The organism is Rhodococcus sp. ARP2 (genome assembly GCF_001029585.1).
Lineage (GTDB): Bacteria > Actinomycetota > Actinomycetes > Mycobacteriales > Mycobacteriaceae > Rhodococcus_F > Rhodococcus_F erythropolis.
On sequence record NZ_LEKE01000086.1, the window covers coordinates 114942 to 171493 of the forward strand.

61 protein-coding genes (1 of these 61 only partly in view) are annotated in these 56552 nt (G+C 63.1%); 16 read left to right on the plus strand and 45 right to left on the minus strand.

Going from position 1 to position 56552, the window contains the following annotated elements:
- Positions 1-61: 61 nt before the first annotated feature.
- Genes ABX74_RS22835 through ABX74_RS22855 form a run of 5 tightly spaced genes read right to left on the minus strand, consistent with a single transcriptional unit; the run spans position 62 to position 5658 of the window.
- On the minus strand, positions 62-421 hold the full coding sequence (locus ABX74_RS22835) for a hypothetical protein (RefSeq protein ID WP_003942018.1): 360 nt from the start codon (positions 419-421) through the stop codon (positions 62-64).
- A gap of 2 nt (positions 422-423) precedes the next feature.
- The gene (locus ABX74_RS22840) at positions 424-1182 is read right to left on the minus strand and encodes an ABC transporter ATP-binding protein (protein ID WP_019744330.1); all 759 of its coding nucleotides are present in this window, start codon (positions 1180-1182) and stop codon (positions 424-426) included.
- Positions 1179-1922 (minus strand): ABC transporter ATP-binding protein, encoded by a 744-nt coding sequence (locus ABX74_RS22845; RefSeq protein WP_020968954.1) that lies wholly within the window; start codon positions 1920-1922, stop codon positions 1179-1181. Before ABX74_RS22845 ends, ABX74_RS22840 begins: the two co-directional genes overlap by 4 nt.
- Entirely contained in the window at positions 1915-4173 is a 2259-nt protein-coding gene (locus ABX74_RS22850) for an ABC transporter permease (RefSeq protein WP_030535486.1), read from the minus strand. The genes ABX74_RS22845 and ABX74_RS22850 overlap by 8 nt, the downstream gene beginning before the upstream one ends.
- 60 nt (positions 4174-4233) lie before the next feature.
- Positions 4234-5658: an ABC transporter substrate-binding protein gene (locus ABX74_RS22855; protein WP_047889752.1), complete on the minus strand. Its 1425-nt coding sequence runs from the start codon at positions 5656-5658 to the stop codon at positions 4234-4236.
- 284 nt (positions 5659-5942) lie between these two features.
- Here ABX74_RS22855 and ABX74_RS22860 point away from each other — a divergent pair, with 284 nt between their 5' ends.
- The 5 genes from ABX74_RS22860 to menE are packed head-to-tail and all read left to right on the plus strand — an operon-like array spanning position 5943 to position 9254.
- Positions 5943-7142, plus strand: coding sequence for an inorganic phosphate transporter (locus tag ABX74_RS22860; protein WP_019744333.1), 1200 nt, complete (start codon positions 5943-5945; stop codon positions 7140-7142).
- Positions 7143-7157: 15 nt separating this feature from the next.
- Entirely contained in the window at positions 7158-7421 is a 264-nt protein-coding gene (locus ABX74_RS22865) for a membrane protein (RefSeq protein ID WP_019744334.1), read from the plus strand.
- Between the two features lie 54 nt (positions 7422-7475).
- Positions 7476-7811: a DUF3349 domain-containing protein gene (locus tag ABX74_RS22870; RefSeq protein WP_019744335.1), complete on the plus strand. Its 336-nt coding sequence runs from the start codon at positions 7476-7478 to the stop codon at positions 7809-7811.
- 4 nt (positions 7812-7815) lie between these two features.
- Positions 7816-8118: a DUF3349 domain-containing protein gene (locus ABX74_RS22875; RefSeq protein WP_019744336.1), complete on the plus strand. Its 303-nt coding sequence runs from the start codon at positions 7816-7818 to the stop codon at positions 8116-8118.
- Positions 8115-9254, plus strand: coding sequence for an o-succinylbenzoate--CoA ligase (gene menE / locus ABX74_RS22880; protein WP_020968952.1), 1140 nt, complete (start codon positions 8115-8117; stop codon positions 9252-9254). Before ABX74_RS22875 ends, menE begins: the two co-directional genes overlap by 4 nt.
- A 54-nt stretch (positions 9255-9308) precedes the next feature.
- Here menE and ABX74_RS22885 read toward each other — a convergent pair whose 3' ends face one another.
- Complete coding sequence (locus ABX74_RS22885; RefSeq protein WP_047889753.1) at positions 9309-10202, minus strand: type IV toxin-antitoxin system AbiEi family antitoxin domain-containing protein; 894 nt, start codon at positions 10200-10202, stop codon at positions 9309-9311.
- A 154-nt stretch (positions 10203-10356) separates the two neighbouring features.
- Here ABX74_RS22885 and ABX74_RS22890 point away from each other — a divergent pair, with 154 nt between their 5' ends.
- Positions 10357-11364, plus strand: coding sequence for a daunorubicin resistance protein DrrA family ABC transporter ATP-binding protein (locus tag ABX74_RS22890; RefSeq protein WP_041814791.1), 1008 nt, complete (start codon positions 10357-10359; stop codon positions 11362-11364).
- Positions 11361-12188: an ABC transporter permease gene (locus tag ABX74_RS22895; RefSeq protein WP_047889754.1), complete on the plus strand. Its 828-nt coding sequence runs from the start codon at positions 11361-11363 to the stop codon at positions 12186-12188. The genes ABX74_RS22890 and ABX74_RS22895 overlap by 4 nt, the downstream gene beginning before the upstream one ends.
- 21 nt (positions 12189-12209) lie before the next feature.
- Here the strand turns inward: ABX74_RS22895 and ABX74_RS22900 are convergent, their stop codons facing one another.
- Positions 12210-15458 (minus strand): BTAD domain-containing putative transcriptional regulator, encoded by a 3249-nt coding sequence (locus ABX74_RS22900; protein ID WP_047889810.1) that lies wholly within the window; start codon positions 15456-15458, stop codon positions 12210-12212.
- Positions 15459-15507: 49 nt separating this feature from the next.
- Between ABX74_RS22900 and ABX74_RS22905 the strand changes: the two genes are divergently transcribed.
- Complete coding sequence (locus ABX74_RS22905; protein WP_019744341.1) at positions 15508-16377, plus strand: 1,4-dihydroxy-2-naphthoate polyprenyltransferase; 870 nt, start codon at positions 15508-15510, stop codon at positions 16375-16377.
- A gap of 12 nt (positions 16378-16389) precedes the next feature.
- On the opposite strand, the gene ABX74_RS22910 is transcribed toward ABX74_RS22905, so the two are convergent.
- From ABX74_RS22910 to ABX74_RS22925, 4 genes are read right to left on the minus strand one after another with little or no spacing between them, the layout of a single operon-like run.
- The gene (locus tag ABX74_RS22910; protein WP_003941998.1) at positions 16390-16770 is read right to left on the minus strand and encodes a phage holin family protein; all 381 of its coding nucleotides are present in this window, start codon (positions 16768-16770) and stop codon (positions 16390-16392) included.
- Positions 16771-16819: 49 nt separating this feature from the next.
- Positions 16820-17386: a Clp protease N-terminal domain-containing protein gene (locus ABX74_RS22915; protein WP_047889755.1), complete on the minus strand. Its 567-nt coding sequence runs from the start codon at positions 17384-17386 to the stop codon at positions 16820-16822.
- Positions 17387-17391: 5 nt separating this feature from the next.
- Positions 17392-17643 (minus strand): HTH domain-containing protein, encoded by a 252-nt coding sequence (locus ABX74_RS22920; protein WP_003941869.1) that lies wholly within the window; start codon positions 17641-17643, stop codon positions 17392-17394.
- A gap of 54 nt (positions 17644-17697) precedes the next feature.
- Positions 17698-18435: a lysophospholipid acyltransferase family protein gene (locus tag ABX74_RS22925; protein WP_021333944.1), complete on the minus strand. Its 738-nt coding sequence runs from the start codon at positions 18433-18435 to the stop codon at positions 17698-17700.
- Positions 18436-18557: 122 nt separating this feature from the next.
- Here ABX74_RS22925 and ABX74_RS22930 point away from each other — a divergent pair, with 122 nt between their 5' ends.
- Complete coding sequence (locus ABX74_RS22930) at positions 18558-19181, plus strand: GNAT family N-acetyltransferase (protein WP_020968948.1); 624 nt, start codon at positions 18558-18560, stop codon at positions 19179-19181.
- Here the strand turns inward: ABX74_RS22930 and ABX74_RS22935 are convergent.
- Both ABX74_RS22935 and ABX74_RS22940 read right to left on the minus strand, forming a co-directional pair.
- Positions 19079-20182 carry a PLP-dependent cysteine synthase family protein gene (locus ABX74_RS22935; RefSeq protein WP_047889756.1) on the minus strand — a complete coding sequence of 368 codons (1104 nt, stop codon included), beginning with the start codon at positions 20180-20182 and terminating at the stop codon, positions 19079-19081. The genes ABX74_RS22930 and ABX74_RS22935 overlap by 103 nt on opposite strands.
- Complete coding sequence (locus tag ABX74_RS22940; protein WP_019744347.1) at positions 20179-20565, minus strand: DUF4229 domain-containing protein; 387 nt, start codon at positions 20563-20565, stop codon at positions 20179-20181. The genes ABX74_RS22935 and ABX74_RS22940 overlap by 4 nt, the downstream gene beginning before the upstream one ends.
- 291 nt (positions 20566-20856) lie before the next feature.
- On the opposite strand from ABX74_RS22940, the gene ABX74_RS22945 reads away from it, so the two are divergent.
- Positions 20857-21069 (plus strand): BldC family transcriptional regulator, encoded by a 213-nt coding sequence (locus ABX74_RS22945; protein WP_003942029.1) that lies wholly within the window; start codon positions 20857-20859, stop codon positions 21067-21069.
- Between the two features lie 164 nt (positions 21070-21233).
- A complete protein-coding gene (locus ABX74_RS22950) occupies positions 21234-21440 on the plus strand; it encodes a hypothetical protein (RefSeq protein ID WP_019744349.1) in 207 nt (68 codons plus the stop codon).
- A gap of 25 nt (positions 21441-21465) precedes the next feature.
- Here the strand turns inward: ABX74_RS22950 and ABX74_RS22955 are convergent, their stop codons facing one another.
- The 7 genes from ABX74_RS22955 to hemL all read right to left on the minus strand — a co-directional run bounded on the left by ABX74_RS22955 (position 21466) and on the right by hemL (position 29422).
- A complete protein-coding gene (locus ABX74_RS22955; protein ID WP_189637349.1) occupies positions 21466-23154 on the minus strand; it encodes a MinD/ParA family protein in 1689 nt (562 codons plus the stop codon).
- A 142-nt stretch (positions 23155-23296) separates the two neighbouring features.
- Positions 23297-24259 carry a c-type cytochrome biogenesis protein CcsB gene (ccsB, locus tag ABX74_RS22960; RefSeq protein ID WP_047889757.1) on the minus strand — a complete coding sequence of 321 codons (963 nt, stop codon included), beginning with the start codon at positions 24257-24259 and terminating at the stop codon, positions 23297-23299.
- Complete coding sequence (locus ABX74_RS22965; RefSeq protein WP_021333939.1) at positions 24256-25920, minus strand: cytochrome c biogenesis protein ResB; 1665 nt, start codon at positions 25918-25920, stop codon at positions 24256-24258. The genes ccsB and ABX74_RS22965 overlap by 4 nt, the downstream gene beginning before the upstream one ends.
- Positions 25917-26765 carry a cytochrome c biogenesis CcdA family protein gene (locus tag ABX74_RS22970; protein ID WP_019744353.1) on the minus strand — a complete coding sequence of 283 codons (849 nt, stop codon included), beginning with the start codon at positions 26763-26765 and terminating at the stop codon, positions 25917-25919. Before ABX74_RS22970 ends, ABX74_RS22965 begins: the two co-directional genes overlap by 4 nt.
- Before the next feature lie 2 nt (positions 26766-26767).
- Entirely contained in the window at positions 26768-27373 is a 606-nt protein-coding gene (locus ABX74_RS22975; protein ID WP_003942071.1) for a TlpA disulfide reductase family protein, read from the minus strand.
- Positions 27370-28029, minus strand: a complete 660-nt coding sequence (locus ABX74_RS22980) for a histidine phosphatase family protein (RefSeq protein WP_003941868.1) — start codon at positions 28027-28029, stop codon at positions 27370-27372. The genes ABX74_RS22975 and ABX74_RS22980 overlap by 4 nt, the downstream gene beginning before the upstream one ends.
- Positions 28030-28096: 67 nt before the next feature.
- Positions 28097-29422 carry a glutamate-1-semialdehyde 2,1-aminomutase gene (gene hemL / locus ABX74_RS22985; protein WP_047889812.1) on the minus strand — a complete coding sequence of 442 codons (1326 nt, stop codon included), beginning with the start codon at positions 29420-29422 and terminating at the stop codon, positions 28097-28099.
- Between the two features lie 110 nt (positions 29423-29532).
- Between hemL and ABX74_RS22990 the strand changes: the two genes are divergently transcribed.
- Positions 29533-29880 carry a hypothetical protein gene (locus ABX74_RS22990; RefSeq protein WP_029254849.1) on the plus strand — a complete coding sequence of 116 codons (348 nt, stop codon included), beginning with the start codon at positions 29533-29535 and terminating at the stop codon, positions 29878-29880.
- Between the two features lie 59 nt (positions 29881-29939).
- Positions 29940-31871 carry an acyl-CoA dehydrogenase gene (locus ABX74_RS22995; protein WP_024487810.1) on the plus strand — a complete coding sequence of 644 codons (1932 nt, stop codon included), beginning with the start codon at positions 29940-29942 and terminating at the stop codon, positions 31869-31871.
- Between the two features lie 40 nt (positions 31872-31911).
- On the opposite strand, the gene ABX74_RS23000 is transcribed toward ABX74_RS22995, so the two are convergent.
- Entirely contained in the window at positions 31912-32928 is a 1017-nt protein-coding gene (locus ABX74_RS23000) for an ABC transporter permease (protein WP_019744356.1), read from the minus strand.
- 131 nt (positions 32929-33059) lie between these two features.
- Between ABX74_RS23000 and ABX74_RS23005 the strand changes: the two genes are divergently transcribed.
- A complete protein-coding gene (locus tag ABX74_RS23005; RefSeq protein ID WP_019744357.1) occupies positions 33060-33620 on the plus strand; it encodes a TetR family transcriptional regulator in 561 nt (186 codons plus the stop codon).
- On the opposite strand, the gene ABX74_RS23010 is transcribed toward ABX74_RS23005, so the two are convergent.
- The 9 genes from ABX74_RS23010 to ABX74_RS23050 all read right to left on the minus strand — a co-directional run bounded on the left by ABX74_RS23010 (position 33611) and on the right by ABX74_RS23050 (position 43202).
- A complete protein-coding gene (locus ABX74_RS23010; protein ID WP_019744358.1) occupies positions 33611-34486 on the minus strand; it encodes a TIGR03619 family F420-dependent LLM class oxidoreductase in 876 nt (291 codons plus the stop codon). The two genes, ABX74_RS23005 and ABX74_RS23010, sit on opposite strands and share 10 nt — an antisense overlap.
- Positions 34483-36141: an ABC transporter substrate-binding protein gene (locus ABX74_RS23015; RefSeq protein ID WP_047889758.1), complete on the minus strand. Its 1659-nt coding sequence runs from the start codon at positions 36139-36141 to the stop codon at positions 34483-34485. Before ABX74_RS23015 ends, ABX74_RS23010 begins: the two co-directional genes overlap by 4 nt.
- 24 nt (positions 36142-36165) lie before the next feature.
- Complete coding sequence (locus ABX74_RS23020) at positions 36166-37227, minus strand: DUF1214 domain-containing protein (protein WP_007735293.1); 1062 nt, start codon at positions 37225-37227, stop codon at positions 36166-36168.
- Positions 37228-37315: 88 nt separating this feature from the next.
- Positions 37316-38461: a sulfotransferase family protein gene (locus ABX74_RS23025; protein ID WP_047889759.1), complete on the minus strand. Its 1146-nt coding sequence runs from the start codon at positions 38459-38461 to the stop codon at positions 37316-37318.
- 22 nt (positions 38462-38483) lie between these two features.
- Positions 38484-39275, minus strand: a complete 792-nt coding sequence (locus ABX74_RS23030; RefSeq protein ID WP_041814785.1) for an SDR family oxidoreductase — start codon at positions 39273-39275, stop codon at positions 38484-38486.
- Positions 39269-39628, minus strand: a complete 360-nt coding sequence (locus tag ABX74_RS23035; RefSeq protein ID WP_047889813.1) for a nuclear transport factor 2 family protein — start codon at positions 39626-39628, stop codon at positions 39269-39271. Before ABX74_RS23035 ends, ABX74_RS23030 begins: the two co-directional genes overlap by 7 nt.
- Before the next feature lie 24 nt (positions 39629-39652).
- Complete coding sequence (cysN, locus tag ABX74_RS23040; protein WP_047889760.1) at positions 39653-41554, minus strand: sulfate adenylyltransferase subunit CysN; 1902 nt, start codon at positions 41552-41554, stop codon at positions 39653-39655.
- Positions 41554-42459 carry a sulfate adenylyltransferase subunit CysD gene (gene cysD / locus ABX74_RS23045; protein ID WP_020906780.1) on the minus strand — a complete coding sequence of 302 codons (906 nt, stop codon included), beginning with the start codon at positions 42457-42459 and terminating at the stop codon, positions 41554-41556. Before cysD ends, cysN begins: the two co-directional genes overlap by 1 nt.
- On the minus strand, positions 42456-43202 hold the full coding sequence (locus ABX74_RS23050; RefSeq protein ID WP_047889761.1) for a 3'(2'),5'-bisphosphate nucleotidase CysQ: 747 nt from the start codon (positions 43200-43202) through the stop codon (positions 42456-42458). Before ABX74_RS23050 ends, cysD begins: the two co-directional genes overlap by 4 nt.
- A 254-nt stretch (positions 43203-43456) precedes the next feature.
- Between ABX74_RS23050 and ABX74_RS23055 the strand changes: the two genes are divergently transcribed.
- On the plus strand, positions 43457-44068 hold the full coding sequence (locus tag ABX74_RS23055) for a TetR/AcrR family transcriptional regulator (protein ID WP_047889762.1): 612 nt from the start codon (positions 43457-43459) through the stop codon (positions 44066-44068).
- Positions 44069-44080: 12 nt separating this feature from the next.
- Here ABX74_RS23055 and ABX74_RS23060 read toward each other — a convergent pair whose 3' ends face one another.
- The 12 genes from ABX74_RS23060 to ABX74_RS23110 form a co-directional block, all read right to left on the minus strand.
- Positions 44081-44362: a metal-sensitive transcriptional regulator gene (locus ABX74_RS23060; RefSeq protein ID WP_003942012.1), complete on the minus strand. Its 282-nt coding sequence runs from the start codon at positions 44360-44362 to the stop codon at positions 44081-44083.
- Positions 44363-44393: 31 nt separating this feature from the next.
- The gene (locus ABX74_RS23065; RefSeq protein WP_019744368.1) at positions 44394-44666 is read right to left on the minus strand and encodes a hypothetical protein; all 273 of its coding nucleotides are present in this window, start codon (positions 44664-44666) and stop codon (positions 44394-44396) included.
- Positions 44659-45174 carry a hypothetical protein gene (locus ABX74_RS23070; protein ID WP_047889763.1) on the minus strand — a complete coding sequence of 172 codons (516 nt, stop codon included), beginning with the start codon at positions 45172-45174 and terminating at the stop codon, positions 44659-44661. Before ABX74_RS23070 ends, ABX74_RS23065 begins: the two co-directional genes overlap by 8 nt.
- Positions 45167-45604 carry a hypothetical protein gene (locus ABX74_RS23075; RefSeq protein ID WP_019744370.1) on the minus strand — a complete coding sequence of 146 codons (438 nt, stop codon included), beginning with the start codon at positions 45602-45604 and terminating at the stop codon, positions 45167-45169. Before ABX74_RS23075 ends, ABX74_RS23070 begins: the two co-directional genes overlap by 8 nt.
- 15 nt (positions 45605-45619) lie before the next feature.
- The gene (locus tag ABX74_RS30475; RefSeq protein ID WP_019744371.1) at positions 45620-45775 is read right to left on the minus strand and encodes a hypothetical protein; all 156 of its coding nucleotides are present in this window, start codon (positions 45773-45775) and stop codon (positions 45620-45622) included.
- A gap of 57 nt (positions 45776-45832) precedes the next feature.
- Entirely contained in the window at positions 45833-46495 is a 663-nt protein-coding gene (locus tag ABX74_RS23080) for a hypothetical protein (protein ID WP_019744372.1), read from the minus strand.
- 49 nt (positions 46496-46544) lie between these two features.
- Positions 46545-47519 (minus strand): porphobilinogen synthase, encoded by a 975-nt coding sequence (gene hemB, locus ABX74_RS23085; RefSeq protein ID WP_020968934.1) that lies wholly within the window; start codon positions 47517-47519, stop codon positions 46545-46547.
- Positions 47520-47594: 75 nt separating this feature from the next.
- Positions 47595-49157, minus strand: coding sequence for a uroporphyrinogen-III synthase (locus ABX74_RS23090; RefSeq protein ID WP_003941969.1), 1563 nt, complete (start codon positions 49155-49157; stop codon positions 47595-47597).
- Positions 49158-49217: 60 nt separating this feature from the next.
- Positions 49218-50192 (minus strand): hydroxymethylbilane synthase, encoded by a 975-nt coding sequence (gene hemC, locus ABX74_RS23095; RefSeq protein ID WP_019744374.1) that lies wholly within the window; start codon positions 50190-50192, stop codon positions 49218-49220.
- Positions 50189-51550: a glutamyl-tRNA reductase gene (locus tag ABX74_RS23100; RefSeq protein WP_019744375.1), complete on the minus strand. Its 1362-nt coding sequence runs from the start codon at positions 51548-51550 to the stop codon at positions 50189-50191. Before ABX74_RS23100 ends, hemC begins: the two co-directional genes overlap by 4 nt.
- Positions 51547-52410 (minus strand): redox-sensing transcriptional repressor Rex, encoded by an 864-nt coding sequence (locus tag ABX74_RS23105; RefSeq protein WP_021343418.1) that lies wholly within the window; start codon positions 52408-52410, stop codon positions 51547-51549. Before ABX74_RS23105 ends, ABX74_RS23100 begins: the two co-directional genes overlap by 4 nt.
- 140 nt (positions 52411-52550) lie before the next feature.
- On the minus strand, positions 52551-52811 hold the full coding sequence (locus ABX74_RS23110) for a glutaredoxin family protein (RefSeq protein WP_003941953.1): 261 nt from the start codon (positions 52809-52811) through the stop codon (positions 52551-52553).
- 200 nt (positions 52812-53011) lie between these two features.
- Here ABX74_RS23110 and ABX74_RS23115 point away from each other — a divergent pair, with 200 nt between their 5' ends.
- Positions 53012-54007: an HAD family hydrolase gene (locus ABX74_RS23115; protein ID WP_020968932.1), complete on the plus strand. Its 996-nt coding sequence runs from the start codon at positions 53012-53014 to the stop codon at positions 54005-54007.
- A 39-nt stretch (positions 54008-54046) separates the two neighbouring features.
- Here ABX74_RS23115 and ABX74_RS23120 read toward each other — a convergent pair whose 3' ends face one another.
- The 3 genes from ABX74_RS23120 to ABX74_RS30035 form a co-directional block, all read right to left on the minus strand.
- Positions 54047-55084, minus strand: coding sequence for a lysophospholipid acyltransferase family protein (locus tag ABX74_RS23120; RefSeq protein WP_047889764.1), 1038 nt, complete (start codon positions 55082-55084; stop codon positions 54047-54049).
- Positions 55081-56214 (minus strand): NAD-dependent epimerase/dehydratase family protein, encoded by a 1134-nt coding sequence (locus ABX74_RS23125; RefSeq protein ID WP_019744380.1) that lies wholly within the window; start codon positions 56212-56214, stop codon positions 55081-55083. The genes ABX74_RS23120 and ABX74_RS23125 overlap by 4 nt, the downstream gene beginning before the upstream one ends.
- A gap of 237 nt (positions 56215-56451) precedes the next feature.
- Positions 56452-56552, minus strand: partial view of a 30S ribosomal protein bS22 gene (locus ABX74_RS30035; RefSeq protein WP_003402602.1) — the 3' portion only. It continues 1 nt past the right edge of the window; only the last 101 of its 102 coding nucleotides appear in the window; its start codon straddles the right edge of the window (only 2 of its three bases are visible, at positions 56551-56552); it ends in the stop codon at positions 56452-56454.

Sequence of the window (56552 nt, forward strand, 5' to 3'; positions counted from 1 at the left end):
GAGCAGTGACAGATGCCCGCCACGACTTTCGTGGCGGGCATCTGTCGGTTCTTCGCAGAGATCAGTTGCGCGTGCTCAGCGCCTGAGAGATCTGATCTGTCTGGGCCTGACCCTCGAGCAGTTGGCGAACCAACCACAGCCGCAGCACCTTTGCCACCGATGCGGCCAGGAAGAGTGCGGCACCGACCACTGTCAGGGCGAGGAAAACCACGGTGAGGATCTGGTACGACACCAGATCCCGCAGGTCCGAGAGCGTCAGCGAAGAGATGTAGACGACGAAGGCGCCGACCACACCGACGACCATGAGCACCAGGCCGGCGATGCGCGTCGCAGCGTCGCCGCCTGCCTGCTTCTTGTCCAGCTTCAACTCTGCGATGTTCTTCTTGAATTCCTCACGGCGATCTTCGGCGAGAGTAGTCATCGTCATCCTCCTAGATAACTGGTAGAAAGTTCGTTTTCGATGTCGAGGGGATCGCCGGTCTTCACGACGCGTCCCTGCAACATGAGTGCGGCCGAGGTCGCGATGGGCAGCACCGCTCGTGCGAACTGCTCGGCGACGAGAATGGAAATGCCTTCGGCTGCAAGCGAGCCGACGACGTCGTACATCTGCGAGACGATTCGCGGTGCGAGACCCATCGACAGCTCGTCGAGCAGGAGCACCGTCGGGTGAGTGCCGAGCGCCCGTGACAGCGCCAGCATCTGCTGCTCGCCGCCGGACATCGATCCGGCCAACTGCCCGCGCCGCTCCCCCAGGATCGGGAACCTGCTGTACGCAACCTCTTCGAGTTCGGCCAACCCGACGCCCGTTCCGGTGGCGATCCACAGATTTTCGCGCACGGTCAGGTTTGCGAAGATCCCGCGCCCCTCGGGGATGGAGCAGACGCCCAGCCTCGCCAACTCCGAAGGCTCGACGCCGTTCACGACCTGGCCCGCGAGCCGGAACTCGCCGCGGGTGACCGGCAGGACGCCTGAGCAGATCTTGAGCGTCGACGTCTTGCCGCCGCCGTTGGGTCCGAGCAGCGCCACCACTGCGCCCGGTTCGAGTACCAGATCCACCCCGTGCAGAACCTCGATGGATCCGTAACCGGCACGGACACCGGACAGTTCGAGCAACGGTTCGGCGCGGTCGGGGCTGCGTATGCCCTCGTCGATTTTCGCCTCGCCAATTTTCGCTGAAGTCATACCGCCTCCTCCTCGGTCCCGATGTAGGCCGCGATCACTTCCGGATCCGTCCGGATCTTCTCCGGATCACCCGATGCGAGGACTGCGCCGTAGTCGAGCACGTGAATGGTCGAGCACACCTTCATCACCAGCGGAATGTCGTGCTCCACCAGACAGATTCCGAGTCCACCCGCCGCCAGCTCGGTGAGCATCTCGGCAAAGACCTCGGTTTCCTGCTCGGTCTGGCCCGAGGCCGGTTCGTCGAGCAGCAGCACTCGCGGGTCGGTCATGAGCGCCCGTGCAACTTCGACGACGCGGGCGCGTCCGGTGGGGATGTCCGCGACGTCCTTGTCCGCGACATCCGTCAGCCCGGTCAGCTCCAGCAGACGATCCGTCTCGCTGTCCACGTCGATCTTGTTGCGGCCGTTCGCCTTGTGGATGTCTCCCGCGACACGCAGGTTGTCACGCACCGACAGCGAGACGAACAGTTCGAGCCGCTGGAAGGTACGCGCAAGCCCGCGACCTGCCCGCTTGTGCGGCGGCAGCTTCGTCACGTCGACGCCGCCGAGGAACACCTGACCGGACGTGGGTTTCTGCAGCCCGGTGATGGTGTTGAAGAGCGTCGTCTTGCCCGCACCATTCGGTCCGATCAGTCCCGTCACGGTTCCGGGTTGCACGGTGAGCGAAACGTCCTTGACCGCGACGTGCCCACCGAAACGAACGCTCACACCGCGTGTTTCGAGAAGAGGTGCATCAGACATGGGCGGTCAACTCCTTCGGCGAGCCGCCCTGGTACTGAGGAATCCCCAGTTCGCGGTCGATCTCGTCACGGATCTCGGGGCTGTACGGGACGTCGATCCCGACGTCTTCGGGAACGACTGTCGCCTTGGCTGCCAATTCTTCCGGAGTGAGAACCGCACGGGGCATGACCATCTCGCCGATCACGGGCAGCATGAACACCACCGCGATCGTGATGGATGCGAACCACCAGTTGCCGAGTACGCCGGTCAGAGCAAGGACGTAGGTCAGCAGAACGACTGCGGCGCCGCCGATCAGAACCGGCCTGGCATCGGAGAGTCGACGGTATCCCTCGATCACGCTGTGCACGGTGCCACTGGGGTTCGCGCCGACACCGATGCCGATCAGGGCCGGGCTGACGGCCGCGATGTTGCCCAGCAGCAGCCACATTCCCTCCAACTCCGGTTGCGCCGAAGCCAGATTGGTGAACGAGACCATGATGACGGCAAAGCCGATTCCGGCCATGAGGCCACCGAACAGCGCGCCGGTGACGTATCCGATGCCCGCGACGACGGTCAGCATGAGCAGCGAGAGGCTGACCATGATGGCAAAGCTCTCACCCGAGACCGAACCCATCGCGCTCGACATCAGAATGCCGCCGAGACCGGCGATCCCCGAAGAGATCATGAAAACGCTCAGCTTGAGCCGAACCAGGCTCTGGCCGAGCATGGCCGAACCGGCCGGGCTGTCCTTCATCGCAGCGAGACGGCGCCCGTAGCCGCTGTTACGCAACGCGATGACGCCGACGCCGAGTACCGAGAACAGCGCGGTCACGGTCATCAGGAACACCGTTTCGTTGCTCAGATCGAGCGGGCCGATCTTCAGCGGCGGGAGGGCGATGTTGCCGTCTTTGAACAGCGAATACTTCATGCCGAACATCTCGTGTTCGGTGGTGTCGCGAAGGACCATGTTGGAGAGGAACACTCCGAATGCCATGGTCGCAAGCGCGAGATACAGCCCTCTGAGCCGCAGCGCCGGCAGGGCGACGAGGCCACCGATCACTGCGGTGACGAGGACTCCGACGACGATGCCCCACAGGTTGAGGTGCGCAGCCAACCCGGAACCTGAGATCCCGAAGTGGAAGGCCACGATGGTCGCGATAGCGCCGAAAGATACCGGCGCCAAGTTCAATTCACCCGCGTAGCCGGTGAGGAGTGTGAGCGAGAGTGCGATGATCGCGAAAGTCATTCCGATGGTCAGTGTCGTGACCGCCGACGTCACCATCAGCAGACGGATCAGGTACACGATGACGATCAGTGCCACGCCCCAGACGACGGCCTTGCGTACGCTCGGAACGTGGTACCGCTCGCGAGTGCGAGTGACCGCGCCGCGCAGGCGGTCCTGAGGTAGGACGATGAGTACGACGAACAGCGCGATCATCGGCAGGGAGACACGGAAATTCGACGTCCAACTCCAACTGGTCGGGAAGTACGCCAATACGTACGTACCGGCAAGCCCGAGAACCACGGCGCCGACAAACGTGCGTGGGATGCTGCGCAACCGACCGAACATGGCCGCGGCAAACGCGTCGATCACCAAGAGCGTCAACATGTTCGCCTCGAGTGTGCCGCCACTGATCGGGGTGATCAGGATGCCGGCCAGGACTGCGAGCGTCGAACCCATCGCCCAGGACAGTGCCGCGAGACGCTCCGGATTGTGGCCGTTGAGGCGCAGTAGTTCCGGATCGTCGACGACGCCGCGCATCGCAACACCGGCCCGGGTGCGCGTGAATAGAATACGCAGACCGACGGCGATAGCGATCGCAACGAGGATGCAGATCAGCTCGTGGTAGCGGATGCTCGCGCCGAACACCGTGATCTTGGACTGGTCACCGAAGAACATCTGCATCGTTCGGGCGGTCTCGGGATGCCAGAACCAGTGAGAAATCGAGAGCATTCCGAGCAGGATCGATACCGTCACAACGATTTTGGTGACCTCGGCGGTATCGCGTAGCCCCTTCATGATCAGGACGTAGAGGCCGAGACCCATCAGCGGACCGACCAGGACCAACGAGATCAGCAAGGCAACGACAGTGGGAAGTTCCCAGCCGTAGCGCAACTGCCAGTAGATGAACGCACCGAGCATTGCCTGTGCACCGTGCGCGAAGTTGAAGATGCCTGACGTGTTGTACGTGAGTACCAGCCCGGAGGCGGCGATCGCGTACACCGATCCCAGGACCAGGCCCAGGATCGTGAAAGTGACAAAAGTGTTCATGGCTGAACCCTCGTTAGGGACTCGGGCGGCGGTTGGCGCTCGCCGCCCGAGTCGGAAGAATCAGGACTGCGGCTTGATGACGTTGGCGTTCTGGTACTTCGTCGAAACGCGGTCAGCGCCGAGCTCGGTTCCCCAGGTGCTCTTGTCGGTCGCGACGAGGTACTTGGGGTCGCACTTGAATTCGCCCGCGGTGGACGGGAAGGCCTGCGAGTAGGTACTGCCCTTCAGCGAGGTCATGAGTCCGCAGGTGGCCGGCATGTTCTTGCCGGGATCGGTGGCGGCATGCAATCCGCCGCCGTCCCACTCGTGAATGTTCGAGAGTTCGTCGACCATGCACTGACGCGTCAGATCGCTGCCGCACTCGTCCGCGGCGGCCGCCCACAGCAGGAACGACGACGCCGCCTGCATACCGAGAAGCGCAGTCTTGCCACCCTGCTCGGAAACCAGATCCACGTACTTCTTCACTGCAGGCACCTTGTCCGCGTTCTCGAGCATCTGGAAGGTCATGCCCGCGTTGAGGTTGTCGAGCAGTCCGGTGTCCTTGTTCCAATCGGAGACGGTCGCGCCGTACCAGGTGGCTTCACCGAAGAAGATAGGATCGATCCCGACCTGATCGAGGGCCTTCACGAAGTTCAGCTCCGACGGGCTTGCCGATCGTGACGTCCAGATTCCCTTCGCACCGCACTCCTTGTACTTCTCGGCAAACGGCACGTAGCTCGATTCGCCCTCGTAGTTGAGTGTGACGCCGCAATCCTTGAGCTTGAAGCCCGCAGCCTCGGCGATCGAACGAATCTTCGTGGTGGAGCTGATGATCGTGGGCATCGTGCTGTTGACGACGTCGAAGTCGTTCACCAGATCGGGATGCATCTCGGCCATCTGGAACCACTGCGAACCGTTCGCGTAGTCGACGGGGAACGGGACTCCCTGGAACGTCATGGGTCCGTTCGCGGCGTCCGGCGAGACGGTGAAGCCTGGCACGGACACCAGGTTGCACGCGACACGCGTCTGCTCGGCGGTCTGATCCATCGCGAAGCCGTAGCCGACCATCATGAACTGACTCGCGCACGCTTCCTGCATGACCGAGTTGGCCTGCGTCATCGCGGCGTCGTAGTCGGTACCGACAACCTTGCGGCCGTTGATACCGCCTTGATCGTTGCACCACGAGATGAGCGCGTTCACCGCATCGCTCATTTCCTTGTTCAACCCGGGAGACTTCACGTACCCGCGGTCGTCACCGAACCCGATCTTGATCTCGGTGTCGCTGACGCCTTGATCGGTTGCGCCGGTGGCATCGCCTTCGCCACATGGCGAATCGAGGGTGCCGAACTTCGCGTCGGATGTGCTCGACGCAAGATCGGCGCTGACGCCTGGTCCGCCGACAGCGACGGCGTAGGGATCGTCACCACGATTCGATGCGCAGGCTGATGCCAGAACGGCGGTCGCTGCGAGTGCCACGATCAGCTTCGTGGACTTGTTGGGCTTCACGGTCGGAGCTCTCCTTCTCACTGACAGACACCGAGATACAGAGGTGAAACCCCTGTTCCGGTGCGCTCGGTGCCCGTAGGTAATCAGCGTTTAAAACGGTCCGAATGTGCCTTCCCGGTGAGTGAGACCAAAAAGTGAGGTCCCACACAGGGTTCGGATTTCGTGGCGCTGAACACATCGCGAACGGCAGCGCCGCAGCCCACGCGCGGGGACGTACTCCACGGAGGCCCTGTTCGCATCCCGTTCGCTGTACTTTTACGCGTTCGATACGCACAATTCACGTTGTGACCGCAGAGCTCGTAATCCTCCTGGTGGTAGTTGTCACCGCCCTCGCGTTCGATTTCACGAATGGTTTTCACGACACGGGTAACGCAATGGCCACCTCCATCGCGACCGGTGCACTCAAGCCCAAAGTTGCGGTCACACTTTCCGCGATCCTGAACCTGGTCGGTGCGTTCCTGTCCGTCGAGGTCGCCGCGACGGTAGCCAAAGGTGTCGTCAACCTCGGCGCGGTCAGTGGGCAGGATCTGCTGCTGATCGTGTTCGCCGGTCTTGTCGGCGGAATCATCTGGAACCTGGCCACCTGGCTTCTCGGATTGCCGTCGAGCTCCTCGCACGCGCTGTTCGGCGGATTGATCGGCGCCGCGATCGCCTCCATCGGTATGGGCGGAGTCGAGTGGGGCGGAGTGCTGACCAAGGTCGTCGTCCCCGCGATCCTCGCGCCGGTCGTCGCTGCTCTGGTCGCGGGCGTCGGCACCAAGCTCGTGTACCGCATCACCGCATCCGTCAAGGAAGACGAGCGCGAGCGCGGTTTCCGTTTCGGCCAGATCGGCACCGCCTCCCTGATCTCACTTGCACACGGCACCAACGACGCCCAGAAGACGATGGGCGTCATCTTTTTGGCCCTGGTCGCTCACGGCACCATCACCGCCGAGACCGAGATGCCGTTCTGGGTGAAGTTCACCTGTGCCGTCGCGATCGCCCTCGGCACCTACCTCGGCGGTTGGCGCATCATCCGCACCCTGGGCAAGGGTCTTGTCGAGATTGCCGCGCCGCAGGGTCTGGCAGCCGAAGCGTCGTCCGCAGCCATCATCCTCACGTCGAGCCACCTGGGACTCCCCCTCTCGACCACCCACGTCGCCACCGGCTCGATCCTCGGTACCGGTATCGGTCGCAAGGGCGCCGAGGTCCGTTGGGGTGTCGCCGGCCGGATGGCCGCAGCCTGGCTGATCACATTGCCGTCGGCTGCCGTCGTCGGAGCTATCTGCTGGGCTCTTGCGCATCTGGTCGGCGGACTCGCCGGCGTGCTCGTCGTCTTCGCCGCGCTTATCGCCTTCGCGATCTTCATGTACATACGCTCGCGTAAGGAACCCGTGGACGCGGCGAACGTCACCGCCGAATGGGACGAGAATTCAGATGCGGCAATTGCCGAGATCCCGGCAGCCGAACCCACGCCGTCCACCGAAGCCACCCGCAACTCCTGAAAGGGGCGCAAGAGAATGCATCTACTCACCGATACCCTCGATTCGCTCTGGCAGGTAGTGGCAGTAGGACTGCTCTTCGGAGCGGGACTGCCGGCGATCTTCGCATTCGGCCTCAAGTCGCTGAGCCTGCCGAATCCCGACGGCACCGAAGGACCGACCACCCTGGGTAAAATGGGTGCGTACCTCTGTTTTGCGATCGTGCTCGTCACGATCTTCGCCGGAATTCTGTTGTTGATGAAGAACTTCTTGGCCAGCACGTTCGGAATCCACGTCTTCTGAGTGGTCGTCGCGGCACACCACTGAAACCACCGAAACGAAAATGAGGCCGAGGATTTGAGCAAGTATTCATTGCGCAGCGTGCTCGACTGGCTACGCGCCGGGTACCCCGAGGGCATCCCGGACAAGGATCATTTCGCCCTGCTCGCGGTTCTCCGTCGACGTCTGACCGACGAGGAGATCGAGCAGGTCGTTTCGATGTCCATCGAGTCCGCGCACGAGGTACCGGACCGCCACGTCGACTACGACACGATTCGCGCCATCATCGAGGGGATCCTCAACGAGGAGCCGTCCGAGGACGACGTCGATCGTGTCACCGAAAGACTGCGCGCAGGTGGGTGGCCGGTTATCGAAGACGTGGACGCCGACAACGAAGTTCGAGATGTGAGCTGACGTCATGGCTCTTCCGCCCTTCCTCACGTCGATAGTCGGCTGGTTGCGGGCCGGCTATCCCAATGGCGTCCCCGAACAGGACTACATCCCGCTCTTCGCACTCCTCACTCGCAGACTCTCCGAGGCCGAGGTCGACGCCGTCGCCGACGCGTTGATCGAGGACGGCGATCTGCCCATCGAGAAGACCGACATCCAGGTCCTCATCACGAAGATCACCAACGAGATGCCTCTCGAAACCGATGTCGACCGCGTGCGAAGCCATCTGGCTGACGGCGGTTGGCCCCTTGCCGGGCCGGACATCCGGTGAACGTTCTTCGCACACTCGCGGTTCCGCAGGGCGAGGCGGCTTTCGAGGTATTACCTGCCGTCGCGCAGATCCTGGGCGGCGAGCACGACGCCGTGCTCCCCGTCCCGGCTGCCGACGCACGCGAGACGGCCCGACTGAGCGACGCTCTGCACCCCGATCAGCCCATCGACGACGGCGTCTCGCTGGTAGTCGCCACGTCGGGAACCACGGGAACGCCGAAGGGCGCGATGCTTGGTGCTGATGCCCTGCGGGCCAGCGGCGACGCGACCCACGAACGCCTCGGCGGCACAGGATCCTGGTTGCTCGTTCTCCCTCCGCACCACATCGCCGGCATGCAGGTTCTGCTCCGCAGTGTTCTCGCCGGAACGCAACCGGTGATCGTCGACGTCAGTGCGGGTTTCGACCCGGCAGCGCTTCCGGGCGCCGTCGCCGCGATGAGCGGACCGCGCCGCTACACCTCCTTGGTGCCGACGCAGTTGGTCAAGGCGCTCGGTGATCGCGCCGCGGTCGAGGCGCTGGCTTCACTCGACGCGGTTCTGCTCGGCGGCGCTGCGACTCCCGCGCCGGTACTCGCGCAGGCAACCGAAGCGGGCATCACCGTCGTCCGTACCTACGGGATGAGTGAAACCTCCGGCGGTTGCGTCTACGACGGAATCCCGTTGTCCGGAGCGCAGATTCGTATCGACGACGGGCGAGTGCTGCTGGGCGGACCGATGCTCGCGTCCGGGTACCGCGGGCTTCCCGACCACCCCGCTTTCGCCGAACCCGGTTGGTTCCGGACCGACGACGCCGGAGCAGTGGTCGACGGAGTCCTGCGCATCAGCGGCCGGTTGGACGAGGCAATCTCCACCGGCGGGCTGACCGTCGTACCGCAGGTGGTCGAGGCCGCGCTGGCCGATCACCCGGCCGTTCGCGAGTGCGCGGTGATCGGCATCGAGGACCAGCGGCTGGGGCAGCGGGTGGTGGCCGTGGTCGTACCCGAGGGCGAAGCTCCGACGCTCGAGGAACTACGCGCACATGCTCAGCGGACACTCGACGTGACCGCAGCGCCGCGCGAGCTGTTCGTCGTGGACGCACTGCCGCTCCGGGGGCCGGGCAAGCTCGACCGCGCCGCTCTGGTGGCTCGGTTCAGCTAGCAGCCGCAGCACGATTGTTCAGCCGCAGGCCTGATCAGCGCCGCGGCTGCACAATCAGCGCGCGGCTCCGCGGAGGCAAGCCCGCTCGAACCTTTCGCGGACACGTTCGAAGTCGCGAAGATCCGCCCATACCCACCGGAACACCTCGAACCCCGCGTCCCGGATCGCGTCCTCCCGCAGTTTCTCGCGCTCTACCGCCCTCCCCGGATTGTCGCCGCGATACTTGACCATCCCGTCGAACTCGCCCACCACACCGTGCTCTTTCCAGAAGAAATCGACTCTCCCGATGAACCGGCCACCGTGACGGATCTCGTGCTGCAGGGTCGGCATCGGCCAACCGTCGTCGCGCATGCGTACCCGGCTGATGGACTCCCCCGGACTCTCGGCACCTGGTTCGATGAACGTCGCCGCCACTCGAGCGCGACTCATTCCCAGCCGTCCGCGCGCATGATCGAGCGAAGCGTCGACGTTCTCACGCCTCATCCCACGTCGCAGGGCGCAATCACCGATCACCACGGCGGTCTCGAACGGCGTCGTCCGTGCGAGGTCGACGAACGTTCGCGCAAGCGACGTGGTTGCGACGCCGTCGATCAGCACGACCTCCTCGGCCGGGACCACTGCCGGATGAAGATGCAAGGTTTGACTCTTCCGCCCACCCGAGCACCGGTTACGCGTCATGTGCACGGTGCCCAATCGCAATCCGCCGCAATCCAATCCGTGCATGACCGCTGCCGAAGCGTGGCTCACGATTGCGCCTGGTCCACAGCTTTCGGCGGCTACCATGACAGCGCAGCGGTGGCGTGCTCTCGCATCGAGTTCGCGGAAGTGATCGGCGCGCATGTAGATCCCCGCTGCGATTCGGTGCAGCTCGCCGCGCCTGACCGCTCGCTGCAACTGCGCGTCGCTGGTGCCGTCGCGGTGAGCCTGTGCCCGCGTGAGAATCTCCATGCAGCGAGCGTGATGCCGCCGCGCCCGCACACCGACAAGCAAGATCCGTCTGGGGATTGTTTGCCGGTTGTGGAGCACCGACCTCGCGCGCTGTGCAAGTAACCGCAAGTTCCACGCAAGGTCCATGCAAGATCGATCTGCCAAGCTTCATCCCATGAACCACACAGCTTCGCCTCTTGCCATCGAGGCCGACGGACTCGTCAAGAAGTTCGGCGAGCACCGCGCGGTCGACGGCGTCAGCCTCACCGTCCCCACCGGCTCGGTGTTCGGCGTCCTCGGGCCGAACGGCGCCGGCAAGACCACCACTGTCCGCATGCTCGCCACCCTCCTTCGCCCCGACGGCGGTGAGGCGCGCATCTTCGGTCACGACGTCAGCCGTGAACCCACCGCGGTCCGCTCCCTGATCGGCGTCACCGGGCAGTACGCCTCCGTCGACGAGGACCTGACCGCGACCGAGAACCTCGTGATCTTCTCCCGGTTGCTCGGCCTGAGCCGCCGCGATGCGCGCACCAAGTCCCTCGAACTCCTCGAGGAGTTCGACCTGGTCGAGGCCGCAACCAAGCCGCTGAAGAACTTCTCCGGCGGTATGCGTCGGCGCCTGGATCTGGCGGCCAGCCTGATCGCCCGCCCGCCGCTGCTGTTCCTCGACGAGCCCACCACCGGACTGGATCCGCGCACCCGCGCCCAGATGTGGGTGACCATCCGGCGACTCGTCGCCGAGGGCTCGACAGTGTTGCTCACCACGCAGTACCTCGACGAGGCCGATCAGTTGGCCGATCGCATCGCGGTGATCGACCGCGGTCGCGTGATCGCGAACGGCACCGCCGACGAACTCAAGGCTTCGGTCGGGATCTCCTCCCTCCAGCTCAAGTTGGTCGACCGTGACCGAACCGAGGAAGCTCGCTCGCTCATCGCGGCTGCGCTGAGCATCGAGGTGGGTGTCACCCCCGAAGTCGGGCGGATCACCGCACCACTGAGCGACCCGTCGATCACTGCGGACCTGTTGATCCGTCTGCGTGAGCAAGGAATTGCCGTCGACGAGATCAACGTACAGAAACCCAGCCTGGACGAAGTGTTCCTGACCATCACCGGGCACCAGCCCGAAGACGGTGGACGCAACGACGCCCAGTCCGACAACGACTCCGATCGGAGCGTCGCATGACAACCACCCTCACCAAACCCCGGTCGCCGATAGCCCAGCCGGATGCCGCACCCCGCCGCATCAGCCTGCAGCAGAGCTTCGCGAACACGTTCACGATGGCGTACCGCGGAATTCTCAAGATCAAGCACAACCCCGAGCAACTGTTCGACGTCGTCATCCAGCCGATCATCTTCACGTTGATGTTCACGTACATCTTCGGCGGCGCGCTCGCCGGTGACGTGACGGCATATCTGCCGACGATCATCCCCGGCATCCTCGTCCAGACCGTCATCACCGGTTCCATCGTCACGGGCACTCAGCTTCGTGAGGACATGGACAAGGGCGTGTTCGACCGCTTCAAATCCCTTCCCATCGCTCGTATCGCCCCGCTGTCCGGCGCATTGCTCGCCGATGTCGTGCGCTACGGCATCGCAACGACCATCACGTTCATCGTCGGTTTCGCGATGGGATACCGCCCCGCAGGCGGCGTGGTCGGCATTCTGTCTGCCGCGATCCTGGTCATGGTGTGCGCGTTCTCCATCAGCTGGATCTTCGCCCTCATGGGCGTGCTGATGAACAAAGCGTCCACGGTGCAGGGTGTTTCGATGCTCGTGCTGTTCCCGCTGACGTTCCTGTCGAATGCGTTCGTCGATCCTGCCACCATGCCGAGTTGGCTTCAGAAGTTCGTGAACGTCAATCCGGTCTCACACTTGGTGACCGCGGTTCGCGAGCTGGCCAACGACGGTCACTTCGGTATCCACGTCGTGTGGTCGTTGGTCGGCGCCGCGGTGATCGTTGCCGTCATGGCGCCCCTGACCGTGCGGATGTACATGCGCAAGACATAAGTCCCGCAACATCGTCCAGCTCTAATCCAGCACCGGTCCGCGAAGCGCAGCCAACACTGCTTCGCGGACCGCTCTGCGTGAGTAACCCGATACCTTCTCGGTTTCCACAGACCACTTGTCGGCTCCGACTACACCAACCGCGAATTCGGAGAGGCGCGCATGGTGGAGCGAGACGAAGTCCTGTCTCCCCGGCATTTTCAACGACAGAGCCATCAGTTCGACCCCTCGATCGATGTTGCCCGTGACAAGATCGAACGACCCGATCGCCGACGCCAAGGAACCCGCGAGCGGCAGGTCCGCATAACCCTTGGGATCGAACTTGAGAGCACTCGAATCCTTCATCTGCAGAACACGATTTGCCACGAGTTCATGTCGGCCGTGAACGACGTGAGCACACACTGCCGCAGCACCGAGCAGAACGACGAAGGGATCACCGAAGATGTTCTCGATCGCAGAGCCCAACAACTCCAGTGCTTCTCGATACCTGGCCAACCCTTCGTCGATTCGGCCGTCGGCGAGATCCGCCTCGGCGATGCTCGCTATGAGCGCCGCGCGCCGTTGATCGGTTTCGATGGCACCGGTCCCACCCGAGTGCGCCAAGGCCGGGCGTGCCCGATCGAGAAGTGTTCGCCCGCCGGCGGTGTCACCGGATGCGATCATTGCTCCGGCTTGAAAGCAGATGAGCTGCATCGCCTCGTCACGTGCACCGAGGCGTTCCATCGACGCCGCCGCAATCGCGTAGAACTCGATGGCCTCGCCATATCGCGCGGATTGGCTGTGGACCGACCCGACATGCTGGGCCGCCATCGCAAGGCCCCACTCGTCACCGGCATTGGTCGCGTAGTCGAACAACGCTTCCCCGTCCAGCAAAGCGCCCCGCAGATCCCCGATGTTCTCGCGCATATTCGAACGCGCGGACAGCGCAGCCATTCGGGTCTCGGGGTCGGAACTGCGAACGCCTTCCGCAACCAAACGCGCAAGTCTGTGGTTGGCGGTCCCACTCGTGGTCAGCTTGATCAGAAATGCGAACAACGGACCGAGATCATCGCGCTCACGCAACAGCTTTCGAAGACGAACCCGCGCGCGGGCATGGTTTCGATCGGTCTCCGCGAAAAACAGATGCATCGCCACCAGAATGAACGTCGCGCCCACCAATTCTGCATTTACATCGCGTAGATCGTTGTCCGCGGTCGCCCCGACGATCTTCGACGCCCAGTTCGAGACTTCCGAATTCGATCCTCGTACGGCCCACAGAATCGCGAGGACGGGAAAGACATTGGCTACGGTGACCGCGTCGCCGCGCTCCACGGCCCAGCGAAGAACCGCGAGAAGGTTGTCGTGCTCGGCGTCGAGGTCGGCAATCAGGCGCAGCTGATCCGTGCGTGCACGCACGACGGCGTCCTCGGCGATCGCGATTGCCCAGTCATCCAGGCGCCGGATGACTTCCGGCCCCTCTCCGGACGCGGCGAGTCGCTCCTCGCCGTATTCACGGACCGTCTCGAGCATGTAGTACCGAAGCTCACCCTGCCCGTCGCTGACGGAAAGAAGTGACTGATTGACCAGCGCTTCGACGGCGCCGGCCACATCGGTCAACTCGCCCCACCCGGCAACGGCCTGCGCCGAGGAAAGCGTGAAACCTGCCGGGAATCGGCACAATCGACGCAGCGCAATCTGATCCCCGCTGCCCAACAGATTCCAGCTCCAGTCGATCACCGCGTGCAGAGTGCGATGCCGATCCGGAGACGTCGGATCATCGGAGCGCAACAACGCAAACCGATCTCGAAGTCTCGAACCGATCTCGTCGACGCTCATCGTGCGGACCCGGGCAGCCGCGAGCTCGATCGCCAACGGGAGTCCGTCGAGCGTCGTACACAGCTTGACGACCGCATCGACGTCCAGATGAACGGACGGCCGCACCGCACGTGCTCTCGCCGAGAAGAGTTCGACTGCCGAGCCGGTTCCGTCGTCGATCGCCAACGGCGGCAACGGGTACACCGCCTCGGCACTGATCATGAGCGGCGAACGACTGGTGGTCAGTACCGTCAGCTGACGACCGGCCGCGATCATCTCGGCCACTATCTCCGAACACGCGCCGATCACGTGCTCGCAATTGTCGAGGATGAGCAACATCGGACCGGCGGACAACGCCTCTTTGAGTCGCTCTCGCGCCGAATGCGTCCGGCCGACGGTCAATTTGCCTGGCGCCAGATCGGATTCGCTGATTCCGAGGGTGCCGCCGATGGCCGCGATGACATCTTCACTGCTGCGCAACGACGCCAACTCCACGAGTACCACCGCGACGCCAGGCTGGTTCACGGATCCGCGCAGGCCCAATTCGTGTGCGAGACGGGTTTTTCCGGCGCCACCGGGTCCGAGAATGGTGACCACACGTGAGCGAGCCAGCAAGGATTCGATCTGGTCGATGTCGCTGTCGCGACCGAGCAAGGTGTTGGGGGCAGCGCGTAGACCGATCGCCCGCGCAGCTCGCGGTGTTGCCGCAGGTGCCCCGAGAAGTTCCGCGTTCAGAGTCACCAGTGCGGGTGACGGATCAGCGCCCAGGCGATTGGCGAGGTGGTTGCGGAACTCCGCGAACACTTCGAGTGCCTCGTTGACTCGGCCGGCTCCGGCGAGCGCACGCATCAACGCTTCGGCCGCTGTGTCGTCGAACGGGCTAGCCAGATGGCGTCCGCGCACCAGTGGAATGGCGGCCGCGTACTCCCCCAACGTGAGCAACGCGTCGATCTGCGCGGACTCCAGTTCGTCGTACACACGGCCTGCGTCGAGCGCCAGACGATCTGCGACGTCGCCGACCACGTCGCTCCCGGGGGTACCGCGCCACAGGCGCAGCGCCGCGGTCGTGAGGGCGAGTGCCTCGGACGCGTCGGCGCCGCCGGCGCGCAGACGACGGACGGCGTCCGCTGCCCGGGCCAGGTCGACACGCTCCCGAGCGAGAGTGAGCCGGTATCCGGCCGCCGTGACTTCGAGCGCCCCGTCCGGAAGTGCAGATCGCAGGCGCGAGACCTGAGTGTGGAGGGCGTTCATCGGTGAGCGCGGCGGCTCCAGCCCCCAGACGTCGTCGATCAGGCTCTGCGCAGTACGGGCCTCACCCGGATTGCGAGCCAGCGCAACCAGCAGAGTTCGAGCTCGCGGACCCGGCAACGGAACCAGACGATCGCCCACTTTGGTCGAAATGGGTCCGAGCAAGGCAATGTCTGCCGGGTCTTCGCCCGACTGCGCGTACCTGGCGCGCTCACTCACGTCTCGAGTCATGTGCTGATCCACCGCGTTCGATCGTATTGCACAGTGCAAAGATCGTTGTATGGCAACAGCTGCTCAATGGATCGAAGGCGCGAGGCCGCGCACACTCCCGAACGCGATTGCGCCCGTGCTGGTCGGCACCGGAGCCGCGGCGTCCCTGGACCTCGCAGTGTGGTGGAAGGCGCTCCTGGCACTGATCGTCTCCTTGGCCTTGATCGTCGGGGTGAATTTCGCGAACGACTACTCCGACGGAATCCGCGGAACGGACGACGACCGCGTCGGGCCACTGCGCTTGGTCGGATCGAAGTTGGTCAGTCCCGGAGCTGTGAAGGCCGCAGCGATCAGCTGCTTCACCGTTGCCGCTGTAGCCGGGTTCGTTCTGGCGGCGACCACAGCCTGGTGGCTGGTTGCGGTCGGCGTGTTCTGCATCATCGGTGCCTGGTTCTACACCGGCGGCAAGAAGCCGTACGGATACAGCGGGTTCGGCGAGATCGCCGTGTTCATCTTCTTCGGGCTGATCGCAGTGCTGGGAACTCAATTCGTACAGGCCGAACGGGTGGATCTGGCCGGGCTGGCCGGCGCGATCGCCATCGGTTCATTCTCGAGCGCGGTGCTCGTTGCCAACAATCTTCGAGACATCCCGACCGACACCGAGTCCGGAAAGATCACTCTCGCAGTCCGGCTCGGCGACGCGAAGACCCGCACACTGCACGTGATCCTGCTGGCCGTCCCGTTCGTCGCGACCCTGCTGCTGATCCTGCGTACTCCGTGGGCCCTGCTCGGATTGCTGGCGTTGCCACTGGCAATCCGAGCCAACGCCCCACTGCGTTCCGGCGGTCAGGGTATGGCCCTGATCCCCGCGTTGCGCGACACCGGACTCGCCATGCTCGTCTGGGGTGCCGCGACCGCAGTTGCGCTCAGTCTCGCCTGAACGTCGACGTACTCAACGGTTGTCGGGGACGAACGCGCTGAGCAGAAAGTTCACGATCGAGATGATCAGCGCGCCCCAGACTGCCGTCCAGAAGCCGTCGACCGTCAAGCCGTAGGACGTTCCGGACGAGATCCACGCCGTCAGCATCAGCATGAGGGCGTTGATCACGAGCGTGAACAATCCGAGAGTCAGGATGAGCAGCGGTAGCGACAGAAGCTGCACTACCGGCTTGATGAAGGCGTTGACCACCGTGAAGATCAAAGCGATCACCGCGATCACGAGAACCGTGCCCCAGGTGCCGTTGTCGTGGTTGGCGATCGTGATGCCGGTGACCCACGCCGACGCCAGCCAGATGGCTATGCCGTTGATGATGAGACGTGCCAGAAATGTCATGTCTGAATGCTGGCACATCCCGCCCCGTGCATGCGGAGCCGTGCCGAATCTAGGCGGCGCGATTCATCTTCGCTTCCAAGCGCTCACGGATCACCGACATCGTGACCTGCGTTTCGAGGGCCTGACGGGTAGGCCCGTCGGCGACACGCAGGATGCCGAGCAGGATGTGTTCGGCACCGATTCGATTGTCCTTGTGCGCGAGCGCTTCACGAAGCGAGAGTTCCAACACCTTCTTGGAGTCCTTCTCGAATCGTGAACGAGGGAACCCAAATCGACTCTTGCGAGAAGTGTCGACGCCGTCCGGCACAGGAGTCTCGTCCAGCACACCTTCGCCGAAGGACTGCTCGAGACTCTCCCGAACCGCATCGAGATCGATGCCGATCGACTTGAGTATCTCGGCGTCGTCGTCGAAATTGTTCGAGCTACCTTCGTTCGATCCGGCGCCGGCGTGGTGGATCACGTCGAGGGAGACACCGGACTCGGTGAGCACCTCGGTGGCGATGCCCCGATCAGCGGTGAGCAGCGCGGTCAGAAGTTCCATCGGCGTGACCGGACCGGATCCGGCGACAGCATCGACAACGACGCCACGAGCCTGCGCGGAGAACCTTTCGAACATGACAATTACCTGCCCTTCTCGCGCAGTGAACGCAGCATCGATTCCGACTGCGCTGACGCGTATTTCTTGTGGACGGCTTGACGGCTGACCTCGAGAGCTTCCGCGATCGCCTGCCAGGACCATCCATGACGGCGCGCATTGGCGACCTGAATGGCCTCGAGTTTTTCGAGCAGACGACGCAGCGCTCGAACAGCACGCAATCCCTCGGTGGGATCCGGGCTGCCGGCGGCAGCAGCGAGAGAGGTTGCTTCGGTCATGATGTCAATTTAGGTTGACAACCGGAATCTGTCAACCAAAATTGACAGGCGCGTCTAGTATCCGGCGACGGCTCCGTTCACTGCCACCTGCAAGTCGGCCTGCACAGTTCGGGCGATATCCATCGGCTTGTCCGGAAGTTCGGTCACCGGCATTCCGACAAAGACACTCGCAGCCTTGACGTCGCCGGCCACCGGACCGTAATTGATGCCGATCGACACCAGGGCCGGTGAGCATCCCAACTTCTCGGCGCGCGCGACGATGTGGCCGATTCCGCTGTTGACGTGCTGCAGCCGCGTCGGATCTTCGGTGTTGCACGTCCCTTCCGGGAAAATCGCCAGACAATCCCCGTTGCCCAGCCGCTCGGCCGCGACGTCCATCATCACTCGGCCGGCATCCGAAACTGCACGGAGGCCGTAGTTCTTGCTGCGAAAAACCGGGATGCTGCCCATCATGTCGACCTTCTTGCGCTGTGAAGGATCAACGAAGAGTTCGTCTTTGGCGAGGACCCGGGTCCGTCCGATCACTCGACGCAACGGAGTCCGCCACGCGGTCGCGGCGAGCGTGAACTGGTCGCTCTCGGTCAGATGATTGACTGCCACGACCAACTGCGTCTTGCGTTCCAGCAGAGTCTTCAGCGCGGCTTCCGCACCCGGCGCGTACTTCACTCGCGGGCGGTACTTCAGCGCCAATGCGGCATAAGCGAGCTTCGCCACGAATCGGTTCTGCTGATGACTGCGGTAGTACTCGTACACAGCCTCGTAATTGTCGAGTGAAACTTCAGGATTGCCCATGATCCGCCCTCGCTGGAGAAGTGCCCCTTGACCAAACGATACACAACCTACGGTTGCGTAGGTTTGGGTTACAGAAGGCGTAGCGCTGGGAGAAACTCCACTCTCGAGGTAAAACGGTTTCTGTGATCCGCTCGGCCATATCCACCGACCTACCCGCACTGCAACAGATCGAGATCGCCGCGGGCGAACCGTTCCGAGACATCGGGATGGACGCCATCGCAGACGATCCACCGCCGACGCTCGACGAGTTGAACGATTTTCTCGCAGCCGAGCACATCTGGGTTCAGACCGACGCAAACGACGTACCCGTTGCGTACGCGCTCGTCGAGATCGTGGACGGCGGTGCACATATCGAACAGGTCTCCGTTCACCCCGATCATGCCCGCAAAGGCCTCGGAGCTCAGCTGATCGACGCCGTCACCGAATGGGCGGCGGACCACCACCACGATCTCGTGACTCTGACGACGTTCGTCGACGTTCCGTGGAACGCGCCGTACTACGAGCGACTCGGGTTCGTGCGTCTGGCCGAGAACACGCTCTCTCCCGGCCTGATACGCATCAGAACGGACGAGCAATCGTCCGGGCTGGACGCCTGGCCGCGGGTGACGATGAGCCGCCCGTCACACGGTCCGGCGCCGGCGATTCAGGAACTGGCCGTCCACGCACCCGAACGGACGAACTCGTCCAACACTGCCGTCGGACCGAGCAGGTCGATCCCTTCCGACGCCACCCATTCGTCGTTGTAGTACGTGCCCGAGTAACGCTCTCCGCCGTCGCACAGCAGCGTGACGACGCTGCCGCTGCGCCCGGCCGCCATCATCTCGGCAATCAACGCAAAAGCTCCCCACAGGTTCGTCCCCGTCGAGCCACCCACTTTGCGCCCCAGGGCTGCGCTGGCGTGCCGGGCGGCCGCGATCGAGCCTGCATCCGGCACCTTGATCATTCGGTCGACCACCTGACCGACAAACGACGGTTCGACGCGCGGACGGCCGATGCCCTCGATCCGGGAACCCCGTGTACCGACGATCGACGGATCGCTCGCTCGCCACGCGTCGAAGAACACGGAGTGCTCCGGATCTACCACGCACAGCCCCGTGTCGAATTTCCGATAGCGAAGAAAGCGGCCGATCGTGGCGCCGGTTCCGCCCGTCCCGGCTCCGACGACCACCCAGTCGGGAATCGGATGTTCCTCGTGCTCGAGCTGAGTGAAGATCGATTCGGCGATGTTGTTGTTTCCACGCCAGTCCGTCGCGCGCTCGGCGTGGGTGAACTGGTCCATGTAGTGACCGTTCAACTCACTCGCGAGCCGATGCGATTCCGAGTAGATCGAGGACGGATCGCTCACGAAATGACAACGTCCGCCCTGCGCCTCGATCAGTGCGATCTTGGCGGGACTCGTGCTCGCGGGCATCACCGCGACAAAATCCAGGCCGAGCAACTTCGCGAAATACGCCTCGCTGACAGCCGTCGAACCGGACGACGCTTCGATGACGGTGGTCTCTTCGGTAACCCAGCCGTTGCAGATCGCGTAGAGGAAAAGCGACCGTGCGAGTCGATGCTTGAGACTCCCCGTGATGTGGGTCGACTCGTCCTTCAGATAGAGCTGGACGGTCCAGTTACTCGGCAGCGGATAGCGCAGTAGGTGAGTGTCCGCGCTGCGTTGCGCGTCGGCTTCGATCAGCCGCACCGCGTTGTCGACCCACTGGCGCGAGGTCCGACGGTCGACGTCGAGCGACTCCGTGGTCACCGCCCGTCTCCGCGCAGCTTGGAGCGAAGATCGTCACGATCGGACCGACGCTGGGCGTCGACCGCCGCGATGCCCGCATTGACACGCTTGCGCAGTTTCGCGAAGAGCAGCAGCGACAGCGGCAGCGCGATCAGAACTGCGAACAGTGCCGCGACGATCAGGGGAACGTCGGTGCCGGCGAGCTTTCCGCCACCGATGATGACGGCACCGATCACGACGACAAGCAGCAGCCGAGCGACCGAGTACAGCACCACGTCGCGGGCCAGTTGACCCTTGGTCACCGGCCCGGCAGCCGACTTTGCTTGCCCAGAGTTTGCGGAGGGTTTACTGGCCTTGACCGGCTCAGAAGGAACATTTTCGGGGTTTTCAGACAACTGACTCACCCTCTCAGGTTACCCATTCCGAATACGGGTGGGACTGAGCCCGCTATATCCATTTTGTCCTTTACTTAAACATTACTTTATCTTGAAAGATCGACTACCCGGCTATATCTGTGCAAACATTGCGCTACCACTCAGAAAACGGTCGAATGTGAGCGAAGGACTTCGAAACAAACTCGACGCAGGTTTTTGGCAACTGGTCGACACAACGGTTCGGAACCAAAGTTCGGAATCACTGCTCGGTTCGGAATCACTGTTCGTCAAACGTTCGACATCAACATGGAGGACCTCACAATGAGCGCACCAACCTTCAATACCGCCGCAGACGCACTCATGACGCCCGGACAGGTAGCGGCATTGTTTCATGTCGATCCCAAGACCGTGACCCGCTGGGCACACGCAGGACGACTGGGCTCGCTTCGCACACCAGGAGGACATCGTCGATTCCGTGAGACCGAGGTCATGCAGCTTCTGCGCTCGCTGACCACCGAAGCGGACAACAACTGAGCAACTTCAGCTCACGTCGAAGTACATGTAGTACCCGACAGATCTTGCAGTACCCGACAGATACAGCACTAGCGCACTGAGCCGAAACGCTTGTCCGCACCACTTCTGGTGAAGCGGGCCGGAGACTGAGTAGGCTCGACTTCAGTTCCCTGAGGAGGTGCGCCGTGTTGTATCTGTTGGCGTTGGTGGGTTTGGTGACATTGATCGTTCTGATGTGGAAGGCGTTCGGGCCCGATCCGTCGACGCGTACCCCGGTGAGCGGCGTACGCGGGCCGGACGACGATCCCGAATTCCTGTGGAATGTGAACCAGCAAACACGACGCAAGCGCACGGAAGGGCCGGACGTACCGCCGACTGACACGTCGACGTAGCGTCCGGGCTCACCCGGCTATCCGATTACCGCCCCGGCAACGCGAACGGGGAGGCAGGAAAGTCCTGCGCAACCACCGCAGCCAACTCCAGCACCGCTTCCCGAGTACCTGGACGCAGCCGGTCCAGATCGATTTCGGCGCCCTCTTCCAAATGCGGATCGAACGGAATCAGTCTCACCGCTCGACAGCGCTGCTCGAAATGCTCGACGACCCGGGGCAGATCAACCTTGCCCGAGCGAGGCCGTACCGCGTTGATGACGGCTACGGACGTGGCGACCAGCCTGCTGTAACCGTGAGCGTCGAGCCAATCAAGTGTCGCGGAGGCGCTACGTGCACCGTCGACGGATCCGGAACTGACGACGATCAACGAATCTGCACCTTCGAGAATGGCCTGCATCGCCGAGTGCATCAATCCGGTGCCGCAGTCGGTCAGAACTATGCTGTAGAACTTCTCGAGCATGTCGACCGTGCGCGTGTAGTCCCCGCCGCTGAAGGCTTCTGAAACTGCTGGATCGCTGTCGGAGGCAAGCACTTCGAGACGGTGGCGATTCTGCGATGTGTAGCCACGGACGTCGCTGTACTTCTCGATGCTGTTCTCGTCGCGCAGCAGGTTTCGCACTGTTGCCGGAGTTTCGAGCGGGATCTTCTGGCTCAGCGTTCCCCGGTCGGGGTTTGCATCGACAGCGACGACGCGATCGCCGCGGATCGAGCCGAACATCGACCCCAGTGTCGCAGTGGTCGTGGTTTTTCCGACGCCACCTTTGAGACTGAGCACCGCAACCTTGTAGCAGCCCTGCAACGGCTGGTTGATCTGGCGCGTCAACTCGACGAGGTGCTGCTCCTTTGCACCGTTTCCGAGGTTCACCGATCGGCCGGACAACGTGTACAGCGCCTTACGCCAGCCACCCACCGGGGCACGCCGGACAGGCCGCTTGACGAGGAGCGCAGCCGAGAGATCTTGCGCAGTCATCGGGAGAGCTGACTCGAAGCGACTGTCCGGAGCCGAGTTGAATCCGGTCTGCGGCATCGGAGCGCGAGTAGGTGGCGCTGTCGGCGGGGCCATCGGCATGGCCAACCCATTCGGCACGGCCTGACCATTTTGCAGGGCGTGGCCGTTCTGCACCGGCGCAGCGCCGGGGTGCCCGAACTGCCGAATCACGGGATTTGGCGGATGCACGCCGGGCGCAAAAGGCGCCTGCGGGTGCTGGAGCGGTCTCGCGGATCCATGCGCGGTCGGACTGGGCTGCGAATTCTGGACAGGCAGCGGATTCTGGACAGGCAGCGAATTCTGGACAGGCTGCGAATTCTGGACAGGCTGCGGAGGGCCAGTTCGCGAATCCGGCACCGACCCTGCACGATTCGTAGGTTCGTAGGTCTGCATCGGCATCGCGGGCGAGGTCGAGAACTGGCCGTTGATCGGGCCCGGCTGTGCTGCCGGATACTGGATGACCGGAGTCTTGGGACCTGGTACCGGCGCCGCCGGAGTCGCTGGGGTCGTCGTCGGCGGCGGAGCGGCAGGTGCACTGGGCGCCTGGCCGGCGACTTGCTGGAGCGGGCCGGAGTCGACCGGGGCCACGAAGAGACTGCGAACATCACTGGGAACCGAGTCGGATGACGGCTCGGGCGCGGATGTGCGCAGCTCGCGCCGCGTCGGCTCGGCAGGACGCACCGGCTCCCACAATCCTGCTCCGGCGTCTTCGATCTTGTCGGCCATCTCGCAGTTCCCCCTCGTCGATCCCGCAGCTACCAGACAGCTAGTAATTCACCAAGCTGCATCGTAGCTGGCGCCGCCCCTGACTTACCCACCGGTGATACCTACAGACCGGTCGGCAGCCACCCACGGTACCTCGAGAGGATCAGTTGAGTCCCGCGTAGGAGTGCAAGCCGGACACGACCATGTTGATGATGAAGAGATTGAACAGCATCGCAACGAATCCGGCGATGTTGATCCAGGCAGCCTTCGTCTCCCGCCAACCAGACGTTGCCCTCGCGTGCAGGTAGGCCGCGTAGATCACCCAGGCGATGAAGGACATCGTCTCTTTGGGGTCCCAACCCCAGAAGCGTCCCCATGCAGCTTCCGCCCAGATCGCACCGAGGATCACACCTGCGCCGAACAGCGGAAATGCGATGATCGTGCTCTTGTATGCCAAGCGGTCGAGCGTCTGGGCGTCCGGCAGTCGCTCCGCGATCCGGCCGCCGATGCTCGTGCCTTCGTCACCGGGCGGGAACTTCAGTCGCAACAGGAACAGGAGGCTGGCGATACCGCCGATCATGAAGATGCCGGAGCCGACGCTGACGATCGTCACGTGAATCGGCAGCCAGTACGAGCGCAGCGCCGGAACCACGGGAGCCGCGTCGGCGTAGAGAACCGTGCCGGCGAGGAACATCAAGATCAGAACCGGTACCAGCAGGAAGACCCACATCGGACGGTACGCCGGCTTGATCAGCAGGACGTGCCCGACCAGCAACGACGCCGCACACGCCATCGCCACGAATTCGTACATGTTGCCGAGTGGGAATCGTTCCGTCGCAAATCCGCGGAGCACGATCGACGCGAAGATCAGTACCGTTCCGACAACCAAGACAGCTCGGCCCATTCCGCCGAATCGCTCCGAGAGCGACTTGGTCGGAGTCTCCGCGACCCTGCCAGGCACGGACGCATCGACTCCGCCGGCGGTGACCAGTTCCTTGTCTTGAACCGCCTTTGCTCTGGCCGACGCGTACTGCACGATGAGCAGCACAAACGCCAGCACGAGCACGGTGAAGGCGGACTTGAAGGCCCAGTCGCTGTACTGCGCGAGTGTCTCGTTGGTTGTCATCGGGCGTTCTCCTGCGCGTGCGGTTGGTTCACCGCGGTGGTCGGATTGCTTTTCAGCAAGCGGTCGGCGAGGCGGTCGAACTCGTCGCCCCAGCCTGCGTGGTCGGTGCGGGCAAGCCCACCAAGTTCTACTACAGTACGTCGTTCGTCATCTGGATAGATACGTGCCCAGACGCGGCGACGCTTGATCACGAGCGAGACGAGCAACCCCGCCATCATCGTCAACGCTGAAACCAGTACCCACACCTGAGCGGGATCGTGGGAGACCTGCAGGTTGACGAAGTCGACGGCACCATCGAATCGCACCTGAGTTCCGTCGGCAAGCGTCGCGCTCTCACCCGGGAACAGATTGACTCGGTCCTGCTTGACCAGCCGGCCCTGATTGATCAGTTCGGTGTTGAGTTCGAACAGCGATTGCGGGTTACCGGTATCGAGTCCGGTATCACCCTTGTAGATGTCGATGGCGACTGCCGGATCGTTCATCGCCGGGTAACTCGACGACAGCAGGTTGCCGTGGAACAGCGCTGTGGGCGCGAACAATCCTTCGATGGCAATCTGGTTCTTCCGGCGCTCGTCCGTATCGGGATACATGCCGCCCGGCGGGTCGAAACGCATCGCGCCACTACTCAGGAACGTCGTGGCGTCGTCCGGACGCCACTGGAGCGTCTCGGTGCGGGTCTCACCGTTCGGGAACGTGACGGTGAATGTCGGCGCGTATCCGTGTCCCTGCAGGTACACACGATCGCCGGCGATCCGCAGCGGGTGGTTCACCTGGATGGTCGTGTCCCGCCAGGTATCGGACTCGAGGTCGTCGCCTGCCTGGTACGAGATGTCCGAGGTGAACATCTCGGCCTGACCGGTCTCGAGGTAGTCGGCCTGGAAATTCTTCACACGGACACACAGCGGAGTCATGCCGGTGCCGTCGAGGCTCAGGCCCGCGACGAACGAGTCGAACACTGCCGGCGAAGTCGTGCAGAATCCGGGGCCGTCGTTGGCGATGACGATGCGATTGCCCTCGTAGCCGAACAACTTGCCCGCGGCGATCGCGATCAACAATCCGACCAGGGACAGGTGGAACACGAGGTTGCCGAATTCGCGGAGGTATCCCTTCTCCGCCGAGATGGTGATCTCGCCTTCGCGTCGTGATTTCGTATCGCCGCGACGCGTTTCGACGCGCCACCCACGCAGTTCTTTCGACACCCGGGCAGCAAGTTCGTCGGGAGTCTCGCCGTCGACGACGCTCTTGGTGTGGTGCGGCAGGCGAGCAAGATTGCGCGGCGCATTCACCGGACGGGTGCGCAGCGCCTTCGCGTGCTCCACGCAACGCGGCAGGATGCAGCCGACCAGCGAGATGAAGAGCAAAGCGTAGATCGCGGTGAACCAGAAGCTGCTGAACACGTCGAACAGTTCGAGGCGGTCCATCCACGGACCGAGCGTCGGACGCGCGGCGATGTAGTCGGCGACCTTGCCCTCGTTGAGGGTTCGCTGTGGCAGCAGGGCGCCGGGGATCGCAGCGAGTGCGAGGAGGAACAGCAGAACCAGCGCGGTCCGCATCGAGGTGAGCCCGCGCCAGGTGTTGCGCCCGAGTGCAACGACTCGACCGATCACCGACTGCTTCGGCAGCACGGGTGTCGGGTTGTCGTTATTGTCGTCAGCTGTCATATCGGCAGCGTCACCTCCGAGATAAATGCGTCGCGAACCCAGCCGACGAACTGGTCCCACGCGCCTGTGACGAGGGCGATTCCCACTGCCACCAACATGATTCCGCCGAAAATTTGAATGGTGCGTGCATTACGACGCAACCAGCCGACGCCGGTCAGCGCACGCGCCGACCCCAGCGCCAGAAAGATGAACGGCAGGCCGAGTCCGATGCAGTACGCGACGATCAAGGTGACACCGCGCGCGGCGGTCATCCCGTCGGTTCCCGCGGCTACGGACATCACGCCTGCCAACGTCGGCCCGAGGCATGGCGTCCACCCCAGCGCGAACACTCCCCCGAGCAACGGCGCCCCCACCAGCGACGACACACGACGCGGTTCGAAACGGACGTCTTTCTGCAGCGCCGGGATGAGTCCGATGAACACCAGACCCATCGCGATCGTGACCACACCGCCCACGCGCATCAGGACCTCGCGGTTGACGAGCAGAGTCGAGATCACGCCGAACACCGACGCGGTCGCGAGAACGAAGACGACGGTGAAGCCGGCGACGAACAATCCGGCCGCACCGGCGACCCTCAGGCGGCTGCTCCGGGTGATCGTCCGGGTCCTCGCCTCGTCGGCGGTGATCGCGGGGGCGTCGGCGCCGACGACGCCGGCCAGGTAGGACAGGTAGCCGGGGACGAGCGGCACGACGCACGGTGAAGCGAACGACACCAGACCGGCGAGCACACAGGCGCCGAGGGCCAGCAGAAGCGGACCGGACGACGCCGCGTTCTGAAACGCTTCGCCCACACCGGCACTCAGTGTGTCGCTGCCGGCCAGCAGCGTGGTGGTCGTGGTTGTCATCTTTACTGCGCGTCTTCCTGAGCTACTCGCTGGACGACGGGCAGCAAATCCTCGGCGAGAAGTTCTTGGAGGAACACCGCGGCGACGCGATGCTGGCGGTCCAGGACGATCGTCGTCGGAATGACCGACGTGGGGTAGCCGTCGCCGAGGGCGATCAGCGAACGCATCGACGGGTCGTAGATCGACGGGTACGAGACCTTGTTGTCGACCACGAAGTCCTGCGCTTTGTTCTTGGTGTCGTCGCGGACGTTGATGCCGAGGAACTGCACGCCCGAATCCTTGGTCTGCTCGTAGACCTGTTCCAGGTCGTCGGCTTCGGCGCGGCACGGCCCGCACCACTGACCCCAGACGTTGAGGACGACGACCTTGCCCTCGAAGTCGTCGACGCCGACCTTCTGACCTTCGTTCATCAGATCGGGCCCGGAGAGCTTGCCGATGGTGCCTCGGTCGGACGGTGGATCGTAGAAGATCTTGGTCTGCCCGCCCGGTGAGACGAAGTCGAAAGTTCCGCCCTGTGCGACGGCGTCGTCGCCGGTCGCGCAGGACGAGAGAAGAAGCATCGCCGACGCAGCGGCTGCGAATGCTGCGGCGATGCGGCGCGAAATCATGCTCCTGTCACTCTCGGGTCGGAGGCACCGGCAGGTTCGGAGTAGACGATGTCAACCAGGGTGTCGCCTTCGTAGACCAGTGAGGTCAACGAGGCCAGTCCACACTGACGGTGACGGGGATCGTGCCAGAGACGCTCGCCCTGCAGGAATCGACGCAGTGTCCAGACCGGAAGCTGATGGCTGACGACGACGGCTTCGTGTCCGACTGCCGCGACGCGTGCGGCGTTGACGGCTGCGAGCATGCGATGAGCGATCTGCAGGTAGGGCTCGCCCCAGGACGGGGTGAACGGGTCACGCAATTTCCACCAGTGACGCGGACGTGAGAGCGCACCGTCCCCGACGGCAACCTTGAGACCCTCGAACTCGTTGCCTGCCTCGATGAGGTTTTCGTCGGTGACGATGTCGAGCTTGTGTGCCTCGGCGATCGGCGTCGCGGTCTCTTGTGCGCGCTGCAGCGGCGACGCGACCACGTGGGTGATGTCGTGATCGGCGAGCACCGACGCGACCGCACGAGCCTGGGCTTCGCCCGCCACCGACAACCGGAAGCCCGGGAGCCGTCCGTAGAGGATCCCGCGCGGGTTGTGAACTTCGCCGTGGCGAAGGACGTGGACGATGGTGCGGGTGGACGTGTGGTCGGGGTGATCGGCGTCGGTCACAGTCGAGGGTCCTCGCTGAAGAAGATGGATGTCGGAAGCGTGCGGTTGTTGCTCGAGCTTGAACGTGTCAGGGCTTGACGGCAGCAGCTGCGGCCTTGGCGGCGTGCGGCATGGCGTCGGCGATGATCGAGAATGCTCGATCGTCGAGTGCAGCGGAGACGAACCACGCTTCGAACGCGCTCGGCGGCGGGTACACGCCGCGGGAGAGCAACGCGTGGAAGAAGGCGGGGAATCGCCAGGTCTGCGCGGCTTTGGCTTCGTCGTAGTTGGTCACCGTGTTCTCGGTGAAGAACACGCTCACCAAGGTTCCGGCGTACTGCACACGGTGTTCGACGCCTTCGGCGGTGAGGGCTTGGGTCATGAGGTCGCCGAGGGCGGTCGCGTTCCGGCCGAGCTTGGCGTACACCTCGGCGTCGGCGGCGCGCAGACTCGCGAGTCCGGCGGCGACGGCCACGGGGTTACCCGAGAGGGTGCCGGCCTGGTACACGGGACCGTCCGGCGCGAGGTGGCCCATGATGTCGGCGCGGCCGCCGAAGGCTGCGGCAGGCAGGCCGCCGCTCATGACCTTGCCGAAGGTGTAGAGGTCGCCGGCGACGTTGTCGATGCCGTACCAACCCGAGGCGCTGACGCGGAATCCCGTCATCACCTCGTCCATGATCAGGAGTGCGCCGTGCTCACGGGTGAGACGACGCAGACCCTCGTTGAAACCGGGAAGCGGTGCGACGGCGCCCATGTTCCCGGCGGCAGCTTCGGTGATGACGCACGCGATGGCGTCGGGGTTGGCGGCGAACGCCGCGGCGACTGCATCGAGATCGTTGTAGCGGACGACGATGGTGTCTTCGGCTTGAGCGCCGGTCACGCCGGGTGAGGTCGGCAGCCCGAACGTCGCGAGGCCCGATCCGGCGTCGGCGAGAAGGGCATCGACGTGGCCGTGGTAGCAACCGGAGAACTTGATGATCTTGGTGCGGCCGGTGAATCCGCGGGCGAGGCGGACTGCGCTCATCGTGGCTTCGGTTCCGGAGTTGACCAGACGAACCTTTTCCACGGGCGCGACGCGGGCGACGATTTCCTCGGCGAGAGCAACTTCGCCTTCGGTCGGCGCACCGAAGGAGAGACCTCCGAGGGCTGCTTCGCGAACGGCTTCGACGACTGCCGGGTGAGCGTGCCCGAGAATCATCGGACCCCAGGACGACACCAGGTCGACGTAGTTGTTTCCGTCGACGTCGGTGAGGGTGTAGCCGGATGCTTCGCGAATGAATCGCGGTGTTCCGCCGACCGAACCGAACGCGCGGACGGGCGAGTTGACGCCACCCGGAATCACGTTGCCGGCACGTTCGAAGAGCCGAGCGGAGTTCGTTGCATGCACGTCGGGATCACCGGAAGACACAGTCACGGCTTCCAGTGTCCCAGTTCTGTCGAATCTGACAACGACAGGGTGTAGGACTTCGGTGCTCGAGGCGAGTTTTCCGGTCGAACCGGGCCCCACGTGAGACGATTCCGAGCATGAAGCGACTGTTGACGACGCTGATGGTCTCGGCTGCGATTCTTCTCACATCGTGTGGTTCGGACGCTTCGAACGACGACAAGGCGACAGTTTCGTCGCCGCCGAGCGCCACAGACTCGGCTCGAACCACCGCGACAACGAGCACCGACCCGGCGTTTCTCGGCGGGTGTTCGGCAGTGTCCGTCTACGTTCAGCAGCGTGTTCAGAGCGGCGACACGTCGACACAGACAGCGGGCGCCGACTTCCTGAAGATCGTCGAGAACGACCCTTCGTACCAGGCTATGTCCGAGAGCGAGAAGGAACTCTTCCGCCAAGGAATCGAAGCGGGTGCCGCGGGCTCCTGCTGAATGTGAGGTTGGGATCGAACCGGGTTGCCCGCGGTGCGCTACGCGCTATCGTCGGTTCCATGGCCACCACAGCGGACCACCTCAGGACAACACTCGACGGACGCTGGCGGGAGGTGCGTGAGCGCGTTCGCGGCGAATTGAACGACGAACGTTTTGCTCCGCACTACACACCCAACACCGCCATTGCGCGCTCCAAGGCTCTCGAACAGATGCGGGTCCTCGCCGATCTCGGCTACGCCGCAAACGGTTTCGCGGTCTCTCACGGCGGAACGGGCGACGCGGGTGGCGCCGTCACCAGCATCGAGATGCTCGCGATGTCCGACCTCTCACTGATGGTCAAGGCCGGCGTGCAGTGGGGACTGTTCGGCGGCGCCATCGAAAACCTCGGCACCGAGCGTCACCACCAGGCGTACGTCAAGCCGCTGATCGACCTGGACCTGCTCGGTTGCTTTGCGATGACCGAGACCGGTCACGGCAGCGACGTCCAGGAACTCGAAACCACGGCAACCTACGACGTCGAGACGGGCGAGTTCGTCGTCAACTCCCCCACCCCGTCTTCTCGCAAGGACTACATCGGCGGCGCTGCCCAGCACGCCACTGTCGCGGCAGTGTTCGCACAGCTGATCACCGGAGGCGAAAGCCAGGGCGTCCACTGCTTTGTCGTGCCGATTCGTGACGACGCCGGCAACGACCTCCCCGGAGTGACGACGTCCGACTGCGGGCTCAAGGGTGGACTGCCCGGAGTCGACAACGGCCGCATCGTCTTCGACCAGGTCCGCATCCCGCGGGAGAACCTGCTCAACCGTTACGCCGACGTCGCCGAGGACGGCACGTACAGCTCGGCGATCGAGAACCCGAACCGTCGGTTCTTCACGATGGTCGGCACATTGGTTCGTGGACGTGTCACCGTCGGTGGTTCGGCGGCAGCGGCCGCCCGCGTGGGATTGGCCATTGCCGGTCGATATGCCCTGCAGCGCAGGCAGTTCAGTGCTCCGAAGAGTGACGACGAGGTCCTGATCATGGACTACCTCGTCCATCAGAAGCGTCTGCTGCCGTTGATCGCCCGCTCGTACGCTCTGCAGTTCGCACAGAACGAACTGGTCGCCGCGATGCACGACATTCAGAGCAGCGACGACCCGGACCCGCAGGAGCAGCGCGAACTCGAGGGTCGTGCCGCCGGACTCAAGGCCGCCAACACGTGGCATGCCACTCGGGCAATCCAGGAAGCACGCGAAGCCTGTGGTGGCGCAGGCTATCTCGCCGAGAACCGCCTCACCGCGCTCAAGGCTGACACTGACGTCTTCACCACGTTCGAGGGTGACAACCACGTTCTGACGCAGTTGGTCGCAAAAGAACTCCTCACCTCGTACGCCGACGAAGTCCGCGGCATGAGCCCGGTCGACTGGATGCGCTTCGCGGCAACGACGGTCTCCGACGTGGTCAAGAAGCGCACGGCAGCGCAGCAGATCCTGCAGACGATCGTCGACACTCGCCAGGACAACGAAGAGGACGGCAGCCTCTTCAACCGCGGCACCCAGATGAAGATGTTCGAGGACCGCGAGGAGTACCTACTCGCCACTGCGGCAAGGCGATTGCAGGCAGCGCAGAAACGCGAGGAGAACCCGTTCGACGCGTTCAACTTCGTGCAGGACCACGTACTCAAAGCCGCTCAGGCGCACATCGAGCGTGTCATCCTGGAAGCATTCGTCGCCGGCATCGACTCGTGTGAGGACGAGACCGCAAAGGAACTCTTCGGCGAGGTGTGCGATCTCTACGCACTGTCCGTGATCGAAGAGGACAAGGCCTGGTTCATGGAGCACCGGCATCTGTCGGTGGAGCGTTCGAAGGCCGTGACGCGCGGGATCAACGAGCGTTGCCGCACCCTGCGCCCCCACGTCGAGACACTGATCGACGGGTTCGGCATTCCGGACATCCTGCTGGGGTCCGCGATGCTCGACGGACCGGGCACGGACGCCGTACGGCTGAAGTAGACAGTTCGGGTGGGGTCGGCAATCGCCGGCCCCACCACATTTATTGCGCTGCCGTCTTTTTCGACTGCCGAGAGGCAAGCAGTCCGGTCAGGCCGAGTGCCGCGACCAGCCAGATCCCCAGAACGAGCAGGTGCGGTCCGGCGCCGTTCCCATCGAAGTAGATGACGGAGCGGATGGGCTCCATGGCCGCTGATCCGAGCCAGAACGAATGGATGTGCTGCCAGAATCCGGGCAGGAACGACACCGGGATCGCACCACCCGAACTCGGGAAGTTGATGAAAACGAGCACCGTCAGCACCGCGAAGATCGCGGCTTGGCCGAGCAGTCGATTGAGCAGGATGCTCACCGCACCGACGGTGAACGTGTAGAGCATCGAGATCCCCAGCAATTGCAGGATCTGACCGACCGACGCCCCGAAGGCGTGCATGAAGATGCTGGTGATGCCGAAGGCTATGAGCGGGGTGAGTATCGCCGCACCGGCCAGGATCGAATACTGCTCTCGCAGCCGCATTCTCGGCGCAACCTGACTGAGCACCGTGATGGTCAGGTAGCCACCGAGGGTGCAGACGATCAGGAAGTAGAAGAGCCCGACGGTAGAGGAGTCGCGCGCCGTGACGGGCGCCGAGTCGATCACCGTGACCTGCTGCCCCGTCTGCTCCGCGACGGAATGCGCCAAGCTGCTCACCACGGAAACCGTCGAGGCACCCGCACCGGTGGCGATATGGGCGGTCACGGTGTCACCGATCTCGACGGCGCCGATAGCGTCACGGTTGTCGATGCGCGAGATCGCGTCAGCCGAGTTCTCTGTGGCGACGAAGTCGAATTTGTCGCCAGACGTGGCTTCGATTCCCTCGATCAACGACGCCGTCACAGATGCTGGACCAACCACCACGATCGGTGCCTGGTTCGGCAACGGCGAGTGGAACGCGCTGACGTAACACAGGCAGAACATGATGACGAAGAACAGCGGAAACGCGAGTCCACTGCCCACCATCTTCCAGTTGGTCGGCGGATCGACAACCTCTTCACTGGGAACGCGGACATCGGTATCTGTCATATTTCACACTCTCTTCACTAACCGCATCTAGCTGTCAACACCGTTGACAGACTCAACAGTCAACACTGTTGACACGTTAGAGTCAACGCCGTTGACAACGAGGTCGGCGAGCGAGCACAGAGGTCGATGTCGTGACATCCACGAGGCACACACCAGAGCAGGAACAGCCCTCGACGTCCGAGGCGATTCGCGCCGCAGCGTTCCAACTATTCGGTGAGCACGGGTTCGGCGGCACGTCAGTTCGCGCCATCGCCAAAGTTGCCGGAATCGATCCGGCCCTGGTCATCCGGCATTTCGGGTCGAAGGAAGCGCTGTTCCTGGAAACCACTCCGGTTGCGGACTACTTCGAAGGTCAGTTCGACGGCCCACTCGACACCCTCGGTGAGCGGATCGCAGCCTTCGTCCTGGGCAAGGCCGACGCCCGGATGCTGTCGGTGTACACAGCGCTCATGCGAGCGTCGGACAGTCCACGCATCCGGGAGCGACTGCGCGAGATGACAGGCACGTTTGCCACCAATCTCGCCGCTCGCCTCGACGGTGAAGACGCGTACACCCGCGCACTCCTGGTCTCCGCCCAGGTGTCCGGCCTGTTGAGCGTCCTCAGCGACGAGAGCATCCCCCAGTCCGCAGATCGCGACGAGTTGGCAAAACTCTACGGCCGGGCGATGCAGACGCTGATCGATCAGTACTGAGTGATGACCTCCTCGGCAAACCGTCGAATGGAGTCGAGTCGCCCCTGACGATCACCGGCGTCAACTCCGTAGCGATACCAGGGCAACACTCTGATTTCCGTGACTCCGAGAGTCTCGAGTTCGCGATATCCGTCCAGATCACGAACATCCGTCGGCGAGACGTTGACGCCGAAAGGAACATCGGCACGACCGTACTCGACCCGCAATTCCGTGAGGCGATCGATGGCGGAGGCCAATTCGGCATTGGTCGCGTTCACCGACATCCAACCGTCAGCCAGCCTGGCTGCACGACGCAACCCCGGTTCGCTGTGCCCACCGATGTAGATCGGAACCGGAATCTCCGGAGCCGGACTGATCATCAGAGCGTCGAAATCGTAGTGCTTGCCGTGGTATTCGACCCATTCCGGCCCACGTCCCGCACACACCGCCTTGATGATCTCGATGGCTTCGTCGGTACGCGCACCGCGGGTGCGCATCTCGGTACCGGTGAAGGTGAATTCCTCGGGAATCCAGGACAAACCGACGCCGAGGGCGACGCGGTTCCTCGACATCACGGCCATGGTCGCGACCTGCTTGGCTGTCAACAGCGGATCGCGCAGTGGAAGTTTGAACACGTTGGTGTAGAACTGAATTCGCGATGTGACGGCCGCCATCGCCGCCATGGCAATGAACGGATCAGGCATCGGCGTCTCGGGCGCCCACATCCGCTTCCCGTCAGCAGTGTACGGGTACGGCGCCGACACCTGCTCGGGATAGAACACGGAATCCGGCATCGCGATTCCGTCGAACCCCACCTCTTCGGCGACCTGCGCCAACTCGCACAGTTCCAGGGCGTCGATCATCGCACCCGCCAAGGACCACTTCATCGTTCCACCGTTTCGCCGTTGGGCGAGATCCAAGCGCCGCCCAAGAACATGATGTCGGTGATGTTGCGTACGACGCCGTGAACATTGCCGTCCCATGCGGTCAACACCGACGCCGGCCCCCAGATCACGTAAGGCACAGTCGCGTTGGCGTACTCCTGCACCTTGCTGATCGCCTCACGGACAGCATCGTCCGTCGATGCCGTCTGCACAGCTGTGATCATCGCGTCCATCTCCGGGTCCGCGAAGCCGGACGGGTTGTTCTTCGAATCACTGGCCATACTGTTGTACAAGTTGAGGTACGGCGCTTCTTCTCCGACCGGAGCGCCACCTCTGGTCATGTCGAAATCGTGGTCCTTGTATACCCGTCGAACCAGATCGGTCACATCGGTCGCGTAGTCGATGGTGACGTCGAAACCGATCGCGTTCAGCGACGCCTGAACCGTCAGTGCCGTCGCCTGTTGGCTGGGCTCCGGGGTGGTGAGGTAGCGGAGTTTCCCGTCGTACCCGTCGGACTTTGCTTGATCCAGCAGCGCCTTTGCCTTCACCTGATCGAACGGAATACCTGCTGTGTTGTTGAACCAACGTGACGTCTGCGGGACCAGATCGGAACTGGCGGTGCCCAATCCGTTGTTCGCACGAGTATTGACCGCCGCCGGATCCACCCCGTAGGCGATCGCCTGACGGACGCGTACATCGGCCCCGGGCTTGCCCTCGCGATTGTTGATCGTGCCGATCCCGTTCTGTCCGGTCGGACTGAGGTAACCCGAGTATCCGTCGTCGAGAGCTTGTTCGATCACGGCCTCGTCGCGGAGGATGTACGTCATGTCGATCTGGCCGCTCTTCAACGATTCGTACTGAGACTGCGCACCCGACGTGGGAACAAACCGCACTGTGTCCAGTGGAGGTTTACCGCCCTGATAATCCGTGCGTGCGGCGAGTACCAGTTCTTCGTGCGGGGCGAACTTGGCCAAGGTGAACGGACCCGCCCCGATCGGTGTGAACGCTCCCTCCCCGGTTCCTGAAACCGACCCTGCCCCTCCCCCTGAACTTCGCGCAACGATCATTCCGGGCCCGAGCGACAACAGCGCCGGGAATTGACGCCAGGGCCGCTCGAGCACGAATTCGACTGTGGTGGCGTCGAGCGTCTCGATCCGATCCACGATGTTGAGCCAGGTCTGCGATACATCACCCTTGCCTGCCACGAATCGATCGATACTCCACTTCACCGCTTCCGCGTCGAGCGGACTTCCGTCACTGAAGGTGAGGCCATCAGCCAAAGTGACGGTGTACGAAGTGAAGTCGCTGTTGTTCGACAGTGTCTTCGCGAGTTGTGGCACGAAGCTCCCGTTTGTGGAGTCGCTGCGTACCAGCGTGTCGTAAATCGCGGCCATTTCGGTTCCGCCGGTCGAACCGGCGGCTTGCGTTCTCATGGGGTCCAACGAGGAAGGGAACGAATAGGACCCGAAGGTGAGAACACCGCCGTCGATCCGCTCCCCCACATCTGGGGCGCCCACAAAACCAGCTGCGCCACTACTGCTCGGTGAAGCCGATCCCGAGTTGTCCCCACTGCTCGACGCGCAGCCGGCCAACATCAATGCACCGGCGAGCCCGAGCGCGACAAAGCGAGGGCCGAACCTAATCTTCTTGGTGTACATACGTTCCCAATCTCCGTCAGCGTGTCAGATCTTGACTACCTTGGACGTCGGGATCGGGTGCGAGTCCGCCTTGATCCAGCGCAGCGCCCATGTCCCCTCGGCATGCGAATCGGTGTCGATCCAGTTGCCATAACCCGGATCCTTCGCCGCCACGACGATTGTCATGGTGCCGTCGTCGTTGAGCTTCGCGGTGTGATTGTTGATGTAGATGTTCGTGCGGTTGTAGTCGAGGGACTCGACCCAGAAGTTCTGCAGCACGAAGTTGAAGTACTCGCAGTTCGGAACCTCGGTCTCGATGACCCACGCCTCGTCCTCGGCGAGCTTCCAGTAACCGTGGAAGTAGAAGATCGTCGGATCGCCGCCGGCATCCTGGAAGTAGTCCTGTCCCCAGTCGAAGATCTCGTTGGTGTGCGGCTGGAATTTGCGCGACCATTCCAGGAAGGTCTCCGCCATCCCCTTCACGATCCCGACGGACTTGGTGAGACGCTCGCCGATCTCTTCCGGAGTCAGCGGGACGAACTCGCCGTCCGGGTTCAGGCATTCGATGGTCAGATCACCGACAACCTCGTTGCGTCGATCCTGGTGAGTTTGCCGAACGGAGATGAGGTTGCTGTCGGGCGCCAAAGGCAGCCAAGCGCCCTCATCGGGCTTGTCGACGCTCGCGATGAACTCGAAACGGCCGTTCTCGTCGACCTCGAGGTCGTGGATATGCAGATCGCCGGTCTGCAGCATGGTGCCGTCGATGTGGTACCGATTTACGCGCGAGCCGAAGGTGATCAGCGGGACGGTGCCTCGGGTGCCGATGATCCGGTAGTTGTACTTACCGGAAATGTTGGCGCGCATGTAGACGTTGTCCGGGTTGTCGGCACCGATCTTCGTCATCATGTTCGGGTTCGGAGCCGACGAGAACTGCGGCCACCGCGGATCGGTGTACTCGACACAGTTGATCGTGCCGTACCGAAGCAACCGACTCAGGTAGCGGACGCCCTCGGCTTGAGTCAGCGGATCCTGAGGGACGATCTCGTCTTCCAGGACCTTTCCGACCTCGAGCAGATCTGCGCAGAACTTTTCCCAAACAGCATTCATGTGAATCTCCTTGTTTCGGTTGGGGCTTCGCCCTGTGCGCCTTTTTGGTAGTCGGCACTACCAAAAAGGCGCACAGGGCCGGAGGGCTTCAGGGTGTGGTGGCGAACTTCGCTTCGACGTCGGCAGCGCTCACGCCGAAATCCTCGAGCGAATAGCGATGCGACGGACGACGGTGCTCGGCAAGGCTCGCCTGATGCGACGCCTCCACCGCTGCGCGAGCCTCGTCAGTGAATGGCAGGTCGAACTGCGCGTAGATCTTCTCGACGGTGCCGACCGCATCGGCGATGAAGTCCTTGTAGTCGACGTCGATGAACTGATCGGGGTTGTAACGGCTACGGGCATTGTTGAAGTTCGCATTCCCTCGCGCCCACAACTCCAGTTGCGTGCGCCCGATGGCGGGACGATCGAAGGCCCTCGACATGTCGTGTCCGCCCTGCTCGACGAGGCTGAAGGTGGACGCCATCGATGTCAACGGGTCCCGGAACGTGCGAACGAACAGTGCATCCGGATAGACCGACATGATCTCGTCGATCGCGAAGACATGGCTCGGGCTTTTGAGCACCCACCGTCTGTCCTGGTCGTGCAGCCCGATCAACTGCAGGTTCTTCTTGTGCCGCGCATATGTTTCGGTCCAATCCTGCTCCGCCAGCCACCGGGTGTAACTCGGCACGTACGCCACCGTCTCGAACGCGGTCGAGAGCATCGTCTGCTGCAGCAGCCGCCAGCATTCCTCGACCTCCTCCGCCCCCATGAAATGAACCTTCATCAGATCTGCCTCGTTACGCTGGCGAGCACGGTAGAAGGCGTCGGAGCGAACGTAATCTTCGTTCTCCGACCACTTGTCGCGCTCGGGGCGCGGCTGCGGCGTCTCGGCGAGCCACATCTCGGCGCCCTGATGCGCCGGGTCGGCACCGAGCAAGCGGTGCAGCGCGGTGCTGCCGGTGCGGGTCAACCCGACCACGAAGATCGGGCGTTCGATCGGAACATCGACGTGCTCGGGGTATTTCGCGAATCCGGCCTCGCTGGTCAGGCGTCCCGCGAGCGCTCCGACGATCATCTTGCGAGCGATCACCTTGCCGTGAGGAGTGAGGTCGGCCTCGTTCTGGAACGACTCGAGGAGAACTCGAAGTCCTTCGAGATAACTGTCGCTGCCGAAGTTTTTGTACCCGGCCGCCTCGCGCGCAGCCTGGTGCAGGTCATCGATGGAACCGATGCCGTCGTAATCCTGTGTCATGGCTAGTCCTTGTATGAGTTGATCAGTGGTGCGTGTGACCGCAGTTGACGTCGAGACATTGCCCTGTGATGGCCCTGGCTGAATCGGACAGAAGGAAGACGACAGCGTTTGCGATGTCATCTGGCTCCGGCAATCGGCGCAGATCGGCGCCCGCTGCGATCTCGTCGTAGATCACCTTGGAGTCGACTCCTGCCGCCGCCGCCTTCTTCTCGAACATGTTCTTGACCGAGTCCGCCCAGATATAGCCGGGAGCAACCGAATTGACTCGAACGCCCTTGGGACCGAGGTCGATCGACAAACTGCGTGCCATTGCCAGGAGCCCGGACTTCATGATGCGGTAGGCCCCGAACCCGGGAAGCTGGTTGCGCAACACCATCGACGTGACCATCACGACGGACCCGTGCGACTCGATCAATGCCGGAGCAAATTCTCTGGTGACGTTCAACGCCGCGAGCAAGTTGATGTCGATGCCCGACTGGATGGACGCCACGTCGGCGTCCAGGAGCGGGACCTGCGCGGGTTGAACAAATGCGTTGTTCACGAGGCAGTCCACGCCGCCGAACTCTGCGAGCGCAGTCTCAGCCAACGAGGAGATCGAATCGACGTCGGTGAGATCGGTCGGAACGGCCAGTGCAATTCCGCCGCGGTCTCGGATCTCGGTTGCCACAGATTCCAAACGCTCGGGTGTGCGGGCGGCCAGAACAACTTTTGCTCCGGCCGCCGCACTCTGCACTGCAATCGAACGACCCAGTGCCGGGCCAACTCCGGAGACCACGACCACTTTGCCCGCCAGCAGACCCTGAGCGTTCAACAGAGTGCCTGTGGATCGAGAACAACACTCAGGGAGATGATCTTGCCGTTCTCGTCGAACTCGAACAGGTCGGAGGCAGCGAAGTCGGCCATCCCGACGCGCTGTACCCGAAGCTGCATTGCTGCGTACTTTCCCGTCACCGAAATCGGACCGAGCAGGCTGACTGTGAAATCGACCTGCGCATTCGCGGTATCGAATTCGCGAATCTCCTCGATTCCGCGGTAGGTCCGGCCCCCCAGCGGTTCGTGTTGAACTGCGTCGGGCGCAAACAGCGCAACCAGTCCGTCGACGTCGTGACTTCCGAGACACTTGACGTAATCCTCTACGGCAGAAACTATTTCAGCCCTGTCAGGCATAGATGCTCCTCGTGTTCAGGCGGATCAAGAAATGGTTCCGCGGGCGCGGAGATGGTCGACGATCGCGATCGCAGCGTCCTCGGTCGTCGTGACACTGGTGTCGATGTGAATGTCAGGGTTCTGCGGCGGTTCGTACGGCGAATCGATTCCGGTGAAGTTCACCAACTCGCCCCGTCGAGCCTTCTTGTACAGACCCTTGGGATCTCGCTCCTCTGCGACGGCAAGAGCGGTGTCGACGAAGATTTCGACGAACTGTTCGTCGCCGATCAATTCACGGGCGGCATGACGCTCGGCCTCGAACGGTGAAATGAAGGACGCGAGAACGATCAGACCGGCGTCCGCCATCAGGCGGGTGACTTCGGTGACGCGGCGGATGTTCTCGACGCGATCTGCCGCGGTGAATCCGAGGTCTCGATTAAGCCCGTGTCGGACGTTGTCTCCGTCGAGGAGGTAGGTATGCGCGCCCAGTGCGTGCAGTTGGCGCTCGACGTCGTTGGCGATGGTCGACTTTCCCGAACCGGAGAGGCCGGTAAACCACAGAACTGCGGGTTGGTGTCCCTTGAGCCTGGTGTGCGCGGCCTCGTCGACGTCGACGGATTGCCAGTGAATGTTGTCCGATCGACGCAGCGAGTGCGTGATCATGCCCGCACCGACAGTGCCGTTGGTAAGGCGGTCGATGAGGATGAAGCTACCGGTGTCACGGTTGCCGACGTACGGGTCGAACGGGACCGGTCGATCGAAACTGAGGTTGCAGACACCGATTTCGTTGAGCGCGAGAGTAGTCGTTGCGGTCTTCTCGAGAGTGTTGACGTTGATCTTGTGTTTCGGTTTGGTGATGCGCGCAGTGACTGTCACGGTACCGATCTGGCACAGGAACGGCCGTTCGGGCAGCATGGGAGCCTCACCCATCCAGACGATGCAGGCCTCGAACTGATCGGCGACGGCCGGCGGATTGTCGGCGATGGACAGCACATCACCGCGACTGATGTCGATCTCGTCGGCGAGCGTGATGGTGACCGAGCGGCCCGCACCGGCAACGTCGAGGTCGCCACCCATGGTCACGATGCGCTCGACTGTGGACGTCTTTCCACTGGGGAGCACGCGGATGGGATCTCCGGGAGATACCGTGCCGGAAACGATCTGGCCGGAGAATCCGCGGAAGTCGAGGTCCGGCCGGTTGACCCACTGCACCGGCATCCGGAACGGAGCCGCGGCGGCAGCATCGTCGATGTCCACGCTTTCGAGATGCTCGATCAGGCTTGGTCCGGAGTACCACGGGGTATTCGCACTGCGCTCGGTGAGATTGTCACCCATGTATGCCGAGAGCGGGATGGCGACGAACCCGTCCAGACCGATCTCGTGAGCGAACTCTGCGTAATCCGCGGTAATGGCATCGAAGACCTCTTGCGAGTAGTCGACGAGGTCGAGCTTGTTCACGGCAAGCACCACGTGCTTGATCCCCAGCAACGACACCAGATACGAGTGCCGGCGGGTCTGAGTCAGTATCCCCTTGCGGGAATCGACAAGGATCACAGCAAGATCGGCGGTCGACGCGCCCGTCACCATGTTTCGGGTGTACTGCTCGTGCCCTGGAGTATCGGCGACGACGAACTTGCGTCGCTCGGTCGTGAAGTAGCGGTAGGCGACGTCGATCGTGATGCCCTGCTCACGTTCGGCGGCGAGACCGTCGACCAGGAGCGCGAAATCGAGCCCCTCCCCCTGGGTTCCGCTCTTGCGCGAATCGGCTTCGAGCGCCGTCAGCTGGTCGTCGAAGACGAGTTTCGATTCGTAGAGCAGACGGCCGATCAAGGTGCTCTTGCCGTCGTCGACGCTGCCGCACGTGATGAATCGCAGCATGCTCTTGTTCGCATGACGTTCGAGGTACGCCTCGATGTCGTCAGCGATCAGATCCGAGGAAACAGTCATCAGAAGTACCCCTCTTGCTTCTTCTTTTCCATCGACGCACTGGAGTCGTGGTCGATGACCCGTCCCTGGCGTTCGGAAGTGGTGGTGAGCAACATTTCCGAGATGATCTCGGTCAGGCTCGTTGCGGTCGATTCGACGGCTCCGGTCAGCGGGTAGCAGCCGAGGGTGCGGAAACGAACGCTCTTGAGTTCCGGAGTCTCTCCCGGCAGCAACGGCATCCGGTCGTCGTCGACCATGATCAGCGCACCGCCCCGCTCGACGACGGGCCGCTTGTCGGCAAAATACAGCGGAACGATCGGAATCTCTTCCTGGCGTATGTATTCCCACACATCCAGCTCGGTCCAGTTCGAGAGAGGGAAGACGCGCAGGCTCTCGCCCGGCGCTTTGCGGACGTTGTACATCCGCCACAGTTCCGGTCGCTGCTGCTTGGGATCCCAACGGTGCGCAGCTGATCGGATCGAGAAGATGCGTTCCTTGGCGCGGGATTTTTCTTCGTCACGGCGGGCGCCGCCGAATGCAGCGTCGAACTTGTAGTGATCGAGGGCTTGTTTGAGGCCTTCGGTCTTCCACATATCGGTATGGACAGCGCTGCCGTGAGTGAACGGGTTGATCCCCTGCTTCACGCAGTCCGGGTTGGTGTGGACGATCAGATCGAGATCGCCTGCAGCAGCGGTACTGTCACGAAGTTTGTACATTTCACGGAACTTCCACGTGGTATCGACGTGCAGAAGCGGAAACGGCAGCTTCGACGGATAGAAGGCCTTGCGCGCCAGATGCAGCATCACGGCGGAGTCCTTGCCCACCGAGTACAGCATCACCGGGTTCTCGCTCTGGGCAACAGCTTCACGCATGATGTGAATGCTCTCGGCTTCGAGTCGTTCGAGGTGCGTCAGTGTCGCGGTCATCGGCCCAGTTCCTCCAGTGCTTTCGGGGCGAGTTCAGGTCGGCAGATCAGCAGATCCGGCAACCACGGGTTTTCCTGGTTGTAGCGCAGTTCGCTGCCATCGATACGCGAAACATGCAGTCCCGCAGCACGTGCGACAGCAACGGGCGCCGCCGAATCCCACTCGTACTGTCCGCCCGCATGTGCGTAGATGTCTGCCTCACCCGAGACGACCGCCATTGCTTTGGCTCCGGCGGATCCCATTTCGATCAACTCCGCGCCCATCGAGTCGGCCATGCGCATGACCGGTTCTGGACGACGCGTCCGCGATACGACGACTCGAACCGGCGTCGCGGCATCCCGTTCGGTTCGATCATCGCTGCTCGAATAGGTGACGCCAAGGGCAGGCATTGCGACCGCACCTGTTGTGAGGACACCGTTTTCAGTCAGTGCAACATGAACGGCCCAGTCCGATCGTCCGGCCTCGCCGTACTCACGGGTGCCGTCGAGAGGGTCGACGATCCACACCCGATCCGCAGCCAGCCTCGCGAGGTCGTCGGAGCCTTCCTCCGACAGCACTGCATCCGCAGGAAAGCGTCGGGCAAGTTCGGCGACGACGAATTCGTGGCTGAGCCGATCGGCCGCGTTCCTGAAAGTCGCGACATCACCGTCGTTTTCGCCGAGGGATTTCCGATGGTCGAGCAGAAGTTCTCCAGCCGCAGCGGCGATGTCGATCGCCGCGCGTTCATCGTTAGTGCGTGTCATAGGTACTCCACAACTTTGTAGACCTCCCGATCGATACGGGAAGAAAGGTCAGGCCGACCGCAGAGTGTCCAGCGCTTTGCACTGGCCTCGATGTGGTCTGCGCCATACCGTAACACCAGAATGAACGATGTTCATTCTATTTCGAACAATGTTCATTCTATGATCTGAGTCACATTGGATTCTGGGCGGCGTTCGACAACGAACAGCGTTCGATGTGAATTGAGGATGCCGACCACCGCGACTACGGTGATCAAATGAGCAGTACCAGCAGCAAGTCGATCTACGGCGACGCCGAAGTGCGTCGACGCCGAACTCTCGACGCGGCGATCTCGCTTCTGGACGAAGGAGGCTACTCTGCGCTCACGATCCGCGCTGTCGCCAAACGAGCCGGCACCAGCACTGGCCTGATCTACCAGTACTTCGTCGACAAGCAGGACATCTTTGCCGCCCTCCTCAGCGAAAGTCAGCTGGAAATGGCGGACTTCGTGAACTCGCTCCCCCGCGAGCAGGGACTGAGCGCCTTACTCGAGTCCATGATTTCCGAATTCGCTCGGCACTGGGAACGGGTGGGTCGACTCACCACCACCTGGCGCGACATCGAAGGCATGGCCGGGTCCGACCGAGAAAGCATGCGGGAACTTCACGCATCCGTAGCGGTCTACAACTCGGCATTGATTCGAGCGCTCACCGAATCTGCTGCAGCCGAAGGGAGCCGGTTGATCGACGACCCCGCGTTGATCCATCTCGTGCTCTCCGGACTCAAAGGCCTGTCGGACACCATCGTCATCAACATCGCCAAAGAAGTCACACCCGAGTACTTCGTGAGCTTCTCCGCCAGGGCGCTCGCGCGGTCCATCACGGAATGACGGACCGACACCTTACGAACGAACGAGGCGAGCGATGGCCGCCTGAGCTTCCTTGATCTTGACGTCCGCTTCCGGACCACCCTGCTTGGCAGCTTCGACGACGCAGCCCGCAAGGTGCGCGTCGAGAAGCTTCAGGGATACGGACTGCAACGCGCTCGTCGCGGCGGACACCTGGGTGAGCACGTCGATGCAGTACCGGTCGTCTGCGACCATGCGCGAGATTCCGGCTACCTGACCTTCGATACGACGAAGGCGCTTGAGCAGATCGTCCTGCTCGGGGCTGTAACTACTCATACCGCAACTATACCCCCTACCCGTATGAGGGCTACCGCGATGCGACGAAGCCCACCCGGACGCGGCGCACGACATCGATGGCCATCAGCCCCGCAACCAGAATCGACAACCCGGCGCCAGAGATCCAGAGACCGTCGTAGTGCGTGCTCTCGAACGGCGGAGCGCCCTCCAATATCGGTCCGAAGTCGGACGTCGTCGTACCCGCTCGCCAGCACACGACCGCCAGAATCGTGGCGGCGACGATACCGAGTACACCGATCCACGTCTTCACGTCGACGAGCGGAGTTGGCTGCGCCTCAATCATCGGCAGACCCGTCCGGTTCCACACCGACCGTGACAACCTGGCTCAACGCCTCGCGAAGTGCCCGATCGTCTTTCGCCCACGCTCGCACCAATCCCCCGGTGGTCAGACGCAAGCCGATACCGTGCCGACGCCGGGGCACTCCGGACAGCTCACCCAGCGCGCGTGCCGTTTCCCACGGCTCCATTTCGTCTTCATAGGCGGCGTCGTCGGACTCCGGGAACACCTCGGCGATCTCGGTGATCGGCACCTCTTCGGTTCCCTGACGCAACGTGGTCGCGGTCAGAAGCACGCTCGCATGCCGGCGCGCGGCAATCACCTGCACGTACACCAAGCCGGTGAGGATCACGGCGAACATCGCCAGACCGACCCAATGCACCACCGGGCCGGTGAACAGTTCGATGACCAAGGCGATCAGGCAGAAGATCGGCCCGAACGCGATGGCCCACCACCGAGATCCCGGTTCGTAGTACAGAACGTCCGGGCCGATTTCAGGAGCACGGTCAGCCACGGGCGAACCAACTTCGGGTGGTGTCGCGGTAGATCGCGACGCAGGCACAGATCAGCATGACGGGGACGACGAGCGCGAGCACGGTACTGATCCCGGCGACGACCAGCGCGATCTGCAGCACCGCGAACACCCCGGACACGATCACCAGGATCCGTCGGCAGAGAGGTTTTCCGGCGCGAGTGGGACCGGCGAGGCCGCCGATCGCAAGGCCGGTCAACAGCAGAACCAGCCCGGACACCCGCACGAAGGTGACGTAGATGTCGATGTTTCCGGCCGATACGCCTTGATCGGTGAATTGCTCACGCAGCGAATACGAGGCGCTGGTGACATTGATCAGGCCGAAGAGTATGAGTAGGAACGCGCTGGCGATCCACAGCCAGAATGCTGCCTCGACGGCCGTCGGGCGCCGGACCTTCGTAGAGATACTCACGGGTTCAAGTGTGCGCTATCCGCTGACGATGCCCGGAATCATGAGCACCAGGAGTGTCACCAGAACAGAGGCTCCAAGGATCGCGAACAAGATCACTTCGGTCCGTGAACCACGTTGGCGCAGTGGAGCGTCGTGGGTGCTTTCCGTGCGCAGGGCTTCCTGAGAACTCATTGTCTACGACCTCTCCCCTACTACTGCAGTGACCCGTTTCACAGTACCCCGAGCTACCTATCGGTTCCCCGCCGGGGGGAAACGAAGAAAGTACGGATTGGACTCTTTTCGGTGCATCATCACGATCGCCCCGACAGCAGCAACTGCCTGCAGGATTTCCGCTCCGCCGAACAGCAGAGTGGCCGCGCCGCCGTCGCCGCCGAGCCCGAAGATCACGGGGATCGCAGAGACCAACATGAAGACTCCACAGAACGTCAGCAACATTCGAGCCCAGTTCTTGCCACGACTCATCGAGCGCACGAACAAAAGGAACACCGCGGTGACGATCACCACCAGAACAGCGGAGAACACGATGACCAGTGGGAACATGCCCTCCACGTCGGAGCGTGTCAGACCGGCGTCGACAGCCGCCTGGTTCCTGAGCATCTCGTCGACGAACATCGACTTCTGCCCGAGCAGCATCCAGATCATCGCGCCGCCCTGGACCAATCCAAGCGCCGTCACAGCCCACCACAACTGAATCGCAGTCACGACGTCCGTCGGCGGCTCGGGTTTCGGCTGGGGGCCCGGGTATCCGTTGTAACCGGGGCCGTATCCCGGGATCTGACCCGTCGGCATCGGTCCGAGTTCGCGGTACGGCTGATTCTCGAACGGCTGGTTCTCGTAGGGAGGTTCCCGGCGGGGCGGTTCCTGGCGCGACGGCGGCCACTGCTCGGTCATGACACCAGCGTATCGGTCGATACCGGTGCAGCCACCATGCGTGACTCCGTCACAGCCATCCGGCAACTTCCGACGCCCAGTACGTGAGGACCACGTCGGCACCGGCGCGGCGAATGCTGGTGAGCGATTCGAGAATCGCCGCGTCCCGATCGATCCACCCGTTCTGCGCGGCGGCCGTGATCATCGAGTACTCACCCGAGATCTGGTACGCCGCGACCGGAACCGGAGACCGGTCGGCGGTCTCACGCAGAATGTCGAGGTAGGACATTGCAGGCTTGACCATCACCATGTCAGCGCCCTCGGCGATGTCGAGGTCTACCTCGCGCATCGACTCGCGGCGGTTGGCGCCGTCCTGCTGATAAGTACGACGGTCGCCTTGCAGTGAGGATCCGACGGCTTCACGGAACGGCCCGTAGAACGCTGACGCATATTTCGCGGCATAGGCGAGCTGACCGACCTCGACATACCCGGATGCATCGAGCGCACCGCGGATCGCAGCCACCTGACCGTCCATCATGCCGCTGGGGCCGAGCAGGTGCGCACCCGATTCAGCTTGCGCGAGAGCCATTTCGACGTATCGGATCAAGGTTGCGTCGTTGTCGACGGCGCCGGTGGCGTTAAGCACGCCGCAGTGGCCGTGATCGGTGAACTCGTCGAGGCAGGTATCGGCCATGATGACCGTCGAATCGCCGAGTTCTTCTGCCAGAGCGCGCAATCCGACGTTGAGGATGCCGTCGGGATCGGAGGCACCGGAGCCCTGAGGGTCCTTGTCCTCCGCCTTGGGGACGCCGAAGAGCATCAGACCACCGACGCCGGCTTCCACTGCTTCCACCGCGGCGGACCGCAGCGAATCGAGGGTGTGCTGGAAAACGCCTGGCATGGAACTGATCTCACGCGGCGCATCGATGCCGTCTGCAACGAACATCGGCAACACGAGGTGTCGGGGTTCGAGCGAGGTCTCTGCCACGAGTCGCCGGAGCGCTGGGGTGCGCCGGAGCCGGCGAGGGCGATGAGTGGGAAACACGAGAAGTAGCCCTCCTTCGTCGGAACCTGTGAGTGGTTGAGGAGTCCACAGACTCCTCAACCACTCACGGGTGCGCTAGCGCCTGCGGGACTTCTTGCGCGGCGGCGGCAAAGCACCTTCGGCACGCAAGCGAGCTGCGTGCTCGGCGAGAGCCTCCACCAGCGGTCCCACCTGCGAGGTCTCGGGCTGCACGTCGACGCGCAGACCGAACTCGATAGCGGTTTCGGCCGTCTTCGGGCCGATGCACGCGACCAACGTGCGGGCGTGCGGCTTGCCGGCGATGCCGACGAGGTTGCGCACGGTCGAGGACGAGGTGAAGCAGACGGCGTCGAATCCACCGGTCTTGATCATCTCGCGGGTCTCGGCCGGCGGCGGCGCTGCCCGGACGGTGCGGTAGGCGGTGACGTCGTCGATCTCCCAACCGCGTTCGCGCAGGCCCTCGGCGAGGGTTTCGGTCGCAATGTCCGCCCGCGGCAACAGAACCCGGTTGACCGGATCGAAAACGTCGTCGTACGGGGCGAATTCGGCCAACAGGCCTTCGCTGGACTGCTCACCGGTCGGGATCAGCTCGGGGTTGATGCCGAACGAGCGCACCTTGGCTGCGGTTGCTTCACCGATGCAGGCGATCTTCACACCGGAGAAGGCGCGAGCGTCGAGGCCGAACTCCTCGAACTTCTCCCACACTGCGCGAACAGCATTGGTGGAAGTGAAGACGACCCACTGGTAACGACCGTCGACGAGGCCCTTGACCGAACGCTCCATCTGAGCCGGGCTGCGAGGCGGCTCGACGGCGATGGTCGGAACCTCGATCGGGATCGCTCCGTGAGTGACCAGACGGTCGCTCATCTCGCCGGCCTGATCCTTGGTGCGCGGCACGAGGACGGTCCAGCCGTACAGTGCGCGCGATTCCCACCACGACATCTTGTTGCGCTGCGCGACAACCTTGCCGACGGTGACGATGAGCGAACCCACCAGTTCCGATCCGGCTTCGTTGAGCGTCGCGAGAGTTGCCTCGACGGTTCGCTGCTGACGAGTGGTGCCGCGGACGGTGATGGCAGCAGGCGTCTGCGGAGCCAAGCCGTTCTCGACCAGCGCGCTGGCGGTCTCGGCGAGATGTCCCGACGTCGCGTGCAGGACAAGTGGTCCCGGTGCAGCGGCCAGAGCAGCCCAGTCGACTTCACCGCGAACGTCGGCCTCGGTGTGACCCGAGCCGAGAGCCATACCGGCGTAGCTCGGCACTGCCGAACCGGACGGAAGACCGGGGAGAACCTCGAACTGAACCTGGGTGCGGGCCACCGCGGTGACCTCTGCGATCACGGAATCCGTGGTCAGCGGGTCGCCGGAGACCAGACGCACGACGTCGTGACCGTTCTTGGCCTCGTGCACCAATGTCTTTGCAACCTCGGCAGGCTCACCGAGTGCCGGACGCACGTCCGCGATCAGCTCACCGGTCTCCTCGTCGCGGCCCATGTCGATCCCGACGAGTGCGACGACGCCCTTGTCGACATCCGGATCGGTGAATGCCATTGCGGCGCCGGTGAGGACGTCACGTGCGCGAACGGTGAGCAGGGCGGGGTCGCCCGGTCCCGATCCCACGAACAGGATCCGTCCGGGAGTGTTCTTTCGGACTCGGGTCATCGGTGATTCTCCAGTGCGCTGTATCGAAATGGGAACTTGGTGCAAGTGCAAAGTGGGGCGTCAAACATCGGCTGCCTCGCCTGTAGTCACGTTCATCAACTCGCGGGCGCCGAGTTCGAGTAACTCGCGCGCTACCGCTCGGCCGAGTTCCTCGGCCTTGTCCGGCGCACCGACGGCGCCGGTACGGATGACGTCCGAACCGTCGATGGCGGCTGCGCAGCCGCGTACCGACAGTTCGTCGAAGATTCTGCCGTCGTCGTCGAGGGATTCGACGATCTCCGCGATCGCTCCGACCGGAGCGGTGCAGCCCGCTTCCAGCTCGGCGAGAAGTGCACGCTCGGCAGTGACTGCCGCCCGTGTACCGGCGTCATCGTGCTCAGCCAGGATCGCCGCCAATTCCGCATTGGCAGAAAGGCATTCGACGGCCAGAGCGCCCTGCGCCGGAGCGGGGAGCATCTGGACGGGCTCGATGTTCTCGGTGATGAGATCGAGCAGACCGATACGGGACAAGCCGGCGCGAGCGAGGATCACGGCGTCGAGTTCACCGGATTCGACCTTGCCGAGACGGCGTTGCAGGTTGCCCCGCAACGGCACGATGTCGAGGCCGAGCCCGAGTGCCTTGAGCTGCGAAACACGGCGGGGCGCCGAGGTTCCCACCTTGGAACCGGCCGGAAGCTCCCCGAGGACCAGACCGTCGCGGGCGACGAGCGCGTCACGCGGATCCTCACGAGGCGGAATCGCCGCGATGACGAAACGCGGATCCTGCGCGGTCGGTAAGTCCTTGTAGGAATGCACAGCGACGTCGACGCGGTTGTCCAGCAAAGCTTCTCGAAGCTCTGCGGTGAACACTCCGACGCCGATCTTCTGGACGGGATCGGTGGACTGGTCGCCCTTGGTCTTGATGATGACCAACTCGGCGGGATGTCCCGCTGCAATGAGGGCATCGCGCACGGTACCGGCCTGCGTGGTCGCGAGAAGACTTCCGCGAGTGCCGATCCGCAGCGGGCTCCCCGATCGAGGGGTGGTGACGCTCATGCCTGCAGGTCCCTTCCAGTGCGGTCGCCGTCCACCAGGTCGGTGGGTGTGGCCACGGCCGCGGGAGATCCGGGGCTGAGTTCGAAGAGTTCGCGCAGCGCTGCTGCGTAGGAGTCGCCGCCGGGGGCCGACGCCAGTTGCTTGACGCGCACGGTCGGGGCGTGGAGAAGCTTGTCCACGACGCGTCGCACGGTGCGTGCAACCTCGTCGCGCTGCGGATCGTCCAGGCCGGGCAGACGCGAATCGAGCCGCATCAGTTCGGCTTCGACGACGTCGGCGGCGCGCTGACGCAAAGCCGTCACGGTCGGAGTGACCTCGGCGAGGCGCTGTCCGGCAAGGTAGGTCGCAAGTTCGCCGGCGACGATGGTGCGTGCGGCATCTGCGTCGGAAGCGGCTGCGCCTGCCGCCGGATCACGCTGCAGCGTCTCCATGTCGAGAACGGTGACACCCGGCAGGCCGGCGACGGCGGGATCGATGTCGCGCGGCAGCCCGAGGTCGCAGATGACGAGGTGCTTGGTGTTGTCGCGATCGGGCTCGGCGAGTGCGCGGTGCACATCCGCCAGGGTGACCACTGCCCCGACCGCGCCGGTACAAGTAACCATGACATCTGCCTGCGCCATCGCGGCCGAAAGCTGGTCGAAGGCAACACCGTCGGCGTCGACGCCGTTGGAGCGTGCCGTCTCGGCGAGGTGCTCGGCGCGTTCCTGTGTCCGGTTGACGACGACGATGCGTTCGATTCCGGCACGAGTGAGATGCGCAACCGACAGACCGCCCATCGAGCCTGCTCCGACAACCACGGCAGTGCGGCCGACGAGGCCGCCCTCACCGATGATGCCCGCTGCACGATCGAGAGCCACGGATACGACTGATGCTCCGGCTGAGTCGATTCCGGTTTCGGAATGCACTCGCTTGCCGACGCGCAGCGCCTGCTGAGCCAGTTCGTGGACGACGCGTCCGGCGGCCTGCTGCGCATCCGAAGATGCGTAGGCCGAACGGATCTGGCCGAGAATCTGCTGTTCGCCGATCACCATCGAATCGAGGCCACTGGCCACGGCGAAGAGATGTTCGACCGCTGCTTCGCTGTAGCGGACGTAGGCGTGAGCGTGCAGCGCCGTCAGGTCGAGACCTGAATGGTCGGCGAGGATTTCACCGACCTCGGTGAGCGCACCGTGGAACGCGTCCACCACCGCGTAGACCTCCACCCGGTTGCAGGTGGAGACGATCATCGCTTCGGAGATGTGCGAAGACGCCAGAAGCTTGTCGATCAGCTTCGGACGATCGGTGTCGGTGACAGCTACTCGCTCGAGCACCGGGACGGGCGCGGTTCGATGCGAGACCCCGACAAGCAGAACACTCACGGCGCGATCACTGATCCGTTTCTTGTCGAACCTGCTCCGACCGGAGCGGGTGAACTGGTGGATGGGACTGACGAAGCGGATGCGGCGTGAGCCACTCGTACTCGCGGCGCGCTGGATGCCTGATCGGCATTGCGCGCACTGTTGAAGGAGAGAACCTGCATCTCGACGGCGAGATCGACGCGTCGCAGTTCCACGTGATCGGGAACGTCGAGGGCGATCGGCGAAAAACTCATGATGCAGCGCAGTCCGGCGCTGACGAACTGGTCGCACACGCCCTGAGCGGCCTCGTCCGGTGTGGAGATGACGCCGATGGTCGCATTCAGTTCACGGCAGGCGACGGTCAGTTCCTCGGTGCTGCGCACGACGAGATCCCCGACTCTGCTTCCGATTCGATCTGCGTCACTGTCGAAGAGTCCGACCATCTCGAAACCGCGGCGGCTGAATCCGCCGTAGCCGACCAGCGCCTTGCCGAGGTTTCCGACTCCGACGAGAACGACCTTGTGCCCACGATCGAGTCCGAGTGCACGCTCGATGCGGATGCGGAGCCTGTTGACGTCGTACCCGACGCCGCGGACACCGTTGGGTCCGAGGAACGACAGATCCTTACGCAACTTCGCTGATCCGACACCGGACGCCTGGGCAAGTTCCTCGCTCGAGACGATGGAGGTACCCCGGTCGGACATCACTCCGAGGACCCGCAGGTATGCGGCCAAGCGCGTCACCGTAGCCTGGGGGATGACGCGATCCTGAGCGATCGAGTCGGTGACAGAAGAGCCCGCAGCGCCGGTGACGCGCTGAGCCACAGGCTCATGCGTCTGGTGCGGTTCGGTCACGTCGCTGGCTCCTCGTCCGGTCGACACGACTGTCGACCTCCACGATGCTCCGGGGGAATGTTCACACCACGGTAACCGCTTGTGAACCCATGCACAAAGTTGCTCGAGACGGGTTCGATGTGCCGTTCACCTGCAAAGCGGCTCCGCGGACAACTTTGAGGGTTGCCTTACTTGCGTAAATCGTCACGAAGGCGCTCTTCGTCAACTTCCCAGTAACCGTGCTCGCGTCCGTCGAGAAGAATGACCGGCAATCTGTCTCCGTACTCCGCTCTCAGCTCTGGATCCGTCGCGGCAGCTTCGTCTACGTCAATGCACGTCAATTCCAGCTCGAACTCGGAACAGACCCGTCGTAGTACCTCCGCCGCGCCGACACAGGACGCGCATCCTGCGCGTGTCAACAGGGTCACTTCATGCGTAGCTGCAGTCATCGACGCATACCTTTCTTCTACTGGGACGCCATCTACTTGATCGGTCGAGTGTGCCTCCGGAGCCCCACTCGGTACCAAATCGGCGGAGAGGAACGTCACACACCACAGGGAAGGTCACCATCCAACCCATCGGGCCTCATCGCGGAGGATAGGCTGACTCGAAGAGTTCTCTGCTCGAGAATGCAACACGGGAGGTGCGGGTGCCTGCGCGATCACTACCGAACGGCTCCGGATTCGGATCAGGGCTTGCCGGGGTCATTCTCCCCGGACGTCGCCATGTGAAGAATCCGCTGGGCCCGAGTGAGTCGGAAGTTCGAGCCAATCTCGCCGGCGAGGCGAGCGCTGATGCAGCTCTGGCATTGCACGAAGCTGCCAACCCCACAGAACCGGAAACCGGCGAAGAGCCCCCGGCCGTTCCGCGCGACCTCACGGCCGCCGCATTCTTCGACGTCGACAACACCATGGTGCAGGGTGCATCGATCATCCACTTCGCCCGTGGTCTCGCTGCACGCAAGTATCTCAAGACCTCGGATCTGGTGGATTTCGCGTGGAAGCAGATCAAATTCCGAGTCACCGGCCGAGAAAGTAGTGACGACGTCGCGGAAGGCCGCGAGAAAGCACTGTCCTTCGTGGCCGGTCGATCCACCGCCGAACTCGCCCGCCTCGGCGAGGAGATCTACGACGAGGTCATCGCCGACAAGATCTGGCCAGGCACGAGGGCGTTGGCCCAGATGCACCTCGACGCCGGACAACAGGTGTGGTTGGTGACGGCAACTCCGGTCGAACTGGCTCAGGTCATCGCCGAGAAACTGGGACTGACCGGCGCCTTGGGCACCGTCGCCGAAAGTGAGGACGGAGTCTTCACCGGCCGACTCGTCGGCGACATCCTGCACGGAATGGGCAAAGCACACGCCGTACGGACGCTGGCGGTGCGTGAAGGCCTCAATCTCAAGCGCTGTTCCGCCTACTCCGACAGCCACAACGACGTACCGATGCTCTCGTTGGTGGGGACACCGGTGGCGATCAATCCCGACGCAGACCTTCGTGAACTCGCGAAGAACCGCGGTTGGGAAGTTCGTGATTTCCGCACCGGACGAAAGGCCGCCAAGATCGGCGTTCCCACAGCGCTGGTGCTCGGAGCGGTCGGCGGTGCGCTCGCGGCGATTCTCGCCAGGCGCAAAGAACAGAACGCCTGAGCGGGTTCGGTCCGGATCGAGAAGCGATCCGGACCGAACTCAGCCGAGAAAGACGTTGCGCCGCTTGGCCAACAACCGATAAAGCGTCTGCTGAATCGTTTCCCGGACGTGGTCCGTGACCTCGAACAGGACCATCGGATCGTCGGCTGCACCGCTCTCGAAGGTGTCGGTGACGATCGGCTTTCCGAACTCGATGTACCACTTCGACGGCAATGGAACCAGGCCGAGTGGCCCGAAGTGTGGAAACAGCGGTGTCACCGGGAAATACGGAAGACCGAGAACGCGTGCGAGTGTGGTGAGATCACCGATCTTCGGATAGATCTCCTCCGAGCCCACGATCGAGCACGGAATGATCGGAACACCGGTTCGCATTGCGGCCGACACGAAGCCACCACGCCCGAACCGCTGCAACTTGTACCGCTCACTGAACGGTTTCCCGATGCCCTTGAATCCTTCCGGGAACACGGCCGCGACTTCACCGTCGTTGAGCAGACGCTCGGCGTCGGGGTTGCACGCCAACGTATGGCCGGCTTTGCGCGCCAGTCCGCCTACCACCGGCATTTCGAAAGCCATGTCCGCAGCCAACATTCGCAGTGGACGATGCGCCGGATGATGATCGTGCACGGCAACCGACGTCATCAGCCCGTCGAGTGGGATGACACCGGCGTGATTGGCAACCACCAACGCTCCCCCGGTGAGGGGAATGTTCTCGATCCCACTGACCTCGACGCGGAACCATTTCTCGAACAACGGCCGCAGCACGGGCATGACGACGTTGTCCGCAAAATGCGGGTCGAATCCGAACTCGTCGACCTCGTAGTCGCCGGACACCCGACGCCGGAAAAATTCTGCTGCCGAGGCGATCTGGTCGACGATCGCCGACCTGGCCGCATCGACGAACGTGCTCTCACCACCATGGTCGGCCGCCGACGGCACTCCGGACGGATGTCGACGCTGACTTTGTTCACGGATGTCACGCTCCACGCCGGTGGCGGACTCACGCGAACGCGAAGCTTCCGACTTTCCGGTGTGAGTTGTGCTGGGCCGCAGGGGAATTACCTTCGCCACGTCAGTCACCCCTTCACCGCACTTCGTCCCGACAACGGCATGTGCATCACGTCTGCACTTACGCTCGCCTCGGCAGTGTCACCGCCGAGGATGGTGGTCAACGCATTCTCTGCCCGATCGATCCACTCGGACTTGATGATCCGGCGCGTCTGCATCGCACGCATGAAATCATCGAGTGCCTGCATGGTGGTCCATCGCGGCTCGAACCCCAGCTCGCTGCGCATGCGAGTGGTGTCGAGACCGCAGCCGAACCGGAAGTACTCGAGTTGCTCGTCGGTGTAGAGCCTCATGGACGACCCCACCAACGCGCTCCCGACACTACGGAACAGAGCGAGCGGCATCGGAACTTCCACCCTGCCTGCCCGGCGGATAGCCTGCGACATCATCACCACTCCGTCGCCGGCGATGTTGTACGTACCCGAGGCGTGGCCGATGGTCGCCTTCTCCAACGCTGCGAGCGCATCCTCGACGTGGAGCAATTGCAGACGCGCGTTGCGCCCGACGATGGTCGGCACGAGCGGGGCGGTGACGTAGTGCCCGACAGTTGCAGTCAGCTGAGGTCCGATCAACGGCGCCAACCGCAGAATCCCGACCGAGATGTCCGGGCGCCGACGCCCCATCCCGCGGAGGTATCCCTCGATCTCGAGGCTGTCGCGGGCATATCCGCCCGGCGGCCGGCGGCGCGCACTCATTTCTTCGGTGAACTGAGCGGGATCCTTGGCACTGCACCCGTAGACGACCGAAGCCGAGCGCAGGACCACCTTGCGAACCGTCGGAGCTTTCTGGCAGACCGCGAACAGTTGCATGGCGCCGATGACGTTCATGTCCTTCATCGCGGCGCGACTGCCGGCTTTGGGGGCTTTCTGAAGCGTCGACGCGTGCACGACGGTGTCGACCTCGGCGTTTCGGATCACTTTGCCGATCAGCGGATTGCGGATGTCTGCTCGCACGAATTCCGCGCGGCCCATTCTGCGCATCATGTCCTTGCTCGGACTGACGGCGTCGACGGCGATGACACGCTCGATCGACGGATTCTGCGCAAGCCTGGTAACCAGGTAGCCGCCGAGGAATCTGCTCGCCCCGGTCACCAGTACGACGCGAGGCGCCGTTCCCCCTGAAGTGTTGTCACCTTCAACCACCAAGTACCCCCATATCCAGTAGAAACGCGCTCTGCCGAAGCGTTCCTCCCGCGATTTTCCCCCACTTTACGGGCAGAGGGGGTCCCGCGCTGACTACCCAAAATTCGGCCATTCAAGACAAACCGCCCAGACAATGAGACGGCCGACACATCTCTCCCCTGAGATACGTCGCCCCGCCCCTGAAATACATCGATGCCCGCCACCCCGGAAGGGGCGGCGGGCATCAACAGGTACTGCTTATTTACCGAGTTTCCTGCGCTGTACTCGGGTACGACGAAGCAGCTTGCGGTGCTTCTTCTTCGACATGCGCTTGCGACGCTTCTTGATCACTGAACCCA

Excerpts from the sequence above, each read along its gene's own strand:
- ABX74_RS22835 (WP_003942018.1), bottom strand. The coding sequence starts at position 421 with ATGACTACTCTCGCCGAAGATCGCCGTGAGGAATTCAAGAAGAACATC.
- ABX74_RS22840 (WP_019744330.1), bottom strand. The coding sequence starts at position 1,182 with ATGACTTCAGCGAAAATTGGCGAGGCGAAAATCGACGAGGGCATACGC.
- ABX74_RS22845 (WP_020968954.1), bottom strand. The coding sequence starts at position 1,922 with ATGTCTGATGCACCTCTTCTCGAAACACGCGGTGTGAGCGTTCGTTTC.
- ABX74_RS22850 (WP_030535486.1), bottom strand. The coding sequence starts at position 4,173 with ATGAACACTTTTGTCACTTTCACGATCCTGGGCCTGGTCCTGGGATCG.
- ABX74_RS22865 (WP_019744334.1), top strand. The coding sequence starts at position 7,158 with ATGCATCTACTCACCGATACCCTCGATTCGCTCTGGCAGGTAGTGGCA.
- ABX74_RS22875 (WP_019744336.1), top strand. The coding sequence starts at position 7,816 with ATGGCTCTTCCGCCCTTCCTCACGTCGATAGTCGGCTGGTTGCGGGCC.
- ABX74_RS22885 (WP_047889753.1), bottom strand. The coding sequence starts at position 10,202 with ATGGAGATTCTCACGCGGGCACAGGCTCACCGCGACGGCACCAGCGAC.
- ABX74_RS22890 (WP_041814791.1), top strand. The coding sequence starts at position 10,357 with ATGAACCACACAGCTTCGCCTCTTGCCATCGAGGCCGACGGACTCGTC.
- ABX74_RS22895 (WP_047889754.1), top strand. The coding sequence starts at position 11,361 with ATGACAACCACCCTCACCAAACCCCGGTCGCCGATAGCCCAGCCGGAT.
- ABX74_RS22900 (WP_047889810.1), bottom strand. The coding sequence starts at position 15,458 with ATGACTCGAGACGTGAGTGAGCGCGCCAGGTACGCGCAGTCGGGCGAA.
- ABX74_RS22905 (WP_019744341.1), top strand. The coding sequence starts at position 15,508 with ATGGCAACAGCTGCTCAATGGATCGAAGGCGCGAGGCCGCGCACACTC.
- ABX74_RS22910 (WP_003941998.1), bottom strand. The coding sequence starts at position 16,770 with ATGACATTTCTGGCACGTCTCATCATCAACGGCATAGCCATCTGGCTG.
- ABX74_RS22915 (WP_047889755.1), bottom strand. The coding sequence starts at position 17,386 with ATGTTCGAAAGGTTCTCCGCGCAGGCTCGTGGCGTCGTTGTCGATGCT.
- ABX74_RS22920 (WP_003941869.1), bottom strand. The coding sequence starts at position 17,643 with ATGACCGAAGCAACCTCTCTCGCTGCTGCCGCCGGCAGCCCGGATCCC.
- ABX74_RS22925 (WP_021333944.1), bottom strand. The coding sequence starts at position 18,435 with ATGGGCAATCCTGAAGTTTCACTCGACAATTACGAGGCTGTGTACGAG.
- ABX74_RS22945 (WP_003942029.1), top strand. The coding sequence starts at position 20,857 with ATGAGCGCACCAACCTTCAATACCGCCGCAGACGCACTCATGACGCCC.
- ABX74_RS22955 (WP_189637349.1), bottom strand. The coding sequence starts at position 23,154 with ATGGCCGACAAGATCGAAGACGCCGGAGCAGGATTGTGGGAGCCGGTG.
- ccsB (WP_047889757.1), bottom strand. The coding sequence starts at position 24,259 with ATGACAACCAACGAGACACTCGCGCAGTACAGCGACTGGGCCTTCAAG.
- ABX74_RS22965 (WP_021333939.1), bottom strand. The coding sequence starts at position 25,920 with ATGACAGCTGACGACAATAACGACAACCCGACACCCGTGCTGCCGAAG.
- ABX74_RS22970 (WP_019744353.1), bottom strand. The coding sequence starts at position 26,765 with ATGACAACCACGACCACCACGCTGCTGGCCGGCAGCGACACACTGAGT.
- ABX74_RS22975 (WP_003942071.1), bottom strand. The coding sequence starts at position 27,373 with ATGATTTCGCGCCGCATCGCCGCAGCATTCGCAGCCGCTGCGTCGGCG.
- ABX74_RS22990 (WP_029254849.1), top strand. The coding sequence starts at position 29,533 with ATGAAGCGACTGTTGACGACGCTGATGGTCTCGGCTGCGATTCTTCTC.
- ABX74_RS22995 (WP_024487810.1), top strand. The coding sequence starts at position 29,940 with ATGGCCACCACAGCGGACCACCTCAGGACAACACTCGACGGACGCTGG.
- ABX74_RS23000 (WP_019744356.1), bottom strand. The coding sequence starts at position 32,928 with ATGACAGATACCGATGTCCGCGTTCCCAGTGAAGAGGTTGTCGATCCG.
- ABX74_RS23010 (WP_019744358.1), bottom strand. The coding sequence starts at position 34,486 with ATGAAGTGGTCCTTGGCGGGTGCGATGATCGACGCCCTGGAACTGTGC.
- ABX74_RS23015 (WP_047889758.1), bottom strand. The coding sequence starts at position 36,141 with ATGTACACCAAGAAGATTAGGTTCGGCCCTCGCTTTGTCGCGCTCGGG.
- ABX74_RS23020 (WP_007735293.1), bottom strand. The coding sequence starts at position 37,227 with ATGAATGCTGTTTGGGAAAAGTTCTGCGCAGATCTGCTCGAGGTCGGA.
- ABX74_RS23025 (WP_047889759.1), bottom strand. The coding sequence starts at position 38,461 with ATGACACAGGATTACGACGGCATCGGTTCCATCGATGACCTGCACCAG.
- ABX74_RS23035 (WP_047889813.1), bottom strand. The coding sequence starts at position 39,628 with ATGCCTGACAGGGCTGAAATAGTTTCTGCCGTAGAGGATTACGTCAAG.
- cysN (WP_047889760.1), bottom strand. The coding sequence starts at position 41,554 with ATGACTGTTTCCTCGGATCTGATCGCTGACGACATCGAGGCGTACCTC.
- cysD (WP_020906780.1), bottom strand. The coding sequence starts at position 42,459 with ATGACCGCGACACTGACGCACCTCGAACGACTCGAAGCCGAGAGCATT.
- ABX74_RS23050 (WP_047889761.1), bottom strand. The coding sequence starts at position 43,202 with ATGACACGCACTAACGATGAACGCGCGGCGATCGACATCGCCGCTGCG.
- ABX74_RS23055 (WP_047889762.1), top strand. The coding sequence starts at position 43,457 with ATGAGCAGTACCAGCAGCAAGTCGATCTACGGCGACGCCGAAGTGCGT.
- ABX74_RS23060 (WP_003942012.1), bottom strand. The coding sequence starts at position 44,362 with ATGAGTAGTTACAGCCCCGAGCAGGACGATCTGCTCAAGCGCCTTCGT.
- ABX74_RS23065 (WP_019744368.1), bottom strand. The coding sequence starts at position 44,666 with ATGATTGAGGCGCAGCCAACTCCGCTCGTCGACGTGAAGACGTGGATC.
- ABX74_RS30475 (WP_019744371.1), bottom strand. The coding sequence starts at position 45,775 with ATGAGTTCTCAGGAAGCCCTGCGCACGGAAAGCACCCACGACGCTCCA.
- ABX74_RS23080 (WP_019744372.1), bottom strand. The coding sequence starts at position 46,495 with ATGACCGAGCAGTGGCCGCCGTCGCGCCAGGAACCGCCCCGCCGGGAA.
- ABX74_RS23090 (WP_003941969.1), bottom strand. The coding sequence starts at position 49,157 with ATGACCCGAGTCCGAAAGAACACTCCCGGACGGATCCTGTTCGTGGGA.
- hemC (WP_019744374.1), bottom strand. The coding sequence starts at position 50,192 with ATGAGCGTCACCACCCCTCGATCGGGGAGCCCGCTGCGGATCGGCACT.
- ABX74_RS23110 (WP_003941953.1), bottom strand. The coding sequence starts at position 52,811 with ATGACTGCAGCTACGCATGAAGTGACCCTGTTGACACGCGCAGGATGC.